This window comes from Luteolibacter pohnpeiensis (assembly GCF_016595435.1).
GTDB lineage: Bacteria > Verrucomicrobiota > Verrucomicrobiia > Verrucomicrobiales > Akkermansiaceae > Luteolibacter > Luteolibacter pohnpeiensis.
Genome location: NZ_JAENIJ010000016.1, coordinates 1 through 57,322 on the forward strand (window position 1 = coordinate 1; position 57,322 = coordinate 57,322).

The 57,322-nt window shown below is 54.0% G+C and carries 53 protein-coding genes and 1 tRNA gene (1 of these 54 cut by a window edge); 26 read left to right on the top strand and 28 right to left on the bottom strand.

Annotated elements, in window-relative coordinates; translation table 11 throughout:
* Nucleotides 1-546: 546 nt before the first annotated feature.
* Nucleotides 547-621, bottom strand: a tRNA-Thr gene (locus JIN85_RS10990).
* A 75-nt stretch (nt 622-696) separates the two neighbouring features.
* Nucleotides 697-2,700, bottom strand: coding sequence for an ATP-dependent helicase (locus JIN85_RS10995; protein ID WP_200270590.1), 2,004 nt, complete (start codon nt 2,698-2,700; stop codon nt 697-699).
* A 145-nt stretch (nt 2,701-2,845) separates the two neighbouring features.
* Between JIN85_RS10995 and JIN85_RS11000 the strand changes: the two genes are divergently transcribed.
* The 3 genes from JIN85_RS11000 (at nt 2,846) to rplT (ending at nt 5,097) form a co-directional block, all read left to right on the top strand.
* Nucleotides 2,846-4,270, top strand: a complete 1,425-nt coding sequence (locus JIN85_RS11000) for an MATE family efflux transporter (RefSeq protein ID WP_200270592.1) — start codon at nt 2,846-2,848, stop codon at nt 4,268-4,270.
* A gap of 97 nt (nt 4,271-4,367) precedes the next feature.
* The gene (gene rpmI / locus JIN85_RS11005) at nt 4,368-4,577 is read left to right on the top strand and encodes a 50S ribosomal protein L35 (RefSeq protein WP_200270594.1); all 210 of its coding nucleotides are present in this window, start codon (nt 4,368-4,370) and stop codon (nt 4,575-4,577) included.
* Between the two features lie 139 nt (nt 4,578-4,716).
* Nucleotides 4,717-5,097: a 50S ribosomal protein L20 gene (gene rplT, locus JIN85_RS11010; protein WP_200270596.1), complete on the top strand. Its 381-nt coding sequence runs from the start codon at nt 4,717-4,719 to the stop codon at nt 5,095-5,097.
* 119 nt (nt 5,098-5,216) lie between these two features.
* Here the strand turns inward: rplT and JIN85_RS11015 are convergent, their stop codons facing one another.
* From JIN85_RS11015 to prfA, 12 genes are all read right to left on the bottom strand, one after another.
* Complete coding sequence (locus JIN85_RS11015) at nt 5,217-5,933, bottom strand: hypothetical protein (protein WP_200270599.1); 717 nt, start codon at nt 5,931-5,933, stop codon at nt 5,217-5,219.
* Nucleotides 5,934-5,943: 10 nt separating this feature from the next.
* Nucleotides 5,944-6,648, bottom strand: a complete 705-nt coding sequence (locus tag JIN85_RS11020) for an SDR family oxidoreductase (protein ID WP_200270601.1) — start codon at nt 6,646-6,648, stop codon at nt 5,944-5,946.
* 6 nt (nt 6,649-6,654) lie between these two features.
* Entirely contained in the window at nt 6,655-7,776 is a 1,122-nt protein-coding gene (locus tag JIN85_RS11025; protein ID WP_200270603.1) for a M20 family metallopeptidase, read from the bottom strand.
* Nucleotides 7,777-7,880: 104 nt separating this feature from the next.
* Nucleotides 7,881-8,945: a pyridoxal-phosphate-dependent aminotransferase family protein gene (locus JIN85_RS11030; protein WP_200270605.1), complete on the bottom strand. Its 1,065-nt coding sequence runs from the start codon at nt 8,943-8,945 to the stop codon at nt 7,881-7,883.
* Nucleotides 8,946-8,988: 43 nt separating this feature from the next.
* Nucleotides 8,989-9,888 carry a 4-hydroxy-tetrahydrodipicolinate synthase gene (gene dapA / locus JIN85_RS11035; protein ID WP_234047376.1) on the bottom strand — a complete coding sequence of 300 codons (900 nt, stop codon included), beginning with the start codon at nt 9,886-9,888 and terminating at the stop codon, nt 8,989-8,991.
* 57 nt (nt 9,889-9,945) lie between these two features.
* Complete coding sequence (locus JIN85_RS11040) at nt 9,946-10,539, bottom strand: MarC family protein (RefSeq protein ID WP_200270607.1); 594 nt, start codon at nt 10,537-10,539, stop codon at nt 9,946-9,948.
* Nucleotides 10,540-10,560: 21 nt separating this feature from the next.
* A complete protein-coding gene (gene dapF / locus JIN85_RS11045) occupies nt 10,561-11,373 on the bottom strand; it encodes a diaminopimelate epimerase (RefSeq protein WP_200270609.1) in 813 nt (270 codons plus the stop codon).
* Nucleotides 11,374-11,389: 16 nt separating this feature from the next.
* Nucleotides 11,390-11,782, bottom strand: coding sequence for a type II toxin-antitoxin system VapC family toxin (locus tag JIN85_RS11050; RefSeq protein ID WP_200270611.1), 393 nt, complete (start codon nt 11,780-11,782; stop codon nt 11,390-11,392).
* A complete protein-coding gene (locus JIN85_RS11055) occupies nt 11,779-12,033 on the bottom strand; it encodes a hypothetical protein (protein WP_200270613.1) in 255 nt (84 codons plus the stop codon). The genes JIN85_RS11050 and JIN85_RS11055 overlap by 4 nt, the downstream gene beginning before the upstream one ends.
* Before the next feature lie 46 nt (nt 12,034-12,079).
* Complete coding sequence (gene trpA / locus JIN85_RS11060) at nt 12,080-12,877, bottom strand: tryptophan synthase subunit alpha (protein WP_200270615.1); 798 nt, start codon at nt 12,875-12,877, stop codon at nt 12,080-12,082.
* A gap of 24 nt (nt 12,878-12,901) precedes the next feature.
* Nucleotides 12,902-15,049, bottom strand: a complete 2,148-nt coding sequence (locus JIN85_RS11065; protein WP_200270617.1) for an AMP-binding protein — start codon at nt 15,047-15,049, stop codon at nt 12,902-12,904.
* Nucleotides 15,050-15,154: 105 nt separating this feature from the next.
* Nucleotides 15,155-16,228, bottom strand: a complete 1,074-nt coding sequence (gene prfA, locus JIN85_RS11070; protein ID WP_200270619.1) for a peptide chain release factor 1 — start codon at nt 16,226-16,228, stop codon at nt 15,155-15,157.
* A gap of 813 nt (nt 16,229-17,041) precedes the next feature.
* Between prfA and JIN85_RS11075 the strand changes: the two genes are divergently transcribed.
* On the top strand, nt 17,042-17,824 hold the full coding sequence (locus tag JIN85_RS11075) for a hypothetical protein (RefSeq protein WP_200270621.1): 783 nt from the start codon (nt 17,042-17,044) through the stop codon (nt 17,822-17,824).
* A 242-nt stretch (nt 17,825-18,066) separates the two neighbouring features.
* Entirely contained in the window at nt 18,067-19,008 is a 942-nt protein-coding gene (locus tag JIN85_RS11080) for a hypothetical protein (protein WP_200270623.1), read from the top strand.
* A 47-nt stretch (nt 19,009-19,055) separates the two neighbouring features.
* Here the strand turns inward: JIN85_RS11080 and JIN85_RS11085 are convergent, their stop codons facing one another.
* Nucleotides 19,056-19,439 (bottom strand): hypothetical protein, encoded by a 384-nt coding sequence (locus JIN85_RS11085; RefSeq protein WP_200270625.1) that lies wholly within the window; start codon nt 19,437-19,439, stop codon nt 19,056-19,058.
* A gap of 35 nt (nt 19,440-19,474) precedes the next feature.
* Entirely contained in the window at nt 19,475-20,398 is a 924-nt protein-coding gene (locus JIN85_RS11090) for an AraC family transcriptional regulator (protein ID WP_200270627.1), read from the bottom strand.
* Between the two features lie 123 nt (nt 20,399-20,521).
* Between JIN85_RS11090 and JIN85_RS11095 the strand changes: the two genes are divergently transcribed.
* Nucleotides 20,522-21,415, top strand: a complete 894-nt coding sequence (locus JIN85_RS11095) for an SDR family oxidoreductase (RefSeq protein WP_200270629.1) — start codon at nt 20,522-20,524, stop codon at nt 21,413-21,415.
* A gap of 167 nt (nt 21,416-21,582) precedes the next feature.
* On the top strand, nt 21,583-22,215 hold the full coding sequence (locus JIN85_RS11100; protein ID WP_200270631.1) for a hypothetical protein: 633 nt from the start codon (nt 21,583-21,585) through the stop codon (nt 22,213-22,215).
* 24 nt (nt 22,216-22,239) lie between these two features.
* On the opposite strand, the gene JIN85_RS11105 is transcribed toward JIN85_RS11100, so the two are convergent.
* Nucleotides 22,240-23,283 carry a hypothetical protein gene (locus JIN85_RS11105; protein WP_200270633.1) on the bottom strand — a complete coding sequence of 348 codons (1,044 nt, stop codon included), beginning with the start codon at nt 23,281-23,283 and terminating at the stop codon, nt 22,240-22,242.
* Complete coding sequence (locus JIN85_RS11110; protein ID WP_200270635.1) at nt 23,280-23,897, bottom strand: hypothetical protein; 618 nt, start codon at nt 23,895-23,897, stop codon at nt 23,280-23,282. Before JIN85_RS11110 ends, JIN85_RS11105 begins: the two co-directional genes overlap by 4 nt.
* 231 nt (nt 23,898-24,128) lie before the next feature.
* On the opposite strand from JIN85_RS11110, the gene JIN85_RS11115 reads away from it, so the two are divergent.
* The 4 genes from JIN85_RS11115 to JIN85_RS11130 all read left to right on the top strand — a co-directional run bounded on the left by JIN85_RS11115 (nt 24,129) and on the right by JIN85_RS11130 (nt 29,159).
* Nucleotides 24,129-24,794, top strand: coding sequence for an RNA polymerase sigma factor (locus tag JIN85_RS11115; RefSeq protein WP_200270637.1), 666 nt, complete (start codon nt 24,129-24,131; stop codon nt 24,792-24,794).
* Nucleotides 24,781-27,366, top strand: a complete 2,586-nt coding sequence (locus tag JIN85_RS11120) for an SUMF1/EgtB/PvdO family nonheme iron enzyme (RefSeq protein WP_200270647.1) — start codon at nt 24,781-24,783, stop codon at nt 27,364-27,366. The genes JIN85_RS11115 and JIN85_RS11120 overlap by 14 nt, the downstream gene beginning before the upstream one ends.
* 13 nt (nt 27,367-27,379) lie before the next feature.
* A complete protein-coding gene (locus JIN85_RS11125; protein WP_200270649.1) occupies nt 27,380-27,793 on the top strand; it encodes an OsmC family protein in 414 nt (137 codons plus the stop codon).
* A 109-nt stretch (nt 27,794-27,902) separates the two neighbouring features.
* Entirely contained in the window at nt 27,903-29,159 is a 1,257-nt protein-coding gene (locus tag JIN85_RS11130) for a hypothetical protein (RefSeq protein ID WP_200270651.1), read from the top strand.
* Here JIN85_RS11130 and JIN85_RS11135 read toward each other — a convergent pair.
* Nucleotides 29,156-31,156 (bottom strand): sialate O-acetylesterase, encoded by a 2,001-nt coding sequence (locus tag JIN85_RS11135; protein ID WP_200270653.1) that lies wholly within the window; start codon nt 31,154-31,156, stop codon nt 29,156-29,158. The genes JIN85_RS11130 and JIN85_RS11135 overlap by 4 nt on opposite strands.
* Before the next feature lie 134 nt (nt 31,157-31,290).
* On the opposite strand from JIN85_RS11135, the gene JIN85_RS11140 reads away from it, so the two are divergent.
* From JIN85_RS11140 to JIN85_RS11165, 6 genes are all read left to right on the top strand, one after another.
* Nucleotides 31,291-33,069, top strand: a complete 1,779-nt coding sequence (locus JIN85_RS11140; protein WP_200270656.1) for an assimilatory sulfite reductase (NADPH) flavoprotein subunit — start codon at nt 31,291-31,293, stop codon at nt 33,067-33,069.
* A 21-nt stretch (nt 33,070-33,090) separates the two neighbouring features.
* Complete coding sequence (locus JIN85_RS11145) at nt 33,091-34,812, top strand: NADPH-dependent assimilatory sulfite reductase hemoprotein subunit (RefSeq protein ID WP_200270658.1); 1,722 nt, start codon at nt 33,091-33,093, stop codon at nt 34,810-34,812.
* Nucleotides 34,813-34,837: 25 nt separating this feature from the next.
* On the top strand, nt 34,838-35,581 hold the full coding sequence (locus JIN85_RS11150) for a phosphoadenylyl-sulfate reductase (protein ID WP_234047377.1): 744 nt from the start codon (nt 34,838-34,840) through the stop codon (nt 35,579-35,581).
* Nucleotides 35,582-35,606: 25 nt separating this feature from the next.
* Entirely contained in the window at nt 35,607-36,566 is a 960-nt protein-coding gene (gene cysK, locus JIN85_RS11155; RefSeq protein WP_200270660.1) for a cysteine synthase A, read from the top strand.
* A 198-nt stretch (nt 36,567-36,764) separates the two neighbouring features.
* On the top strand, nt 36,765-37,796 hold the full coding sequence (locus JIN85_RS11160; RefSeq protein WP_200270662.1) for a hypothetical protein: 1,032 nt from the start codon (nt 36,765-36,767) through the stop codon (nt 37,794-37,796).
* On the top strand, nt 37,796-39,187 hold the full coding sequence (locus JIN85_RS11165) for a TonB-dependent receptor (protein WP_200270769.1): 1,392 nt from the start codon (nt 37,796-37,798) through the stop codon (nt 39,185-39,187). Before JIN85_RS11160 ends, JIN85_RS11165 begins: the two co-directional genes overlap by 1 nt.
* Here JIN85_RS11165 and JIN85_RS11170 read toward each other — a convergent pair.
* Nucleotides 39,184-39,657 carry a hypothetical protein gene (locus JIN85_RS11170; protein ID WP_200270664.1) on the bottom strand — a complete coding sequence of 158 codons (474 nt, stop codon included), beginning with the start codon at nt 39,655-39,657 and terminating at the stop codon, nt 39,184-39,186. The genes JIN85_RS11165 and JIN85_RS11170 overlap by 4 nt on opposite strands.
* 255 nt (nt 39,658-39,912) lie before the next feature.
* Here JIN85_RS11170 and JIN85_RS11175 point away from each other — a divergent pair, with 255 nt between their 5' ends.
* The 3 genes from JIN85_RS11175 to JIN85_RS11185 are packed head-to-tail and all read left to right on the top strand — an operon-like array spanning nt 39,913 to nt 43,219.
* The gene (locus JIN85_RS11175; protein WP_200270666.1) at nt 39,913-40,641 is read left to right on the top strand and encodes an ATP-dependent zinc protease family protein; all 729 of its coding nucleotides are present in this window, start codon (nt 39,913-39,915) and stop codon (nt 40,639-40,641) included.
* 23 nt (nt 40,642-40,664) lie between these two features.
* The gene (locus JIN85_RS11180; protein ID WP_200270668.1) at nt 40,665-42,203 is read left to right on the top strand and encodes a UUP1 family membrane protein; all 1,539 of its coding nucleotides are present in this window, start codon (nt 40,665-40,667) and stop codon (nt 42,201-42,203) included.
* 5 nt (nt 42,204-42,208) lie between these two features.
* Nucleotides 42,209-43,219: an alpha-L-glutamate ligase-like protein gene (locus tag JIN85_RS11185; protein WP_200270670.1), complete on the top strand. Its 1,011-nt coding sequence runs from the start codon at nt 42,209-42,211 to the stop codon at nt 43,217-43,219.
* A gap of 101 nt (nt 43,220-43,320) precedes the next feature.
* On the opposite strand, the gene JIN85_RS11190 is transcribed toward JIN85_RS11185, so the two are convergent.
* The 8 genes from JIN85_RS11190 to JIN85_RS11225 form a co-directional block, all read right to left on the bottom strand.
* On the bottom strand, nt 43,321-44,433 hold the full coding sequence (locus JIN85_RS11190; protein WP_200270672.1) for a type IV pilus twitching motility protein PilT: 1,113 nt from the start codon (nt 44,431-44,433) through the stop codon (nt 43,321-43,323).
* A gap of 51 nt (nt 44,434-44,484) precedes the next feature.
* Nucleotides 44,485-45,567 (bottom strand): type IV pilus twitching motility protein PilT, encoded by a 1,083-nt coding sequence (locus tag JIN85_RS11195; protein WP_200270674.1) that lies wholly within the window; start codon nt 45,565-45,567, stop codon nt 44,485-44,487.
* 12 nt (nt 45,568-45,579) lie between these two features.
* On the bottom strand, nt 45,580-45,999 hold the full coding sequence (locus JIN85_RS11200; RefSeq protein WP_200270676.1) for a hypothetical protein: 420 nt from the start codon (nt 45,997-45,999) through the stop codon (nt 45,580-45,582).
* Nucleotides 45,969-46,307 (bottom strand): phage holin family protein, encoded by a 339-nt coding sequence (locus JIN85_RS11205; RefSeq protein WP_200270678.1) that lies wholly within the window; start codon nt 46,305-46,307, stop codon nt 45,969-45,971. Before JIN85_RS11205 ends, JIN85_RS11200 begins: the two co-directional genes overlap by 31 nt.
* A gap of 163 nt (nt 46,308-46,470) precedes the next feature.
* Nucleotides 46,471-46,911, bottom strand: a complete 441-nt coding sequence (locus tag JIN85_RS11210) for an ElaB/YgaM/YqjD family protein (RefSeq protein WP_200270680.1) — start codon at nt 46,909-46,911, stop codon at nt 46,471-46,473.
* Between the two features lie 113 nt (nt 46,912-47,024).
* Nucleotides 47,025-49,499, bottom strand: a complete 2,475-nt coding sequence (locus tag JIN85_RS11215; RefSeq protein WP_200270682.1) for an AsmA-like C-terminal region-containing protein — start codon at nt 49,497-49,499, stop codon at nt 47,025-47,027.
* Between the two features lie 86 nt (nt 49,500-49,585).
* Nucleotides 49,586-50,296, bottom strand: a complete 711-nt coding sequence (gene radC, locus JIN85_RS11220; protein WP_200270684.1) for a RadC family protein — start codon at nt 50,294-50,296, stop codon at nt 49,586-49,588.
* A 45-nt stretch (nt 50,297-50,341) separates the two neighbouring features.
* Nucleotides 50,342-51,376, bottom strand: coding sequence for an aldo/keto reductase (locus JIN85_RS11225; protein WP_200270686.1), 1,035 nt, complete (start codon nt 51,374-51,376; stop codon nt 50,342-50,344).
* Nucleotides 51,377-51,432: 56 nt separating this feature from the next.
* Here JIN85_RS11225 and JIN85_RS11230 point away from each other — a divergent pair, with 56 nt between their 5' ends.
* From JIN85_RS11230 to JIN85_RS11255, 6 genes are all read left to right on the top strand, one after another.
* Nucleotides 51,433-51,870 (top strand): thiol-disulfide oxidoreductase DCC family protein, encoded by a 438-nt coding sequence (locus JIN85_RS11230; RefSeq protein WP_200270688.1) that lies wholly within the window; start codon nt 51,433-51,435, stop codon nt 51,868-51,870.
* Between the two features lie 47 nt (nt 51,871-51,917).
* Nucleotides 51,918-53,234, top strand: coding sequence for a histidine--tRNA ligase (gene hisS / locus JIN85_RS11235; protein ID WP_325109126.1), 1,317 nt, complete (start codon nt 51,918-51,920; stop codon nt 53,232-53,234).
* Between the two features lie 26 nt (nt 53,235-53,260).
* A complete protein-coding gene (locus tag JIN85_RS11240) occupies nt 53,261-53,668 on the top strand; it encodes a GxxExxY protein (RefSeq protein ID WP_200270690.1) in 408 nt (135 codons plus the stop codon).
* Between the two features lie 41 nt (nt 53,669-53,709).
* Nucleotides 53,710-55,512: an aspartate--tRNA ligase gene (gene aspS / locus JIN85_RS11245; RefSeq protein ID WP_200270692.1), complete on the top strand. Its 1,803-nt coding sequence runs from the start codon at nt 53,710-53,712 to the stop codon at nt 55,510-55,512.
* 307 nt (nt 55,513-55,819) lie between these two features.
* On the top strand, nt 55,820-57,046 hold the full coding sequence (locus JIN85_RS11250; protein ID WP_200270693.1) for a hypothetical protein: 1,227 nt from the start codon (nt 55,820-55,822) through the stop codon (nt 57,044-57,046).
* A 233-nt stretch (nt 57,047-57,279) separates the two neighbouring features.
* Nucleotides 57,280-57,322, top strand: partial view of a hypothetical protein gene (locus tag JIN85_RS11255; RefSeq protein ID WP_200270695.1) — the 5' end (the start) only. 920 nt of this gene lie beyond the right edge of the window; 43 of the gene's 963 nt are visible here — the first part of the coding sequence; its start codon is at nt 57,280-57,282; the stop codon falls past the right edge of the window.

The following is a 57,322-nucleotide window of genomic DNA, read 5'->3' on the forward strand; positions in this document are numbered from 1 at the left end:
CGCGAGCGTATCTGGAAGCGCGTGGCAAACGCTCGAACACATCAAGAGCAGGGTGCCTAGCAATGCAGTGATCGTGTTCATTTTCTTCGGCTAACAGTATAATTCGTTCTGACTCATATTGGATATCGCGGTTTTATTGTCAATGGTGTGTTTGCCTGTGATTTGTAACGTACTGACCAATAATTTATTGTACATCTCATTCAGAAATCTTGAATTTTTGGATCGCAAAGATTTCATGGTGGATTTGAGAATTGGATATTCATCTCGGAAACGGCCCTTACGTTCCAAAATATCAGGAGCAGTTGAGAGTTCGAGGTTCTCAGGGGCAACTCTAGCCAGTCGCCTTTGGCGATTGTCCTGCCAGCGTGATGGGAAGTTGACACGAAGTGAAAATCCGGAGTTTGTCACGCCCGGCGGCAGGAAAGGGGATGCGCGTGGGAATAGCTCGGCGGAAAAAGCGCTCTTCCTCATAAATGAGGCTCTTCCGGCTCATCCTCAAAAATGGGTGCGGACCCGCTAGTTGCAGGTGCAACTGATTCAAAATCATGGAGCCGCTGGTCGGATTTGAACCGACGACCTATTCATTACGAATGAATTGCTCTACCCCTGAGCTACAGCGGCGTCTCGACTTGGCGGAAGGAATCAGAGCTTGCCTGTCACGGCAAGCCGGAAATGCATTCTCCTTCGGTCGGTGAATCAGATGTCATCAAGCAGACCCTTGAGGCTGCCGAAGAAATTGCCGAGGTCTTCGGTGCTCGCTTCGGCTCCAAGAATGTCGTCGTAACTGGTGTGATCCATGTATTCATCGTCCAGCTCACCGATGAACGAGCTCGCTTCGCAGTGGGTTTCCTGGCCCCATTTTTTACGTTTGGAGCAGTAGGTGAGGGTGAGTTGATCCTGGGCGCGGGTGATGCCGACGTAGAGCAATCGCCGCTCCTCATCCTTGGTGCCTTCCACGATGCTGCGTGAGTGGGGGAGGAAACCTTCTTCCAGCCCCACCAGGAAAACGATGGGAAATTCCAGCCCCTTGGAAGCGTGCAGGGTGATGAGCGTGGCACCTTGTTTCTTTTCCAGATCATCGTCCTCGCGATCGGAGGCGAGGGCAGAATCATCGAGGAAAGACTGCAGTTTTTTGCCTTTGGCGACGTGTTTGCGCAGGCTGTCGATCACGTTGTGCAGGCCTTCACCGCGTTGCACGCGCTCGGTTTCGGTTTTGCAACCGCGCTCGATCCATTGGAGATACTCCATTTCCTTGAGCATTCCATCCAGGACCTCGGCCGGGCTCTCGTGATTGAGATCGATGCGGTTTTTAGCACCGGCAATGAGCGCGACAAATTCCTGCACGGCGGTGCGAGCTTTCGGGCCGAGGGTATCGGTAAATTCCGGATCACACAGCGCTTGCCAGACCGATTCGTGATGCTCGCGGCTCCAATCGGTCGCCAGCACGGCAGTGGTTTGTCCAATGCCGCGGTTGGGGGCGTTGATCACCCGCAGCAGGGGAACATCCGCATCCGGTGATGCCAGCAGTTGGGCGTAGGCGAGTGCGTCCCGCACTTCCCGGCGATCGTAAAAGCTCTGCGCACCAACCATCCGGTAGGGAATCTTGCGTTCACGGAGCGCGGATTCGAGTTTCCGGCTTTGGCCATTGGTGCGGAACAAAACGGCGAAGTCTTCCCAGGCGCGGCCCACGGCGCTTTTGCCAGCCAGAATTTCCTCGGCGATGAACTCCGCTTCTTCCTCATCGCCCGGCATTGCGACGACGCGGACAGGGTCGCCGCCTTTGCGGGTAGAGCGCAGGATTTTTTCGCGGCGTCCGAGGTTGTGTTTGATCAGCGAGTTGGCGGTGTGAAGCACCGCGTGGGTGGAACGATAATTTTCTTCCAGGCGGATGATCTTCGGATCGGGGAAGAATCGCTCGAACTGCAGAATGTTCGCACTTTCCGCACCGCGCCAGCCGTAGATCGATTGGTCATCGTCGCCCACCACGCAGACGTGGTAAGGTGGTCCCACCAGCTGCTGCAAAAGTCGCATCTGCAATGCGTTGGTATCCTGGAACTCATCGACCGTCACCCGCGTGTAGCGGTGGCGGAAGTATTCCCGGACATCGGCATGCTCGCTGAGAATTTTTTCTGCAAGCAGCAGCAGGTCATCAAAATCGACCGCATTCTGCGCGCGCAGTTCGTTTTGGTAAGCCACCGCGAGGGTTGCGAAGAAATCATCCTCCAGATCCGCGGGATCAAGCCCCTTGTTCTTGGCTCCGGAAATCGCCGAAAGGACGGTGTCCGGTTTTACTTTTTCGTCGCTCCCGCCTTTGCGAACGAGAAGCTGTTTCATGATGCCGACCTGATCGGAGTGAGAACAGATCGAGAAATTCTTTTTGTAACCGAGCTTGTCGATGCCGCCGCGCAGGATGCGGACGCAGAGCGAGTGGAAGGTACAAACCGTCATCTCTCCCGCAGCTTTTTTGGAAACCATGCCGCCGATCCGTTCGCGCATTTCCGAAGCGGCCTTGTTGGTGAAAGTAACCGCCAGAATCTCTTCCGCCGGGATCTTCTTTTCCAGCATGTGGGCGATCCGACAGGTCACGGTGCGCGTTTTCCCGGTCCCGGCACCTGCAAGGATCAGCACCGGGCCGTCCAAGGTGCCCACGGCTTGTCGTTGTGCGGTGTTGAGGGAGTCGAATGAAAATGCGTGAGCCATCGGAAGCTGCATCGAAACCGGATGGCGGGGGATTTGCAATAGCGGCGAAGCCCGATGCCGGTCCGGGCTAGAAAAGACCGGCAAAAAAATCGATATCGGCTCGTGTTGTGTTTTTCCCCAGGAAGGGATACGGCTGGGCCGGACCATGTCGAAACCCGGAATTACTTTAGAAGCCAAACGGCGGGCGGAGCCGGAAGTTCGGCTGGCCGGGACTTTGGGCGGATTGTCATTGCCGCGCCAGGTAGCGGTGCTCGCGTTTTGGCCGCTGCTAGAGCAGATCCTGGCGTTTTTTGTCGGCTACTCCGACCAATTCATTGCGGGGCGAATGGACGAACGGCTTTATGACAAAGTCGCCGTGCTGGCATCGATGGGTTTCAATGTTTACCTCACGTGGTTTTCCAGCATTCTCCAGGGCGCGATGGCGACCGGCGTGATGGCGCTGGTTTCGCGCGCCACCGGTGCGAGAGATCAGAAATTGGCCAATCAGGGACTGGGGCAAGGGCTGCTGTTGGGAATTCTAACAGGAATGCTTTCCACGGGCTTGTTGCTGGTCTGCATGCCGATTCTTGGAGGCATGTTGGGCCTCTCGCCGCTGGCTCAACATTACGCGCGGGATTTCATCCACGTGTTCGCGATTTCCTGCCCGATCAGCGGAGCCATGTTCTGCATCAATGCGGCCTTGCGTGGGGCGGGTGATACCCGGACGCCGTTCATCGGCATGTGTGTGGTGAATTTGATGAACATGGCGTTGAGCGCGCTCTTCGTGTTCGGCCCGGCACCGATCGGTGGTCACGGCATGGCGGGCATCGCTGCTGGAACGTTGTGTGGCTGGGCGACGGGACTGGCCACGGTCAGCGTCATTTTAGCGGTGAAAAGCGGAATTTTGAATTGGACGATCGACGGGTTGCGGCCATGCGCCACCGTGATGCGCCGGATCGCCCGGGTCGGCTCACCGCAAGCGATCGAGATCACCTGCATGTGGGCGATCCAGCTTTTCGGCGTGCATGCGATCTCCAGAATGTTGGGCGATGCGGCACTTGGGGCGCACTTTATCACCATCCGGATGGAATCGATGAGCCTGCTTCCTGGTTTTGCGATCGCCACCGCCGGCTCGGCCTTGGTCGGCCAATATCTGGGCGCAGGGTCCAAGGAAATGGCGGTGCGGTCCGTGCGGCTGTGCTGGAAAATTGCAGCCATCCTCATGGGCAGTATCGCAGTTGGCATCTTCGTTTTCAGGCGGCCGATGATCGACCTGCTGGCTCCGGGCAGTGAGATTTTCCAGCAACTGGCGGGCCCGGCGGTGGTCGTTTGCGCGTTTTCCCAACCATTCGCCGCGACTTGTGTGTTGCTGAAGACTTCCATGCGCACCGCAGGGGCGACGGCTTTGGTGATGCGATGCTCCTTTGTCAGCATGGCGTTTTACCGGGTTTTGCTGGTGCTGTTGTGCCAGTCACAGCCTTGGTTCAGCCTTCATTTCGTCTGGCTGATTTTTGGGGCGGACCTCGCGACCCAATCGATGATTCTTTCCTGGGCTCATTTCCGCGGCAAGTGGCTGGAGGCAAAAGTTTGATCTCCAAACCTTGATTGCTGGAAAAATCCTTCATCAATGTGAAATAACACCATTTTTGCCTTGCCAACGCGGGGCGGGACCCTAGTTTGCCCGTCCCATGCCAAGAGTCGGAGGAAAAGCAAAGACACGGAAAGCCGTAGCCAAACGCTTCAAAGTGACGGGCACAGGGAAAGTACTTCGTCGTAAACAAGGAAAGCGCCACTTGCTTCAGTGCAAGAACCGCAAACGCAAACGCGTTCTCGGTCAAGCAGCCCTCGTTTCCGATGCTGACATTAAAAACGTCAAGGAGAACCTTCCCTTCCATTAACGAGAAACGCTGGCGACGACAACGCTACCGTCCGCGAATCGGACGGCCTTCATGCAGCCTGATCCCGAGAGGGAGACAAGAACGGTCGAGACTGCGGGAGGATAGGAAAACAACGGTCCGTTCAAACAGAAAATAGAAAATGCCACGTGCCACTAACTCACCGGCCAGCCGCAAGCGTCGTAAGCGCGTCTTGCTCCGGGCCAAGGGCTTCCGCGGATTCCGCTCGAAGCTCTTCCGTTACGCCAAGGACGCTGTTCGTAAGGCTGAAACTTACGAATACCGCGACCGTAAAAAGCGCAAGGGCCAGTTCCGCCGCTTGTGGACTCAGCGTATCAACGCTGCTGTCCGCGCTGAAGATCTGACCTACTCACGCTTCATCGAAGGTCTCAAGGCCGCAGGTATCGAAGCGGATCGCAAGATCCTCTCCGACATCGCGATCCAGGATCCTGCCGCGTTTTCGGCAATCATTGCTCAGGTGAAAAAAGCTCTCGAAGACAAAGCTTCGAAAGCCGCTGCTTGAGATTGAAGGATTGAGATTCAACCAACCGCCGTCCGATACCTTCGGGCGGCGGTTTTTTTGTGCTCACGATGGTTACTTTTCCCCGGCGCGAAACGATGTATCGTGTCATCAAGCAGACCTCAGCCCTTTCGCCGCTTCTTCAGAGCGCGGACGATGAGAAAAACGATCGCGAGAGCGGCAACGCCAGCTCCGATGGCTATCCCAATCAGCCAGCCTGGGATTGGAATGATCGCCTTGAATCGGGTGGTGATGGGTGCCCGCAGCGCTTTGGCAAGTGGCACCTCCCAGATCAGGGTTTTACCGGCATCTTCGGTTCGGGTCGCATTCGATTCCGTCGCAGCCAGGGGTAGATGAACGATGTAGCTCAACTGGTGATTTTTGAGCTGCGATTTCGGATAAAATCCAGATCCCGGCAGGGCTTTGCCTGGGTCTACGGTCCGGCTGACCGAGATGGTGCGGCCGGATTGGGCGAAATCGATTTTTCCGGCAAAGTATTTGAAGGAATCCGGCATCGATCCAGAGTCTTTCAAGGTGGCCAGGCTTTTGAGATCGTCCGCTGATTTGAAGGGCAAGCTCACGGCGATACTGACCCTGCCATTCTCCGAGACGGCCGAGTGGGTGGCCTCCGGTTGGTTCTTTAGCAAATCGGCCAGCATCGCATCAATTCCGTCGGCTCCGCCTTTGAACGAAGCGGCTGTAGCTGGGATCTGGTAATGGAATTCCGCTTTGCCACTGCCATCCGCGTTGAGCCAGATCTCCTCCTTGCCATCGATGCACGAGCTGATGCTCAGGCAAATCGCCAGCGAGCAAAGTAGCAGAATGATACGGCGAATCATGGAGTTGGGCTTACATGTGTTGACCACTGCCGCGCAGCAGAATGTCGGCAATCTCGACATGTGCTGGCGCTTCGAGAATGCTGAGAATGGCCCAGGCAACATCCTCGGAGTCCAGCATGCGGACATTTTCGCGGGTTTGGGAAAGGACATCTTCGCGGCCACGGAAGTATTGCTCCAGCAACGGGGTATCGACGAATCCCGGCGAAACCGCAGCAACCTGAACCGGCGAGTGGATGGCTTTCAGTTCGCTGCGCAGTGCTTGAGTGATGCCTTTTACGGCAAACTTAGTAGGTGCGTAGAAGCCACCCGTCGGGGGAACCCGGTGACCGCTGAGTGACGAAACATTGACGATGCGTCCACCGTTCGATGGGAAATGCTTCAGCGAGAGCTGACAGCAAAGGGCGAGGGCCATCACGTTGACCCGCCACATCTCTTCCCAATCGGCTGGGTTTCCATCAGCGATCCGCGACAGGTAGGCGATACCGGCTGAGTTCACCAAGGCATCGATCTTGCCGAGTCCCTGGAAAATGGCGGAGATCTCCTCGCGTTTGGTTAGATCCGCCTGGATGGGAGTGACACCACCAGGCAGTGCGGACGGTCGGCGGGTGACGCCAAGGACATTGGCGCCGCGATCTAACAGAAACTTGCAGAGCGAAAGGCCGATGCCGCTGGAAGCGCCAGTGACCAGCACCGTTTTTCCTTTGAGGGGGGACATGGAGGATCAAAGACTGCGAATGAACTTTTCGAAAAAGGCGGCACCGGCTTCAAGATCCGAGACCTTGATGAATTCGTCGATGGTGTGCGCTTGATCAATCGATCCCGGCCCGATGCAGATCCCGGGAATCCCGCCGTGGGCGAGGTGGGCGGCATCGGAAAACCACGGGGCGCCGGTGAGGCCGGAGCCATTGGCGAGCAAGGATTTGATCACCGGATGATCGGGTGAAGTCTCCATCGGCGGATTCTCGACCGGGTCGACGATTTCAATCGGAAGGTCAAAAGCAGTGATCGTTTCCGTGAGCAATTTCAGCGCACCACCAGCTGCTGCCAATGACGGGGTAATGCGGATGTCGATTTCCGCCGTCGCGAAATCGGGGACAATGTTCGGGCGTGAGCCGCCTTCAATTGTGCCCACATTGAGCGTCGAGTGGCCGAGCACCGGGTGATCGAATTCCTTGAGTTTGGGAACCAAGTGACGGTCTAACACATCGAGTGCGCGAGCCAGTTTGAGGATCGCATTTTCCCCGCGCTCGGGTTGCGAGGAATGGGCAGCCTTGCCGGTGGCTTGCAAACTGGTCCAGAGTGACCCTTTGGTGGTGTGGACGGTTTGTAGATTGGTGGGTTCGCCGACCAGGGCGAACGAATAATGGTGGCCGTGGTTTTTGACGAAATCCTTGGAGCCGAATTGGCAGGATTCCTCACCCATGAAGGCGACGAAATCGACCGCCACGGGCAGCGTTGCCTGCAGCTCGCGAGTTTCGCGCAAGGCCCACAACATTGCGGCCATCGGGCCTTTGGTGTCGGATGCGCCACGGCCCCAGATCTTGCCATCGCGGACTCCGCCGTCGAATGGATCGATGATCATGCCGCCAACTCCAACCGTGTCGAGGTGTGGACCGAACAGGATTCTCGGCCGCCCATCGAGCGGAGCGAAGCGAGCGATCAGATTGGGGCGGCCAGGGCGGATTTCTTCGACAATTGCCTCGGCGCCGAGTCCTTCCAGCCAAGCGGCGAGAAAGTTGGCGATTTCCATTTCGCCAGTCAGTTCCGTTCCCGGATTGTTGTCAGGATTGACGGAAGGAATCCGGACGAGATGTTGGAGCAGGGAAACGACGTCGGCTGGCATGACGTCGATAGACTCGGGCTTCCGCGATCAGGAATCAAGGGAAGAGAAAAGGACGCCCGATTTCGTGGGCGTCCTTTGAGTCAGATCAGGAATTTACCAATCGATTATCCGAGCACGTCGTCCATTGCCGTGATCAGCTCCTGCATGGTCTCGGTGGTTTCGTTGCCCATGTTGGAAATACGGAATGTCAGACCTTTGATTTTTCCGTAGCCGCCGTTGATCACGAAGCCGTGTTTGCTCTTCAGCTCTTTCATAAAGTCCGAAAGGTCGAGGCTTTCGGGAGTTTTGAAGCAGGTCAGCGAGACCGATTGGTGGCCTTCCGGCGCGAAGTTTTCGAAGCCATGGCGGGCACCCCACTCATGAATCAGCTGATTGTTCGAGCGGTGGCGGGCGAAGCGGGCCTCGAGTCCTTCCTTGTGGATTTCTTCGAGAATGTGCTGGAGCCCGAAGATGTGGGAAATCGACGGGGTCGAGGGCGTGTTGTTCTTTTCCGCGTTCTTGGCGAACTCGATGAAATCGAAGTAGTAACCGCGGTTCGGCTGAACCTTGGCGCGCTCGATCGCAGCTTCGGAGCAGGCAAAAATGGTCAGTCCAGGCGGCAGCGCGAGTGCTTTTTGGACACCGGCCAAAAGCACATCGATGCCGAGTGCGTCCATCGGCGTCGGCACGGCGGAAAACGACGAAACGGTATCCACGACCAACAAAACATCCGGGAACGATTTAACCACTTTGGCGATGGCCTCGAGATCGACCATCACGCCGGTCGAGGTTTCGTTATGGATGAGGGTGACGAGGTCAAAACCGCCTTCTTCAAGCTTTTGACGAACGGCTTCAGGATCGATCGTTTCGCCCCATTCGGCTTGGATCTTGTCCGCTTCCAGGCCGAGTTTTTTCGCAACATCGAACCATTTGTCTGAGAAGGCTCCGTTGCAAAGGTTGAGCACTTTTTTCGCGCAGAGGTTGCGCAGTGAAGCTTCCATCACGCCCCAGGCGGACGAGGTGGAAAGGAAAACCGGGCGGGTGGTTCCGGCGATTTCCTGCAGACCGGGTTGGGTTGAAGCATACAACGCCTCGAACTCCGCGCCACGGTGACCGATCATCGGCCTGCACATGGCGGCGTAGGTTTCTTTCGAGACGTCGATGGGGCCTGGAATGAAGAGTTTTGACATGGGTTTTGGGTGGATCGGTAAAATGGGTTAAACCGGCGGCGAATCAGCTGAGGAGCTTGAACTCCTTCATCAGCGCAATCAGCTTCTCGTTGGCTTCGTCGGAAAGTGGAGCAAGCGGCAGGCGCAATTCGCTCGAGCAGTGACCTTGCAGGGCGACGGCGGATTTGATCGGCACCGGATTTGTATCGAGCGACATCAAGCCGCGGAACAATGGATAGTATTGCTTTTGCTGCGCCAGAGCGTCGGCGAAATCGCCTGCGAGGCAGGTGCGGACGAGCTTCGACATGACATCCGGAATCAGGTTGGACGCGACCGAAACCAGTCCGTTGGCACCGCATGCCATGAAGGGCAGGGTGAGTGGATCATCGCCGCTGAGAATGCCGAAATCTTCCGGCAATACGGAGACCAGTTGGTTGATGCGGTCAACCGAACCGCCGGCTTCTTTGATCGCGGTAATCGTCGGGCAATCGGCCGCGAGGCGTGCAGCCGTTTCCGGAGCAATCTCGATCCCGGAGCGGCCGGGAACGCTATAAAGCATGACCGGTAGATTGGTGGACTCAGCGATGGCGCGGTAATGGAGATAGACGCCTTCTTGCGATGGCTTGTTGTAATACGGGCAGACTTGGAGAGTTGCATCGGCGCCGATTTTTTCGGCGGCTTCGGTCAGCTCGATGGCTTCCGAGGTGGAGTTTGCTCCGGTACCGGCGATGACCAGGCAGCGACCTGCGGCGTATTCGACGGCGAGGCGAACGACCTCGATGTGTTCTTCCATGTCCAGCGTCGGGGATTCGCCGGTGGTGCCGACTGGCACGATACCGTCAATGCCGCCCGCAATTTGTCGATCGATCAACGACTTGAAAGCGGGGGCGTCAATTTGGCCGTCGCGGAAAGGGGTGATAAGGGCGGTGTGTGTTCCGGTGAAACGCATGATTGTTGGGAGCATGAACGTCATTTTACGATCGTCCAATCTGTATCTGGGGAAAATGGCAGATATTGTGAATTAATGGGTCGCAGCTTGGTAAGTCGCCACTCCGTCCAGGAACATTTGGACTGATACCAGAATCAGGAGAAGGCCCATCAGTCGCTCGATTGCCCGGCTGCCTCGCGGACCAAGCGCGCGCAACACCACGGGCGAAAACCAGAGAATCAGCGATGAGGCAAGCCAGGCTCCTGTAGCGGCGAAGGCGATTTGGGTGAGGTGGTCGGGATGTTTCGAGCTGACCAATAACAGCAGGGCAATGCTTGAAGGCCCGGCAATCAGGGGAACGGCCATTGGCACAATGTAGGGTTCATCGTCCTCTGACTCCCCACCAAGCATGCCTCTGGCAGGGAAGACCATACCGAGAGCGATCAGAAACAGCACAATGCCTCCCGAAATGCTGAGTGTCGGCGGTCGCAGTCCGAGGAACCCGAGGACATGCTTCCCGAAAAGCAGAAAGCCCATCAGGATGGCCAATGAAAACAGCAACTCGCGGGCAAGCACTGCCTTGCGTCGCGGTTCCGGAACCTTGGCCAGAACCGCGTGGAAAACCGGTGCGTTGCCGAATGGATCGAGCACCAGGAAAAACGTGACGGTGAACGCGAACAGATCCATTCGGTAAAATCCGGGCGTGGATCAGATTTCGATTTCGCCTTCGAACACAAAGTCCGCCGGGCCGGTGAGGGTGACGTTGGTGAAGCTGTCGTCGCCGGTTTTTTCGAAGCCGATTTCGAGAGTGTCTCCGCCTTCGACATCCACCTTGATCGGCGATGGTGCGCCAGTCAGAAGATGATGGACCAATGCGCAGGCGACCATGCCGGTGCCACAGGCGAGCGTTTCATCTTCCACTCCGCGCTCGTAGGTGCGGATGGCGATGTGATCGGGCGCGAGCACTTTGGCAAAGTTGGCGTTCGTGCCGGCTGGGGCGAAATGCGAGTGCTGGCGGATATCGCGGCCGTGGTTGAAAACATCCAATTCGTCGAGGCTTTCCACGAAACTCACGACGTGGGGGACGCCGGTATTGATGAAATGCATCTTGGCATCCAGATCGTCGATCGAGATCGGCAGGTTGAGTTGTAGATCCTTTGGCGTGGACATCGCGATGCGCACGTCGTCGCCAATCATGACCGCGTCGAGAGTTCCGGCGATGGTTTCGAAGCTCACCTTTTCCGGCATTTCCTCCGTCAAATGAGAGGTGAATCGGCCGAAGCAACGGGCGCCATTGCCGCACATTTCGGCTTCGCCACCGTCGGCATTGTAATAGCGGAATTTGTAGTCGGCGCCATTTTCCGCTGGCTCGACAGCGAGCAGGCCATCGGCACCGATGCCGCGATGGCGATCGCAAAGCGCGGCGATCGTGTCGGTGTCGAGGTTGTTGGACAGGTCGCGATTGTCGATGACGATGAAATCGTTACCGGCACCGTTCATTTTGTAGAAGTGAAGAAGCATGGTGGTGGAGAAAGTTTCAGGATTGGATGCGGAGCAGCTGCGGCAGATGATCGAAATGCGCGTCAGAAGTGCAAAGCCAAAGTCCGTGTTGCACGGCTAAAGCTGCGATCCAGAGGTCGTTTTGAGGGATGATGATGCCGCGAGATTTCAGATCCGTGAAAATGATGGAGTAATGGAACGTCGTTTGGAGGTCTGGAGCGAGAACCCGCACCGTCCCTTGTGAAAGGAAATCCTGTAAATCGTCCTCATTTTTTTGGAAATGGCGGCCATTGCGAAATCCACTCCTGAGTTCGCCAATCACCATCAGTGGAATGAAGATTTGAGCCGCGTATGGGATTACATCCAACCATTTGAGTCTACGGCCGAAGTCCGAATAGGCATTCGTATCGAGGAGCAGGTCAGATTTCATCGCCAGTCGTCCAGTTCTGCGTCGACCCGATCAAATTCTTTGATCGCGGCATCAAAATCTGGATCTGGCTCCATGCATCCGGCAAATTTCTCCAGTCCGTTGGTTTTGCGTTCAGGAGAGAGTTTGCAGGAGTCGGAAAGTTTATCGATCAACAAGGCGTTCAGCGATTTACCATATCGCGCCGCCTCTTCCCGAAGGGCATGATCCAACTGCTCCGAAATGCCTCGGATGGTGTATTGCTTGCCCTTCATGCCTGCACTCTAAAGGACGAGTGTAGGCATGTCAATTGAGCTGGATTCAAACGCCTTTGGTCGAGGCGATCAAGGGTGTGACAAAATCCCGCACCGCTTGAGCGGCGTGATCGGGATTCATCTCGACCTGTTTCACGATGGCGGATCCGACGATCACGCCGTCCGCTGCAGCTGCGACCATGGCCGCCTGCTCTGGATTGCTGATGCCGAAGCCGACGCAAACCGGCGTTTCCGTGTGGGATTTGATCGCGGCGACTTGAGCGGAAATATTGGCAGACGGTCCACCGTGGCCGCCGGTTACTCCAGTCCGGGAAAGTGCGTAAATGAATCCTTCTGATTGAGTTGCGAGTTTTTTTACGCGATCCGAAGGAGTGGTTGGCGCAATCAGGCGGATAACCTTGAGATCCGGATTTGTCGCCAATCCGGTATTCGCGGCGACTTCATCCGGCGGGAGATCAAGTAGCAAAATCCCGTCCGCTCCGGCGGCAACCGCGTCGCTTTGGAATTTCTCGAAACCGTAGGTGAAAATCGGATTCAGATAGGTGAAAAGCACGATCGGCGTCTCGTGAGTCTCGCGGAATTTGCGGATCAGTTCGAGCACCCGTGGCGTCGTCATGCCAGCCTTTAGGGCTCGATCCGCCGCCATTTGGTTGACGATGCCGTCGGCAAGTGGATCAGAAAATGGCAGTCCCAGCTCGATCAAATCGGCCCCGGCGTCTGCGAGGGCCTTGATGACTTCGAGTGAGGTATCAAAGTCCGGATCCCCAGCAGCCACGTAGGCGATGAAGGCCTTTTGGTTGGAGGACCGGAGATTGGCGAAAAGGGAATCGATGCGATTTGGCATGGGATATGGGGAAACCGGGAAACGTCACTCCGCCTTTTTGGCGAGCATTTCGCAACCCTTGATATCGAGTTTTCCAGATGCAAGCACCGGAATTTCAGCGACCGGGATGATTTGCTTCGGGCACCAGAGCGATGGCAGACCCAAGTCGAGCAGCTTGTAGCGTAGATCGATGCACTCCTGTTCGTGAGCCGGACCGGCAATGGTGGATAGCAACAGAATCGCTTCGCCTTTCTGCTCGTCCGGCACACCGACGATGGCGATTTTCCGCTCCGACTCGGAATCCAGTTCGAGAACCTTGTTGATCGCAGCCTCGACGGTTTCATGCGGGACCATTTCGCCTGCGATTTTGGAAAATCTGGAAATCCGCCCCTCAATGTAGAGGAATCCGTCTTCATCCACGCGGCCCACATCGCCGGTGCGGAACCATCCATCGACCAGCACCTCGGCGCTTTTGGTGGGATTGTCGAGATAGCCGTTGAAGACGTTGGGGCCCTTGAACCAGATGATCCCTTGTTTGTCCAATGGGACGGATTCGTTGGTCGCCGGATCGGTGAGCTTGATGGCCAAGCCTGGGATCAACTGGCCGACCGACCCGTTCCTGGACGATGGCAAGGGAGTGATTCCCGGAGCGACTTCCGGCTCTGGCAGGTTCACGTTGGTCACCGGGGAGGTTTCGGTCAGGCCATAGCCTTCTTGAGGACGCATGCCGAATTTCTGTTCGAACGCATCGGCCAGGCTTTGCGGAAGTTTTTCAGCACCAGTGATCACGTATTGCAGGGATGCAAGTTGCGCGGGATCGATGCGCTTCATGTAGCCACGCAGGAATGTCGGGGTAGCCAGCAGGATTTTGATCTGATGCAGGGCGATCAATTCGGCCAAGCGCTTGGTTTCCAGTGGACTTGGGTAGGTGACAAGGTCAATCCCTTCGATCACCGGGAACCACAGAGTGACGGTGCAGCCAAAGGAGTGAAACAGCGGCAGGGAGCCAAGAATGGCCGAGCCTTTTGGCAATCCAAGTCGGGTGGCAAATTGACAGACGTTGCCGAGGACGTTGCGATGGTTGAGAACCACTCCCTTCGGTTCGCCCGCAGATCCTGAGGTGAAAAGGAGCGTGGCTTCATCATCACCACGTCGCTTGTTGGTGTTCAGTAGCAAGGTCAGCGCCTTGGTTGGCATGATTTTGGTAATCAGTGCCCATTTGACGACCTGCTGTTTCAGTGAGGGTAGGATGCGCTCAATGAAGATGATGTCCCGATTCGGTGGCCATGGGAATGATGACACTTTTCGCACGAACGGATCCGCCGTGATGTAGCGGTCGACCCCGGACTGGCGCATCGAGGATTTAATCGAGTCGTGGCCGGCGGTGAAATTCAGGTTGATCGGTGTTTTTCCAGCCAGCAGCACCGCGAGGTTTGCGATCAGTCCAGCCTTGCCAGGTGGCAAAATGATGGCCACGCGAGGCTTGTTGGTCTCCTCTTTGATCACTTTGGAAAAGGCGATGGCAACGGCCAAGACCTTGTGGTAAGTGAGTTCTGAATCGTCGGAGCCATCGAGCACACGGCATTTCGCGTTTCGTTTCAGGCCTTGAACGAGGACGGTTGTGAGGGACGATTTGAAAATCGGCCGCGTCGCATAGGCCTCCTCAAATGCCTCAAACAAATTTTGCTGATAGTTGGCCAGACTGACTTCGGATTCGTTCAGCAACTTGCCGATGCAAAAGATGGCAGGAGGCAGAGAAGCGGGGCTCTCGGTGATGAGGTGGGATTCGCGAGGGCAATCGATTGCGATCGGCAGAACCGGCAAACCGAACGATGTCAGGGTTTTGAGGTGCGATGACTGGATGTGGCAGGCACTGCCAAGCCGGGGTTTCGCGCCGCCCGGGACATAAATGAGCACTCCGCCATTGGCGAGGAAGGCTTTTAGTTGTGTTCCCGCTGCTGCAGGCGCGGAATCGCCCGCGGAAAACATGGCTCCCGAGTTTGATTTCTCGAGAAATGCGCGCAGCGAAGGCTCATGCTGCGATGATTCTTCAATCAGCCAGGTAATTTTACGTCCGGCGAAAATACGCTCCAGGTGATGAAGATGGGGAAGATCGAGCCGACCCGGAATGACCAGAGCGCCTGATTTCGGGAGCCGCTCAAGGTGAAGGGTTTGTGTGGTGGATGATGACATTTTGGGAAAATCGATGCGGAAAATCAGCGCGTAGCAGTTTTTTCTACGCAATTCAGTGGGATTTTTCCCAACCTGACACGGTTTTTTCCGATAAAAAACACGAACTTACAAGCCGGCTTCCGCCAAGCGCTCCGCCATTTCGGTTTTTTGCAGCTCGTTGGTGAATTCCGAGAGGTCACCAGAAAGCACGCCTGTTAGATTATGCGAGGTGAATCCGATCCGGTGATCCGTGATCCGACTCTGTGGGAAATTGTAGGTGCGGATTTTCTCCGAACGATCGCCAGAGCCGATCAATGAACGTCGATGCTCCGAGTAAGCGAGCTGCTGTTCGCGCAGTTTTTGCTCGTAGAGCCGGGTTCGGAGAATTTGCAGCGCCTTTTCCTTATTTTGAGTTTGTGAGCGGCCATCTTCGCAACGGACGTAAAGCCCCGTGGGCAGGTGGAAAACCTGCACGGCGGATTCGGTCCGGTTCACGTGCTGTCCGCCAGCGCCACCCGCGCGGCAGACTTCAATTCGGAGATCATCCTGCTTCAGCTCAACATCGACTTCTTCAGCCTCCGGCAACACCGCGACGGTGACGGTCGACGTGTGAACCCGGCCCTGGGTCTCGGTCGAAGGAACGCGTTGGACTCGATGGACACCGGATTCGTATTTCAAATATCGGAATACCTCATCGCCGGTGATTTTCAGAATCACTTCCTTGAAGCCACCAACTTCCGAGGGAGAGCTTTCCAAATGCTCTGCCTTCCACCCGCGGGTTTCCGCGTGACGCTGGTACATCCGCATCAACTCGGCAGCGAACAGCGACGCCTCATCGCCGCCGGCACCTGCGCGGATTTCGACCAAGGCATCGCGGTCCTCGTTCGGATCTGCAGGGAGCAGCGCATATTGGAGCTGGGTCGAGAGTTCTTCGATCTGTTCTTCCTGACCAGGAATTTCCTCAGCCGCCATGGCTGCAAAGTCCGGATCGTCCGATTTGGCCAGTTCCTGATTATCTGCGAGCTGGCGTTTCAGGGTTTCAAGACTTTCCCACAAATCCAGAGAATGCTTGAGATTCCGGTGCTCGCGCAGGATTTCCGTGGCTCGTTTAGGATTCGAGAAAAGATCAGGATCACCGACAGCCTCTTCGAGCTCGGCGAAGCGGAGGCGGCGTTTGGAGATGAGCGACGAATAGTCCATGGAAATAAGCGGGCCCCAACCTGAGTCGCGGATGGAAGAAATGCAAGGGAAGGGTAGCGGGCGAGCCAGGTGTCGACCATTTTTCGTAAAAACCATCTAACGGGGCGATCCGTGAAATGCGGAATCGACGTTCTCGCGGCTCCAGGCAGGGGGATCAAACCAATGAATTCTATGGATCCTTGTTTTTTGAATTCAAATGATTGCGAAATTTTTATAATTGATCGATGCTGCTTATCCTATCATTTTAATATAAATTCGGATGACTAGAGCGATGGGTTGATCAAACTCATACCGAGTTGATTGAGTGAGATTTTTGCCTGTGGGATGCAAATTCTTGCATTTCAACAAATACTTGGATAATCGGCTGTCATGCGAATTCCGCTTGGGATTTTCTTAGGTGCTTTTCTCATCGGATTTTTAAGTTCGAGGATGTCAAAACCATCCGCCGCCGAAGTGAAATCAAAGCCAGTTCGGCAGCGGGAAAGGAGCGTGACGGTGACTTCCAGCTCATTGGATGATGCAGTGAATCGTTGGAAGAATTCGGACGGTGAGTATTCTATTTTGGATCCATTTGCGTCGGAGTGGTCTAATTGGACGGATGATCAATTACGCGCTGCATTGGATGAAGGTGTCAAAGATCCCCGCATCGCGTTGAGTTTGAGCAATGAAAACAAACTCTTGAATCTACTATTTGGTGAATGGTGTCGTCGGGACCTTGATGCATGCATCCGCTGGTTGGAAGAATTGCCATCCGAGACGATCCAGCGACAGTTGAGCAGTATATTGAGTTCCAACTGGCCGGATGATCGGGCGATGGAAGGTTTGGATTATGTCATGGCTCATCGAGAAATGTTTATCTCAACCCGATCGGTCGGCTACGGAGAAATCCTTGGCAAGGCGATCAAACTGGCTGCGAAAAATGGGGTCACGGAAGTTCTCTCAACACTCGAATCGATAAAGGCGGGTGGACTAGACTCATTTTATGCCAAGAACGTCGAATTTCCTGAAGGTTTTGATTTCTCAGCTTTATACGATCATGCCAAGGATGCCGAATTGTTAAAGAAGGGTGCCTGCTTCTTCGGTGGTTCGTGGATGGAGCAAGATTCGGAAGGGGCATTTGATGCTCTAATCTCGGATGAAGCAGTGAGCAATTTTGATCAATTATTTACCGATATTCCAAGCTCCTCCCGCGATTCAGAGCAGTTACAGCAAGGAATCAATCGGACAAAGTGGCTGGCTGAAAAGTTCAATGACATGCAGTATGAAGATGCCGCCGAATACGCAACGTCTCTCGCCGATTCACTGAAGCAGCAACCGGAGGCATGGCAGGAATTGGTCAATGATTTGCAAGAAAAAGAAATCAGAATCGATCTTATCAAAAAATCATTCGAAACAACTTGGAATCTGGTGCGACTTCGCAATCAACTGTTTACCTTGAAGGAACCCGAAGACGGTGTGGAAGTTTTGGAAAGAATCAATCAAGGTCCGGCTAGATACCTATTTCAGACCAGACAGAAACTTCAAGAAACATTGGATAAAATGAAAGTTGCTCCAGATCGGTCAGATGCAATTCTAAATCGAATTTTTCATCCCTAATGATGCAAGGATTCCGACATAAGATCGCTCTGGGTTTTCTGGCTCTCTTTGGCACAAGCATGGGTTGGTTTGTGGGTAAGCCAGCTCACGAATCAACGAATCGATCCAGTGGGGTTGCACTCAATGCCCTGAATAGTAAGTCGATTCTTCGTTCGAATACGGGTAAAGCTCAATTGCAATCCCATTCATTTAGGAACTTGGCCCAACGAATGGAATTGAATGAGGGTTTGCCACAGGAATTGATGAATTGGATTTCGCGGAGTCATACGGACCAGCTATACCGGGAGTTGCTTTCATCCGATTCACCGGTCCGAATTTCGACATCGGAACTCCTGCTCCGACGGGCCATCGCGAGGGAGATCTATCGCCGCGAGGGGATCAAATGTCTCGATCGAGTTGCTTTTGAAGGCAATGAACAGGCAATGGGTTTCCTTTTCTGCACAATTGCTAGTGCTGAACCGGAGTTGGCCAAATCTGAGTTGCAAGCGAGAGGACTCTCGATGGAGTTGAATCTGGTGCTGCAGATGACCATCGACGCCTTGAAAGCATCTGCCGTGCGGGGAGCATCGGAATTACTCAAATCAGAGAATCTCTGGGGCGAAGGGGTTGGTATGGGTTATACTGAATTTGCCGAAGATTTTAATTTCAGAGAGTATCTTTCACAGACGAGCTCCTCCGCCGGTAAAGTCGAGGCGTTCAAGTATTTGGCGGCAAAAGATCCCGATGAAGCTGCCGCTTGCATGCTGGAAGGGTTCCAATGGGAAATCGCCGGAAGCATGCTCGACGGACGATCGGCTGTGGCAGGAAGACAGGAAGCGATCAAATGGATGGCGGACGAGATTGGGAAGGTTCCGGATCGTTATCGAAAAATGGAACTCAATGATCTAGCGCGGCATTGTGATGCAAGAGATTCAGAAATGATGATGAATCAATTGGGTGCGAGGCAGGATCGCTTGGATTTTGCGGTTAGCTCAATCAGCCAATTTCGCGATGAGAAAATCGAATATTTTGCGACTCTGCCTGAAGAGTTCCGTATTAGTGTAATGAATCAATGGCTTGAAAGCATTCGTCTGACAAACTGGGGTAAGGATCCCGAAATGGCTTTGAAGATGATGGATCAAATGAAGATTCCTGCCGAGCAGTACGAGGCATTGCTGAAAGTTCAGTCAGGTGTGGCGAACTAATTGATGAGGTGATATTGATTTTTGAAACCACGATGCTTTGAATGCTCTCAAAGAGATTCCGAGCTTATATGAATGCCATTTAGGGAAGTTGCACCGAAATAATCCACCATCAACAAATCGAAAAAGGAGTTAAGCTCTTGTGTGGTGAAATCCGTGATAGGAAATGTTACATAATTACCAGGATCAAGATCTATGGTGTCGGGTACGGGAAACCGATCTAATATTTCACCAAGAATTTCGTCTTTGAGGGTCGTGTCGAAATGTTGGAAATTAATCATTTCCTGATAGATTTGAATCCAGGACCGATCGCCCGATTTTGAATCGATGTGAATCGTGGTGCAGATGTCCGAAGTCGATGGTGAAGTCGGATCACTTTCAAGAGTTGAAAGATGATTGCGTAATTCGATTGAAGGCGTAATTCTGAATTCCATTTTGAATGATGATTTCGGGTTGGTATCTGACTGTGTCAGTGCGCTGTTGTTTTTCTATCTCGACTATAACTTCGTGGAGAGCAGCCCATGATGCGTTTGAATGCATTTCCGAAGGCGCTTTCGGATTCGTATCCGAACATGGGAGCAATGACGGAGATTGGATCGTCGGTGTGGATTAATCGATGTCCAGCGCGGAGCATTCGCCAGCGCGTGAGATAATCCATGGGTGAACTCCCCACCGTTTCTTTGAAGCGGGCTGCGAACGATGATCTGGACATGGATGCGAGCTTGGCCAGGTCTTGCAAGGTCCATTGGCGAGCTGGCTCGGAATGCATGGCATCAATCGTTATCCGAATTTGTCGATCTGATAATGCCGCCAGCCACCCTGAACCCGATTGGATTCCATCGGATAAATGAAGTCTCAATGCCTGGACCAGCATCAGAGTCGCCAAATGTTGGATCACGAGAAAACCTCCAGGTTGCGGTTCCCGCAATTCCTGCATCATCCGATGGAGCGACCAACGCATGGCAGATTTATCGGATTCTGATCTGAGGTGAACGACAGTTGGCAGTTCTCCGAGTAAGATTTGGGCATACCGGTCATCGAGGTGAAAATAGCCGCCGACGATAAAAGAATGACCACCCCCATGCACCTTTACAACACCACCGTTCACTCTGCCAGCAGGCATAAGTTGATGAAAATCGACAGGTGCCAGCTCCAGTGATGAGGCTAGGTGAAAGGGGAGACCCCTAGGAAGAATAAAACAATCTCCGGCATTCATTAACAAGGGATCAGAGCCATCCTCGACGGTTAACCAGCATTGGCCGGACACCAGGGCGTAGCACTTGATACCTTGATGCTTTGGGAACCGTACGGAGACGTCACTCCCGACATCAATGCCGCCCGCCATGTAACTACGCGGCTCTAACAAAGATAGCACATCTGATAGGGTATCCATGATCTTGTTGGACGATCGCGACGAAAATCCGGATTTCATCGCATAGACCGTCTCGTGTCAGAGGACTAACATGCTCCCAGCGAACCGCAATAGCGGCCTGCGTTTTTAATCCCAAAGAATGATATGAAACTATTTGTAACTGGAGCCACCGGATTCATTGGCACCGCCGTTGTGGCGGAACTTATGGCTGCGGGTCATGAAGTGCTGGGCTTGGCTCGTTCCGAAGATGCAGTCCAAAAACTATCAGCAGCAGGGGCGATCCCGCATCGTGGTGATCTGGAGAATTTGGAAAGTTTGCAATCCGGAGCTGCGGAATCCGACGGAGTGATCCACACCGGATTCATCCACGATTTTTCTCGTTTCCAGGAAGTATGTGCGATCGATGCTCGTGCCATTGAGGTGCTTGGTTCAGCATTGGCTGGTTCGGATCGACCGCTGGTCATCTCCTCAGGCACTGGTATGGGAAATGCGGTGCCGGGTGAACCCGCAAAGGAAACCTATTTTGATTCGCATCATCCCAATCCCAGAGCCGCATCAGAAATTGCTGGGAATGCATTGTTAGAGCGTGGAGTGAATGTTTCGGTGGTGAGGCTTCCGCAAGTTCACGATCCGCTGAAACAGGGATTGATATCTTACCTCATCGAAGTCGCACGGGAAAAAGGAAAGGCCGGTTATCTCGGTGATGGTGAAATCCGTTGGCCTGCGGTTCATCGCTTGGATGCTGCACGTTTGTATCGACTGGTAGCGGAGAAAGCCGTTCCGGGTGCGCGTTATCATGCCGTTGCTGAAGAAGGGGTAGCTCATCGTGAGATCGCAGAGGTGATCGGTCGGGGTTTGGAAGTTCCCGTGGTTTCGATCCCTGCAGATGGAGCAAGTGATTACTTCGGCTGGTTGGCAATGTTTGCCAGAATGGATATGACAGCATCCAGCCAATTGACGCGTGAACTGCTCGATTGGGAGCCAGTTGGTCCGGGATTGATCTCAGATCTAGAACAAATGCGTTGTTTCGGATCTTAATCCGTCATCCTGTTAGAGTTGTAACTTGTCCTGAATGGTCATGTCGGTCGATGAGCGCATTCGGTGTTGCGGATATGCTTCTCGATTGTTAGATCTCGATCCCATCGATCATTCAGGACTTTGATGGTCGCTATTGAATTGGGATAACCTGAATGCATATGCCATCCATGAAAAATCCATTAGTCGGATGTGGGATTTTGATGGTTATCGGTCTTTTCCTAGCTGGTGGAATTTGTTATTTCGGCTATCATCAATTCCGTAGTTTGAAATCAGCACACCATCAATCTACCCTTCGACGAGAAAAGTCCAAAGTAATGGCGATTGCGCAGCGAAGAGAGTTTTTGGAGAGCAAATTGGACATTGCTAAAAAATCACAGATACCCGAAGAATTCTATACTTATCCCGGATTTCGTGATTGGTGGCGAATGCCTTTGGTTTTCCCCTACCAATTGTCTTGGGTCGACACGTTGGATTCTGGACAGTTGGGAAGATATGATCCGGGCGGATCGATCGAGGATCCAAATGGTTCCATATCGCAGGTGATATCTGATATCACTCGTTTTGCAATCGATTCATCTTTGATGGTGGCTGAGATCAGAGCGGAAAGCACTCTGAAATACATCTTGTTCGATTTCAAAACAGGATCCTTGCAGGCTTTTGATTCGGAACGTGAAGTCTGGACCGTTGCCAAATGGGCAGGATTCACGGGTCGGCAAACGTTACTGCCGAATCAATTTCTTTATGATCGCTATTACGACCTTGAGAATCGTTTTGATATGATCAGCGAGGATTGCGACTGATTACGAAGGCAGTGGCTTCAATCGTCAAAGATTACTGGTCGGCGCCTGGATGAGAAGGCAGTCTTCCAAAAATGGCTGCAGGGCCTGAAGCAACGGGGAGCCTTCAGTTTTGAACCGATCCTTGAACCGCTCTTCGATCCGCTCCAGCGAATATTCCATATCGGATGTGAGAAATTCATTCGGTTTTCCCCGGACCAAAGCCATCAGGATAATCCAGCGTCCGCGGAACGAGACCAGCGTCCTGCGGTCAGGGAGTTCGAGCATGGGGCGAAATCGCCCGTCCTGGTCGCGCAATTGACTGGCGAGTCGATGGACTGTCGGTGTGATGCGGGTGATGGTCGAATGCCGGGCTGGATCGCAGCTGGCGTAGGAAATGAGCGAAAGTGAAGCTGCATCTAGCGCAAATACCTCATCGACCTGGAAGCGGTGGGTTTTCTTGAAAAGGATTTCCTCGTAAGTCCGGCTCGTAAACAGAGCCTCCAATCTCCACTTGGTTCGATCCATCCAGCGAGGGGCGCGAAATGGACGCTGGGTCGATGAAAACTCAGCCAGTGACCGCCTCACGGTGGCGCGCAGCATCGGCTCCAATTCCAGATGCAATCTCGATTCACGGGATCGAATCGCTCCGTGAATGAGTGGCGCAAGTGCCTGCCGCAGATCGTCATCGGTGAAGTCTGGCTCTTGGGTCGTCTGCTTTTCGGGAGGGTGAGGATTGGAATGAAGGTTCGGGCTAACCGGAACCGGCTGAAAAATGGGTACTGTTTTCGCGATTTCAGCTTTAACCGGTAGCAACTCTTTCGGGAAAATGGATCGGGGAAGTGGTGCAGGGGGGATTTCGAGCGCTTGAGAATGGTCAGCCACTGGGTTTTCGCTGGTGGGAATGGAAGATTGAGGGAAAGTCGGGTAACTTCGGGGTTTTGCTTCCAGCCGCAGGTTTGATTGAGTTTTCATCAAGCTCGCAACCAGATCTGCAAGTGATGGGAACGCATCGAATGACGACGCTCCGCTGGATTCCGGCGCCAGATGCAACGGCGGAATGGGCAGTGGACGGAGCGAGGAAAGCGTCATTGGAGCGGGGTTTCGGTGGATTTTGTAAAAATCGGCGCCGATGCACATTCCGCCAATGCTTTTGCTGCAGCGGCGATCCGACCGAAGTGGGCTTCGATCTGGGCACGATCTGGGATGCTCTCCTGAAGTGCGTCGATTTTTTGCTGAGTGAGGTGCCTGGACTCCTCAAGATGGGTTTCGATCCGCTGCTGGATTTGCTGATCTCGCTGATCCATGTGCCTTTGGAAGGCATGCTGCCAGCCTGTCAGCCACTGCGTGATCTGATGCTCAAGTTTCTGAGTGTATTCCGGGGAGATTTCCGCAGAGCGAGTCTGATGGATTTCCTGAATTTGTGCGGCAATCCGCTGGATTTCAGTTTGTTGAATTAAATGACTCTGGCGAACCTCTTGCCGCGTTTCATCGATCAACTGACGCAAACTCTGCTCAACTAGGGAAGTTCGGCCATCAAGCCCGCTCAGGTGTCCAGCCATGGGCGTAGAAAACATGGGCGTTGCAGCCGACGATTCCAGCCGGGCGACGCGCTCTTCAAGTCGCTCCAGATGGCGGCCCACGATGATTTCGCGGATCCGCTCGACCGCTTGCGACGGGTTGAGGGGTGTTGGTTCGGGTGACATTTCAGCTCTCCGCGGGGGGAGTTCCGCGGGGGTGCGACGCGAAACACGGTTGAGATGAGGCAGTTCCTAACTACAACGTTGGTGGATGAGTGTAAACAAGTTCCATGATTTTTCGTGTTGATTGATTATTAAGGTTTTCTAAATATTGGGAGCGCGGCTTATTATCAATGAATTAGGAATTTTTCGATTCGGTGAAAGACAGCCGCGAAAGTATTCTGTAAAGAGAGGCGGATGCCCGAGGAAGACGACGAGAAAGGAGACAATCGCGATGAAATACTCGCTCAAGCCTACGCGAAAACCCGTAAGAGCCTGATAGCCAGGTTGGATAACTGGGAGGATCAGCGAACTTGGGACGAGTTTTACCAGACTTACTGGCGCCTCATTTACGCGGTAGCGGTGAAGGCGGGCCTCAGATCGGAGGAAGCGTTCGACTGTGTGCAGGAGACCATTCTCTCGATTGCGAAACAGAGCAAAAAGAAGCTGTATGATCCTGAACAGGGTTCGTTCAAGACATGGTTGATGAACATGACCCGCTGGCGGATTAATGATCAATTCCGCAAACGGAAAAAGGACACCGCCATGACAGGTGGAGAGTGGGAGGATGACCGGAAAACGGCGGTGATCGATCGTGTCGAAGATCCCAACGGCGACATGCTTTCCCGGCTTTGGGACGTGGAGTGGAAAAAAAATATCGCTGACGCGGCGCTATCCAGGGTGAAGGCCCAGGTTTCGCCGAAGCAGTATCAGATTTTCCACTACTATGTGATCAAGCAATGGGATGCGAAAAAAGTGCAGGATCATTTGAATGTCAGCATGGCGCAGGTGTATTTGGCGAAACACCGCGTAGGAAGTGTGTTGAAACGAGAACTCGCCAAACTTGAAGATGATGCCGAATAAGCACCGGCCCGATCCCAGTATTCCTGATCACGAGATCCTGCGCAAAATTGGCGGAGGAGCTTACGGTGAAGTTTGGCTTGGACGTGGGGTCACCGGTGCCCTGCGGGCCATCAAAGTCGTCTGGCGGGAGGATTTCGAAGACGAAAGAGGGTTTGAGCGGGAGTTCGAAGGAATTCTGAAATTCGAGCCGATTTCGCGAGATCATCCGGGGTTGGTGAACATTTTACACGTCGGCCGCAGTCCGGACGGGGTTTCGTTCTATTACTATGTGATGGAACTGGGCGATGATGTCCGCACCGGCCAGGACATCAACCCGATCGAATACGAGCCGCGCACCCTGCGTGCGGATGCCAAGCAGGCGGTTAGTCCGCAGTTGGAGACTAGCGTCTGCATCGATGTCGGACTGCGTTTGGCCCAGGCGCTGAATCACTTGCACGAGTTGGGACTGGCCCATCGTGATGTGAAGCCGTCGAACGTGATTTTCGTAAACGGCAAAGCAAAATTGGCGGATATCGGCCTGGTTGCGGCCAGAGATCAGCGCACTTTTGTGGGCACGGAAGGCTTTGTCCCACCGGAGGGGCCGGGTTCTGCACAGGCGGACATCTACAGCCTTGGCAAAGTCCTGTATGAAATCGCGACGGGAAAGGATCGACTCGATTTCCCGGAATTGCCGGAAAATTTGCCCTCCGGCCCGGAGCAAAAGCGCTGGCTCGAACTCAACCGCATCATTTGCGAAATTTGCGAACCGCGGCTTTCCAGACGGACGATTTCAACTGCCTCAGAAACCGTGGACGCCCTGCGCCGTCTGCAAAAAGGCAAGAAACGTAGACGACGTGGTGTCGGTCGTGCCGCCTGGGTGGTTTCCTTGATTTTGCTCTGTTTTTCGGTGTGGGCGGGCAGCAAGCTTTTCGTGACGGAGCATCCCTGGAAGGAGGAGGTGGTGCCGGTGGTCATGCGTAAAATCAAGGTGAATAGCTTTCCCCAGGGAGCCGAGGTTTTTGAAAATGGCGAGTTGCTGGGGACGACGCAGCTTGAATTGCGCGAGAAACCCGTAGGTGAAACCATTACACTGACCTTTAAGCTGAAAGGCTACCGGGATGCGGTATTAACCCAACGGGTGGAAAAATCGGATGTCGATGATGTCCCTCAGGTTTTCTTCAAGGAACTCGAGCGTTATGCACCTCCGGAAACCGGGGAAATGTGGACCGATCACCTGGGTTTGAATTATCCGCCTGTAGGAGATCGGCATGAAGGCGCTGGCTACGTCCAAGATGGGCCATGGCAGCAATATGTGGGTGTCACCGGAATTCCCGGAGATCCGCCACTTTCGATGGATTTTTCCGAAAACGGCAAGTCGGTCAGGATTGTATTGGTGAAGGAAAAGGAAGCATTCGCATTTTGCGATTGGTGGCGCAATGGCGCGATGGAGCAGGGGTATTTGACCAAGGATTTTGAGGTGATTCCGGTGTTTCCGGCGGCGGCTGAAGTGCCGGGACTGCCTGAGAATGCAGTCAAAGAAAAACTGACACCGTTCAAAATTGTGGTGCAGCCGATTCGATATGGCACCTTGAAGTTAGTCAGTGAGCCACCTGGGGCAGAGGTGTATGTGAATAAAATTCCGGTAGGAACCGCGACTTCTCCAGTCTTTGTGCCTCGGGTGAAACCCGGGCCAGTGGAGGTTTGGTTCATTCTGGAAGGCTACACTCCGGATGTGAAAAATATCGAGCTCAAGCGTAACGAGACTCTGGAGGTGACTGGTAAGCTGAAGCCGAATCAAGGAGTGGTGTTTGGCCGCGATTGGGAAAACGGCATTGGCATGAAGTTTGTGCCAGTGGGGCCGGATCTGATGGTATCTGCCTGGGAAACCCGAGTCCGGGATTTCCAACTTTACCTCAAAGAAACCGGGACCATGCCTCCGAAATCTCCGGATTTCCCGCAAGGCCCTGATCATCCTGTTGTGAACGTTTCACGCCCTGATGCCGTGAAATTTTGCGATTGGCTGACCCATCGTGAACAGCAGCACGAGCGGATTGCCACGTTTCATCAATATCGCTTACCGACCGACTTCGAATGGAGCAAGATGGCCGGCATCGAAGAAGAGCCCGGCGTTGAACCCGGTGCGCGCGATAACGTGAAAACTCGGACCTATCCATGGGGAGGTGGATGGCCGCTTACCAGCAAGGTTGGGAACTTTGCGGACATTTCAGCAGCCATGGCACCCGGCATGTCCAGTGATCGCACCATTCCCGGATATGATGACGGCTTCCCTTACACAGCGCCGGTCGGTTCTTTTCCGCCCAATCCCTACGGACTGTATGACATCAGCGGAAACGCGGAAGAGTGGGTCTCCGACGACTACTCCAAGGTGAAGGGCCCGATCACCCTGGGAGTTCTTCGCGGTGGTGGCTGGAACACCTATCAACGTGAAAACCTTCTCAGTGGCGCACGCAATGTGGTGCCTTATGATTTCCACGATAACATCTATGGATTCCGGGTCGTGCTTGCAAAGATACCTCAGAATCGCGACAACCCGCTTGGCTACCCGGATTATAGCGAGAAGGGCAGCCACTAACCAAATCGCGTAGATGGTAGAAATTAAATTGGAATATCAAGGGGACTTGCATTCGGAAGCAGTCCATGGCCCGTCTGGGAAACGTTTGGAAACGGACGCACCAGTCGATAACAATGGCCGCGGCGAATCGTTCTCTCCCACGGATCTTGTGGCTACCGGGCTTGGCGCTTGCATGTCCACCGTCATGGGAATCGTGGCGAAACGAAAGGAAATCGATCTAACAGGTCTGCAGGTGACCGTCCGCAAATTCATGTCGGCAGATCTTCCACGGCGCATCAGCCGCTTGGAACTGGATCTGGACATGCCATTGCCAGCCTCGCACCCGGAGCGCCGTTTGTTGGAAAGCACGGCAAATGGTTGCCCGGTTCATCACAGCCTTCACCCGGACATCGAGGTGGTGATGAAGTGGACTTGGCAGGAAGACTGATTCCTCGTTTTCCCAAGGCTGCATCTGAGTGGATGCGGCCTTTTTTAGGTCGGCAGCGGCTAACGATTTTGTGTTGCTAATCGTCGATTGGAATCACTAGTTTAACTGGATGATTTCACACTCGTGGAAAGTCGGATTGATTTCCGGGATCGGCGGCCTTTGCATCGGCTGGCTTGCTCATCTGGCAAGTTCGTCATCAACGGATTCTACGGATTCCGCGGCTGAAATGCGTTCTTCAGAACCGATTCGTCGGCAACGCGAGCGCGAGAATCAGGATGCGAAAACCGCAGCTCGTTGGATCGATCGGTTGGAGCATGACGAACTCGCAAATGTCACCGGGGAGATTCCGACGGAGGATTTTCATGCGGTCCTCGCCGGTATCATGAATAACGTCTGGGGCAAACTCTCGAATGAAGATTATTATCGCTTGCAGGCTTTGATTGATGAATGGGCTCAGCGCGATTCCGACGGCGCCCTCGCTTGGGTAAGGAGCTTGCGGCAGCCTCAGCAGCGGAGTGCCGGCTTATCCTGCATCGCTGCTGCACTTGCCGAAACCGATCCGCAAAGAGCCTTCGATATCTACACGGAACAGGATACGGTTTATTTCAGCCTTGGCCGGGAAAAACTTTTGAAGCTAATCACCGATCTTAGCCAAGAGGCAACTGCAGCGGGACCGAAGGCGTTGATTGAACTCTGGAAACGAATTCCAAAAAATGGGACCAATGGCACCATGGGATTTTCCCTAAACTATCCCGATGGTTTCGATTATGCTGAGATGATGGATCTGATGGCAAACGAAGGCATCGGGTTGTACCAGCAAAGTGGTGATTCCAATGACAAACCGATCGAACCTACGAGCCCGCTTGCCGAGTGGGCAGTCAAAGATCCGAATGCAGCATTCGACTATCTGGTCGAAAAGTTGGGCAGTGGCATGCGACTCGATGCTTATTGGTCTCTTACCGGTAAGATGAAAGAAAAATGGGGCAACGAGGCGACACAGGTATGGTTGGGTCAACAGTTTGCCAGTTTGGACACCACGCAGCGTAGCGACTTCTTGAAAGGAACCATGATGCTCAACTATCCCGGTCAGCTGAAAAGCATGATCGATCATATACCGGATCCGTCGACCGCACAGGAGGCGCGCTATGAAGCGATGCAAGCAGGTATCGAGAAGGGACTGACAAATTTCGATATTCTGACGGACTTGCCAACCGATCAAAAATTGGAAGTGATCGAGCGTCTGCGTGGTTATGAAGACACCAACTATTTGGAAAAAACGCTGATCAACTGGGACATTCCTCGCGATCGCATCGATGCCATTCTCCAGCACGCCACTGAGCCAAACCAAACCTCGGGCACCAATTAGTGCTTCGCTGGAGGCCCATAGGCTTCAATTTCCGAGAGGAAACCGAAGTGGATGTCATAGTTATCCTGTTGTTGCGATTGCTGGGCGATGAAGCTGGCGCGGATGAACTGGATGTCTTTGGGTTCAAAACGAATTTCGGCCCGCTCCGCTTTGTGGGGTGAAAAATCGTGCTGACCCACCTCGGTGAATTCCTTTCCGTCCTTGCTTACGGAAATCGCGACGGTTTTGGTCGAACCCACAGCGGGAGTGCCGAAAACCACCGTCTGAACAGCTTCAACGGAACCCATATCCAGAGTTACGGATTTCGGGAAATCCTTCGAGTTATCTGTCGCGTAAGCGGATGGCGAATGATCGCCCCAAACTCCGTCGGTTAATCCGCCGTCCCATCCCCACTGGTTGCGATTGCTGGATTGATGGGGTTTTCCCTTCAGAAGATTGGTTCCCAGGGTGGGGTCCACAGGCCAATGGGTGTTGAACGCACCGGCTGGCAGGCCTTCTTTATTCATCAAATTGGGTTCGGCTATTTGGGACCAGGCGAAGCGAACCCGATCCGGATGAGGGACGTCCGGGCTGCTGACGATGATTTTAGTGCCATCATCGGAAATGGTAGCTGTCGCCGGTTTGTAATCTGCCGTCACTCCGGCAATTTCGAACAGGGTGGGGGCTTTACCATCGCGCGTCGCAAGACCACCGCCGGTGTGTTCAAAGTGAATCTCAACGGTATTTCCCTTCACTTCATAACCGGAATAAAGCGGGCCGGAAACGACGGTGTCTTGGTCGCCGTAAGAATCTTTCATGGCCCACAGCAGAAGTCGGCGCGCGACTTCCATTTTGCGCTTCGGGTGGATGTCCTTCGGGTTGCCAATATCGTTGATGACCGCCATGCCCGTATGCGGGACTTCAAGGCAGGCTTGTTGTGCCGTCCAAAATTGCGGGATATCCTGATCCCGGTTGTCGCCATAGAAATACGGCGCGATCTGGACGTAGAGGAAAGGCGCATCCGGGGCCTGGAATTGTTTCCGCCAACCAGCAATCAAGGCTTTTTGCTTCAGCGTGTAGGCCATGCCTTCGCTCGAATTCGACTCGCCCTGATACCAAAGAAATCCGCGCAACGCATAGGGCACCAGCGGATGGATCATCGCCTGGTAAGTTCCGGTCTCCTCGCCCGAGCCTGCTTTTAAAAGTGCGGGCCCGGTTGGCATTTCCGGCACGGGGAAATGATGGGCAAGTGCCTTGTCCGCATCATCGGTCCAGCTGCGTAGATCACTGACGTATTTTTTGAAAGCGGCATCATAGGCCGGAAAGCCCGGCGTTTTGGCAAGGCGTTCCTGATGCTGTTCGGCAAGCTCAGGAACCTCGGCGAGACCTTCTTCCGCCCACCATGGCTCGATGCGGGAGCCACCCCACGAACTGTGGATCATGCCAACCGGGACATGGAGTTTTTCGGACAGCATCTTGCCGAAGAAATATCCGACAGCGGAGAAATTCATCGCTGCTTCCGGGCTGGCGTGGGTCCACTTCGCGTCCACGGTTTCCTGCCTGACGTTGCTCACTTTGCGTGGAACCTGAAACAGTCGCAGCAGCTCGACGGTGCCTTCCTTGGCAATCGCTTGCTCATTTGGCGGTGTGTTATTGACGCCAAATTCCATGTTCGATTGTCCGCTGCAGAGCCAGACTTCGCCCACCAGAATGTCGCCGATCTCGGTAGCCGGAGAACCAGCCTCGGTGACGCTCAGCGTTTGGCCGTGGGCATCCGCGTGAAGGGGATCGAGCGATACCTGCCAGCGTCCGGCGGCATCGGCAGTGGTGGTTTTGGTTTGGCCGGAAAATTCAACCGTCACCTCTTTTCCAGCTGTGGCGCGTCCCCAGACGGGCACCTTTTTTTCACGCTGAAGAACGGCGCCATCCTGAAAAAGCGGGGCAAGAACGATTTCTGCCGAAACAGGTTCGGCGAGCAACAACAAGCAAAGCAGGCGACCACAGGTTTTTCGCATCATCCGAATACGGGATGATAGACATTGATCTAGCAATCTTTTCAGATGGCTTTGTTGGAGATAAAGGTTGCGCATCGCAACATTTCCCGCCAGATTCATCTCGAAACCTCACCAACTTAGGTAACAAACTAAGGATTATGCTTCCCGAGCACGCCCCGCTTACTCCCGATCAACGCAAGTCGTTGGACGCAATACTTTCCGCCCTTGATCCGATTCAAAAATCCTGGCTGAGCGGCTACCTCGCTGCGTCTGGATCCCAGGCAGCTGCCAAACCTTCAGCCGGACCTGTGAAAGCGGGCAAGCTGATCGTTTTGTATGGCACGGAGTCAGGAAATTCCGAGGAATTGGCAGCCCGGGCGGTCAAGGAGGCGAAGAAACGTGGTTTCCAGGCGGTGATGAAAAACATGTCGGAGATTTCCCCGGCGGACCTTGTCAAAACCTCCCAGTTGCTGGTCGTCGTTTCGACCTGGGGCGATGGGGATCCACCCGAATCGGCCGCCGGATTTTATCAGGAATTCATGCAGGGCGAGTATTCGCTATCGAGCGTGCGCTTCTCGGTCTGTGCCCTTGGCGACACCTCCTACGAAAAGTTCTGCCAGATTGGTAAGGACGTCGATGCCCGGTTGGAGAAATGCGGTGCTGCCCGCGTAGCGCCTCGCCAGGATTGCGATGTCGATTACGAAGCGGATTTCTCGACATGGCTGGATGCCTCGCTGAAGGCATTGGCTCCTACTGAAGTTTCCATTGCGGCACCTGCTGATTTTTCTGAACCGGTTCCTGCGTCCACTGTCGAATATGGCAAAAAGAATCCGTTCCCGGCAGAGGTTTTGGACAATTTGTTGCTCAACGGGGAGGGGACTTCCAAGGAAACGATCCACATTGAGTTTTCACTCGAAGGTTCCGGCCTGCACTATGAACCGGGTGATGCACTCGGCGTCATACCAATTAATGCTCCGGATGTCGTTCAAGCCGTTCTGGATGCGGCCAAGTTGACCGGTGAAGAGGAAGTGGATGTTAAAAATGTCGGTAAGAAGCGCCTGGCGGATGCGTTGCGCGAAGATTACGACATCACCGGATTGTCCCGTGCGGTGCTGACCAAGCTGGCAGCGGCGAGTGAATCCGCCACTCTAACAGCTCTCTTGGCAGATGATGCGAAGGAGCAGTTGAAGGAATACAACTATGGTCGTGAAATTGTTGATGCCATCACGGATTTCGCACCAAACGGTCTTTCGGCTGAGAGTCTAACAGGCATCTTCCGCAAGCTGCCTGCGCGCCTTTATTCCATCGCATCCAGTCCGCTCGCTCACCCGGATGAGGTTCACCTTACGGTTGCAGCCGTCCGATATGATACGCATGGCCGGAGCCGGAAAGGCGTTTGCTCGACCTATCTTGCTGACCTTGCGAAAACCGGGGAATCCGTTTCGCTGTTCGTCCAACCGAACAAAAATTTCCGTCTGCCAGCTGATACTACCACTCCGGTCATCATGGTGGGACCGGGGACAGGCGTGGCGCCGTTCCGATCCTTCGTCGAGCATCGCGCCGCCATGGGAGCCGAAGGAAAAACCTGGCTGTTCTTCGGCGATCAACATTATTTGTATGATTTCCTCTATCAGTTAGAGTGGCAGGATTATTTGAAATCCGGTGCGCTGAGCCGACTCGATCTCGCGTTCTCACGCGATCAGCCGGAGAAAATCTACGTGCAGGATCGCATGATCGAGCAAGCTGCCGAGATTTACCAATGGCTCGAACAAGGTGCCCATTTCTATGTCTGCGGTGATGCCCAGCGCATGGCCCACGATGTTCACGAGGCCCTGATCTCCGTCGTGGAATTCCAAGGTGGAGTCAGCCGCGAAGAGGCGGAGGCCTATGTTGAAAATTTGAAAAAGACCAAGCGCTACCAGCGCGATGTTTATTAACTTTTGCCAGAATCCAAAGATATGTCTGAAAAGAAACTTGCCGCCAACGAAGGGATTAAAATCCGCAGTAATTACCTGCGCGGCACCATCACGGAAGGATTGGCTGATCTTTCGACCGGCTCCATGTCCGAGGACGATCAACAACTGCTGAAGTTCCACGGAACCTATCAGCAGGATGATCGTGACTTGCGGGCAGGTCGCCGCAAGCATCGCTTGGACAAGGCGTACTCCTTCATGATTCGGATCCGCGTTCCGGGCGGTGTCGCGACACCTCAGCAATGGCTGGAAACCGACCGGATTGCGACCCAATTTGCCAATGGCACCATCAAGCTAACCACTCGCCAGGCATTCCAATTCCACGGGATTATTAAATCCAATCTCAAGCGATCCATCGCCGAGATCAATCAGGCGGCGATGGATACCATCGCGGCCTGCGGCGACGTGAACCGGAACGTGATGTGCAATCCGAATCCCTATCTTTCGTCCGTGCATGCGCAGGCGCTCAAGATTGCACAGGATATTTCCACCCATCTTACGCCGCAAACCAAAGCCTATCACGAGATTTGGCTGGATGGAGAGAAGATCGAAAGCAGCGAGGAAGATCACGAGCCGATTTATGGCAAAACTTATCTTCCACGGAAGTTCAAGATCACCGTCGCGGTCCCTCCGAGCAATGATGTGGATATCTTTGCGAACTGCCTTTCATTCATCGCCATTGCGGAAGAAGGACAGGTCGTTGGATACAACGTCGCCGTTGGCGGCGGCATGGGATCAACTCACGGCGATGAAGCAACCTATCCGCGGCTGGCTGATGTGATCGGCTTCTGCACGCCGGAGCAGGTGGTGGATGTCGCTGAGAAAGTGGTGATGATTCAACGCGATTTCGGTGACCGCACCAATCGCAAGCATGCTCGATTCAAGTACACGGTCGATGATCATGGTGCGGATTGGATCCTTGCAAAACTGAATGAATACCTCGGTTACGAGTTGCAGCCGGTTCGTGAGTATGTATTCACCGATAATGGTGACCGATTCGGTTGGGTTGAGGATGAGCGCGGACAATTCCATTACACCATGTTCGTCGAAGGCGGCCGGGTTTTGGATACGGATGATTATCCGATGCGAACCGGTTTGCGTGAAATCGCGAAACATCATCAGGGTGATTTCCGACTAACAGCGAATCAGAATTTGATCATTGCCAATGTATCTCCGGAATCGCGCCCGGAGATTGAGAAATTGCTCGAGCAATATGGCATCAAGGGAAGTCACCTGCGCAGTGGACTTCGCTTGAGCTCCATTGCCTGTGTTGCTTTGCCAACGTGCGGATTGGCTTTGGCGGAATCTGAACGTTATTTGCCGAAGCTGATCACCAATCTCGAAGAGACAATTGAAGATGCCGGTCTGCGTCACGATTCCATTACCATTCGCATGACCGGTTGCCCGAATGGTTGTGGTCGACCTTTCATCTCTGAAATCGGTTTCGTTGGTAGAGGACCCGAACGATACAATGTTTATCTCGGTGGTGGCCACGCGGGTCAACGTCTCAACAAGCTCTATCGTCAAGATGTGGCAGCTGGTGAAATTCAGCAGTTGCTTTCTCCCATTTTGCATCGATATGCAAAAGAACGGAACGAAGGCGAGCATTTCGGAGATTTCGTCATCCGTTCCGGCTATGTTGCTGCCACCAAACAAGGCGGCGACTTCCACTCGAATATCAAATCCGATGCCTATGCGTCGGCATGATGAAATCCTTATCTAATCCATCCTTATGGAAGCTTTGAAATTTGAAATTCCTGCGTCTGAGTCAACGCTCGACGCGGAGGCTCTGTCTGCAGAGCTTGCACCATTGCGTGCCGGTGACCGCCTTCGTTTGCTCCACGAACGACTTGGCGATCGATTGGTGGCATCGACCAGTTTTGGCATTCAGGCTGCGGTCATGTTGCATTTGATCCATGAGAACGCGCCGGAGATTCCCGTGGTGTTTATCGATACCGGATTTTTGTTTCCTGAAACCTATCAATACATCGAGGAATTGATGTCGAAGTTGAAGATTGATCTCCGGGTCTATCAACCGACTTATTCTGCCGCGCGGATTCAGGCACTGTGGGGAAACCTGTGGGAAAAAAAACAAGACGGTGCAGATCGTTACGGACTCATCACGAAGGTGGAACCCATGAACCGCGCACTTCGTGAAATTGGTGCGGATGTATGGATTAGCGGACTGCGCCGATCGCAATCCAAGACCCGTGCGGATCGTCCATTTGCAGAGCAGCAGAAGCGAACTCTCAAGACCTATCCAATTCTTGATTGGGCGGATGCGCAGGTCGATTTATATTATCATCAGCATGAGCTGCCCCGTCATCCTTTAGCCTCGAAAGGCTATGTGACCATGGGCGATTGGCATAGCACACGTCCGGAAGGTACGGATGGAGCTGAGGCCACTCGCTTCGATGGAAATCGATATGAGTGCGGTTTGCACCTCGACTCAGGTTCATCCGATTTCCAAATCTAACTTTTCAATCTAACCCAGAAATACCATGCCTATATCCGACAATCTGGTTGCCACCGTTGGTAACACTCCACTCATCCGCATCAATCATCTAACCAAGGGCTTGGAAGCGGAAGTTCTTTTGAAGGCTGAGTTTTTCAATCCTCTCTTCAGCGTGAAGGACCGGATTGGCAAGGCGATGATCGAAGCTGCCGAACGCGATGGTTCGTTGAAGCCAGGCGGCCTGATCATTGAGCCGACATCGGGCAACACCGGTATTGCGCTTGCGTTCGTCGCCCGTGCGAAAGGCTACCCGATCATTCTGACCATGCCAGAAAGCATGTCGGTGGAGCGTCGCGTCTTGCTGCGCTTGTTAGGTGCGGAGATCGTGCTCACCCCACGGGCCAAAGGCATGGGTGGAGCGATTGCCAAGGCCAAGCAAATGCTTGAGGAAATCGAAGGATCATTCGGTCCTGGCCAATTTGATAATCCGGCCAACCCGCAGGCGCACCGTGAAACCACTGCCGAAGAAATCTGGAAAGATGTGGATGGCAGGATCGACGCGTTCGTCGCCGGCGTGGGCACTGGTGGAACCATCACCGGTGTTTCCGAGGTGCTGAAGTCGCGTTGTGACATGAAAACCTTCGCCGTCGAGCCAGCTGGTAGTCCGGTCATTTCCGGTGGATCTCCGGGTCCCCACATGATCCAGGGCATTGGCGCGGGATTCATTCCGAAAAACCTCAACGTGGATATCATCGATGAAGTGATTCAAGTGACTAACGAAGACGCTTTGGACACAGCGCAGGCATTGGCTCAACTGGATGGCATCCCTGCGGGTATTTCCACCGGCGCGAACGTCTGGGCGGCGTTGCAATTGGCAAAACGCCCGGAATTCAAAGGAAAACGCATCGTCACCGTAGGCTGCTCATCCACCGAGCGCTACCTCTCGACACCGCTCGCGGAAAAAGTCCGTGAAGAGGTGATCAACTTGCCTGTCGCGGAGATTTAATCCGCTGAAAGAAAAGCTCCGCCAATCGGGAGAGCGTGCTTGCAGCGCGCCCCGATGGCGGCTCATGCTTCCGACGTGGCTAACACGATGGAAAAATCCCGCCGGTGGAATGGTTATGTTTGTCCGGACTGCCGTTTTGTCTTTCGGGTCCCCAGGGATCACGATGGGGAAGGGATTGTTTGCCCGTCATGTCGCCGGATGCTGAAAATTCCCACGGATGGGGATGTTTTGCCGCCGTTGACACTCGCCGCCATCACCGAAAAAGCTACGGAGACTTCCGCTGCTCATCTGGAACGCCGCCGCAAGCGGGGAAGGGGCAAGAAAGACGTCGATGAAACCCCGGATTGGGAAAAGCAGCCGATGATGCGGTCTTCGAAGACCAGTGCGGATTCGCTGAAAAAGTATGCTTTGGCCGTTGGAGGCGTGTTCGCTGCGGCCGTTGTGATTATTTTTGGCATGGTGCTTTTCCGCGATAAACGACCGGTGGTTGTCGCTTCTCCGGTGGTTGCCGAGATTTCGAAACAGGCCGATTCACCGGAAGAGGGTGGCTTGGAAAAAGTGGTTTTGCCGAAGGTCATGCAACAAAGCCAGGTTTCGTTTCTCGAAGAGGCCGAACCGATCATTCGCAAGTTTCTATCGGCGAAGACCGTGGATGAAATGCTCCCATTTGTTAGAAATCCCGAGGTGACGGAACCTCGAATGCGGAAATTCTATCAAGGTGGGAAGATTGATGCTCCAGGAATGGCATTGATCAAGCCGATCGGTGACGTGAGCTACCGCGGGAAATTCGCATCCGTGATGGTGCGGACAAGAGACCAGGAATTGCGCCAACTTGCCTTCACCAGAACGGATCAAGGTGGATTGGAAATCGACTGGGAAAGTTATGTGGGTTGGTCGGCCATGACCTGGGATGAGTTTCTGAAAACGAAACCGACCGAGCCACAGATATTCCGGGTTCTGGTGAAGCAAGTCGAGTATTACAATTTCGATTTCAGTGATGACCTTAAGTGGCAGTCCTATTCCATTTCATCCTCGGATCGCGAGCATTTCGTCTATGGATACACCCGCAAGCAGACGCCTTTGAATAGCATGATGATGCCCGACAATAAAAAGTCCACGGTGGCAATGATGCTCGCATTGAGGTTTGATCCGACCAATTCCTCCGACAATCAGGTGATTGTTGATCGTTACATCACGGATGGATGGGTGGAAGGTATCGACGACGAGTGATGAATCCGACCACTTACGACAAGGCGCTGGAGCTGAATTTGGACCCAGCTGTTTACGGGACATTCGCTGAAATCGGCGCCGGACAGGAAACCGCCAACTGGTTTTTCAGGGCCTCGGGGACTGCAGGATTGGTTGCGAAAACGATTTCTGCCTATGACATGACGATGAGTGACGCGATCTACGGTCGTGCGGATCGCTATGTTTCGGCGGCGCGATTGGAGTCGATGCTCGATCACGAATTTTCCATCTTGCTGGAAAGGCTCGGTCCAAAACGCGGTGCCGATACCGCGTTTTTCTCGTTCTGTAATACGGTAAGGGCCCGAGGCTGGAACGACGAAGGTGAGTGCCATGGCTGGCTCGGGGTGCGGTTCCAGATGAAACCGGGAGATCCTCCCTCAGACATCATCCTGCACGTTCGCCTTTTGGATGCCCGGACGATCGATCAGATGGAGGCTCTTGGAGTGATCGGCGTGAACTTGATTCATGCTGCGATCCGAATGCGTGGTCACTTGCGTCAGTTTGTCGAATCGCTGGTGGATAATTTGTTAGAGGGACGGGTCGAAATCGATCTCCTGAAGTTTTCCGGCCATGGTTACAGCTTTTTCGACAATCGTCTGTGTGCCCTGCAGCTGGTGGAAAGTGGTTTGACCGATGCCACCATGTTTCTGCCAAACGGCGAGGTGATGCAGCCAACGGAAGTGCTTTACCGGCGGCCAGTGCTGCTCCTGCGTGGCAGTTTTGATCCGGTGATGAAAATTCACCTGGAGATGCTGAATCAAGCCCGTGCGGGTTTTTCCCAGCTGCTGGAGGATGAGGACAAAGGTCGCGAAGTCGAAATTTGCGAGATTTCCATGGCGAACCTGCTGCGCGGCAAAGCCGTGGATCAAATCGACTTTTTGGATCGGGCAGATGCGCTGCAATCCTTGGGAAAGACCGTCCTGCTCTCTCGTTGCGCGGAGTTTCACCGGATTGCGGCATTTCTCAATCGATGCACTGCCAAGCCCGTTGGCATTTTGTTGAGCATCGGGTTGCTGAACGAATTGTTCAAACCCAAGTGGTCAGCCAATCTTGAAGGAGGCGTGCTGGAATCATTTGGCAGATTGTTCAAGAACGGGGTGACGCTTCATGTTTTCCCGTGGCAAAATCGCCGGAATGGCGAATTGGTCACCGCTGAATCATTCCGCCCTCCACAGGACAGTGTGCACCTCTATCGTCACTTTTTGGACAATGGATTGATCGTCGGAATTCCATCCGAAAATCCCGATTTGCTGGCTTACACGGGACGTGATATTTGCCGGATGATCATTGCCGACGATGAAACCTGGAAACAGCAGGTGCCGGAAGTCGCTTGGGTCATGGCAGAGCGCCACGCTCGCTTGCGCATGGATTAAAGGTTGTCCATCTCGGACATCTCTTTGCGGGCCGGACGTGATTTCAACAAGTCATAGGAGGTGCCACAATACATGCAGCAGAACTTTTGATTCGCCAGAATGGAAAGTCCGGCTGTCACCCCCTGATTGAACGGCCAAATCCGCACGGCACGATCATGGACCAGTGCGCCGGTGTTGATGAGTGGCGTGCCTCTGCAAAGTGGGCAAAATGCGGCGCGGCGCTTGAAAAATGCGATCGCCCAGGTCACCGCGGTAAATCCAAGACAAACGGCCAATGTTTTCGCTACCAGCATCCCTGGTTCGATCAGATAAATGATGAGACAGGTGATGGATGCGATGATGCCTGCGTAGTGGATCGAGACCCAAAGCATCGCCCAAACGTAAGAACCCCGGTATGGCAGTGATCGGCAGTTAGGTGCCGATGAACTGGGGGATGACTTGAGTGACGAGTCGGATCGGAGATCTTCCATGGATTGATAGGATGGGAAAGTACGCCGACTTACGACGAGGGGCGATAAAGTGGGAATGTCGGTATTTACCGGCGATCCCGCAACCTAAATCGAAGGAAACAGCTGTTCAAAATATCCTGTTGAAATGCTACGCAATCGTTCAAGACTGGGTCTTTCAGGAATTGTGAAATTCGATGAAAATATTTCGTAACACATGGCTTAGGAGTCGCGAATTCCATTGCCAATCGGGTAATCCGGGGTTGAACTCGCCCGCACGTGATAACCCATTCTTCACCACTGGCCCTGCGACGCATTGCCTCGATTTTGTTGGCAGTTTTCCTGTTTCCGAACACTTTGCTCAACGCTGCAGAGCCTGAAAAGGCTCCGGCAACCGCAGAAAAATCGGAGACCCAACCCGAGAAAAAAGAGACTGCGAAGAAACCCGAAACTCCGGTTGCTCCAGAAGATGAGTCCGCGAAAAAGCCCGACGCGGCAGTGGATCAGGACGACGAGATGGCGGTGGAGGATGCCGAAGCAAAAACAACAGCTGTGGCTCGTCCGGTAAGCCCGGATTTGGTTCAGGTCTACGGTTGGAGAGAACACATCCAAATCGACGGAATCAGCGATACCTTGCAGGCAAAACTCGATACCGGTGCGCACACCAGTTCGATCCACGCAGAACAGAAGGAGTTGTTTGAACGCGATGGCAAGAAATGGGTTCGTTTCGTTGTCACCGACCCACGGGTGAAAGATTCACCACGCACCCAGGTCGAAGCTCCTCTGGTCCGAATTGCACGCATCAAGGAACCAGGCGGTGAATCCGTGCCGCGCGAAGTGGTGCGGCTCACCTTCAAAATCGGGGATCGAAAGCTGAGAGCTGATTTTACCCTCAACAATCGGAAGAACATGCTCAGCCCAGTTTTGATCGGTCGCATCACAATCAAGGAATTGGGATGGATTGATCCGAGCCGGACTTATCTGGCCGATAAAAAAGTGATGCGCTGAGAGCTCACGGAGAACCCGAATTTATGAGTTCCAGATGGAAATTGGTGACTGCGGTGCTGATGCTTGTCCTTCTCGGAGGAGGGCTGGCCTTTTACAAATCGACTAAACTCGGCGTTCCCTTTTGGGAGGGTCAGCGGGTTGATGAATGGTTGGTGGAAGCCAGAGTTTCATTTCTGGCGGTAGGCAAGCCCGTCAAAGCCCGGCTTTCGTTGCCAGCAAACGGATTGGATGAAAGTGCCGGTCAGGAAGCGGGATCGCTGGGTTATCATTATCATGTCGATCACGATCGCGGTGAATCCACGGCCATCTGGTCCTCTGAAATGCGTGAAAACGGCCAGGCGCTCTATTTCCGGGTAAGATTTCCCCTTGGTTCAGAGAGTGGCGGTGGGCCGATTCCGCCAACGGGTAGTATCCCGGTGGCAGAAGCTCCTGGTCTATCAGGCTCGGTTGGAGAGGCAGCTCGCAACATCGTTGCGCGATCGAAAGCGATTTCATCAGACGCGGATTCTCTCTTCGTCACGTTTTTCCGGCAAATCGAGAACGCCGCGCCTTCCCAGGAAATGGTGCTGATCAATCGGGCATACGAAAAAGAGTATCACGATGATGCTCCTATCAAAATCGGCATCGATTTGCTGGCGCTTGCCGGAGTTCCTGCACGCGTTGCCTACGGCGTAAAGCTGGACGATCGGGAACGTGAAACCGCCCAGGGTCCGCTGCCACTGGTCGAGTATTTCGACGGGGCAAACTGGAAAGTCCGCGATCCGTTGGCACCGACGGATGTATTGGACGGCAGTAAGGTCTTTGTATGGCACCGGGGTGGAGGTCCACTTCTGGACGTAACCGGTGGAGAAAACTCGCGAGTTTCCTTCACCGTGGTGAAGGATCGGATTCCCTTGGCACGCCTGACTGATCTGCAAAATTCGCCCATTCTGGTTTCAACGATTTTAGGCCTTCCGGCTTCTGAAAGAGCGGTGTTTCGCTATATCGTCCTGATTCCCTTGGGCGCTTTTGTGGTTGTCCTGATGCGAAATATCGTCGGCATCCCGACTCTGGGCACCTTCATGCCGGTTTTGCTGGCATTGGCATTGCTCGAAATGCCCGTCGGTCCTGGATTGGTGATGTTCGCCATTCTGGTGGCAGCTGGCCTCTGGTGCCGATTCCTGCTTTCAAGGCTCAATCTGTTAGTGGTGCCGCGGGTGGCAGCCTGCGTGGTCATTGTCACCCTGCTGATGATGTACATGACCGTGTTGAGCCATCGAATCGGTGTCGGGATCGCCGTGGAAATCATGTTGTTCCCGATGATCATCATCGCTTGGACCATTGAGCGCATGTCGTTGATTTGGGAAGAGGAAGGCAAGCGCAGCGCCATCACTCAGGTTGGCGGCTCCGTGCTGGTTGCCGTCCTCGCATACTCCTTCATGTGCGTGTCCCAAATCCGCTATTGGGCATTTTACTTTCCGGAAACATTGCTGATTTTGTTGGCCGGGATTCTCATCATCGGTCGCTATACCGGTTACCGGATTTCTGAGTTGTTTCGGTTTCGTAGTTTTACTGAGGACTGATTTCCATGAGTGATTCGGTGGATAGCGCAAAAGCCAAACCGGTTTACCAAAAATGGTGGCACCGCTGGATCCGCACTCCCAAGGAGTTGCGGGCGATGGGAGTGGTGGGCATCAACATGCGCAATGCGAGATTCCTCCTGCCCAACAATCCAAGGAGGCTCTACACCTTGGTGGACAACAAGCTGCGCACTAAAAAACTGGCGGAAGAGCAGGGGCTTTCCGTGCCGGAAACCTATGGGGTCATCCGCTCACCCTATGACACCAGAAACCTCGAGTCATTGCTCAGCAAACGATCGGCTTTCGTCATCAAGCCCGCGCGCGGATCCGGTGGCAAAGGGGTGCTGGTGATCGATGGCAAGGAAGACGGCTACTACATCAAGCCCAGCGGTAGTCGTTTCAGCGGAGACGAGGTGCGGCATCACGTTTCGAATATCCTGGCTGGCTTGTTCAGCCTTGGTGGCCAGCGTGACGTGGCCTTGATCGAATATCGGGTCCGGCCGGCGAGGATTCTCACGGATATCAGCTACCAGGGCGCACCGGACATCCGCTTGGTCATGCTGCATGGATATCCGGTCATGGCCATGTTGCGCGCCGCGACACGTGAGTCTGATGGCAGGGCAAACCTTCACCAAGGTGCCCTTGGCATCGGTATCGATATTCGCAGTGGTAGAACAGTTCGCGCGGTTCATCACGGAAAACCCGTCACCCACCATCCAGACACGGGGTTGGAACTCATCGGCATCCAGATGCCGGACTGGGACCGCATTTTGGAAATCGCCGTCACTTGTCAGGAGATGACAGGTCTCGGCTATCTCGGGGTCGATCTCATGGTGGATCAGGAAATCGGTCCGTTGATGATCGAGGTCAATGCCCGGCCAGGGCTGGCCATTCAAATGGCGAACGGCGTCGGTCTGTTGAGAAGACTGGAGCCGGTGGAGAAACGCCACACGCTTCATCCGGGTGAAGATCTGGAGCAAAAAATCGAATTCTCAAAGCGCACCTTTGGTCGCGATTGATTTTGCCACTGGTCCACTGGTGGATCAGACATTTTGAAATAAAAAACGCCTGCTGCGGAATCCCACAGCAGGCGCTTCTTTGAAATACACGAGTCGATCCTTTAGCGACCGCCGCTCGGGCTGTCTCCGGATGCATCACCCAGGTGAGACATTTCAGGGGGAAGGAACTTTTTGAAGCGGCTCTTATCGATCGCCTTCATGTAAGCTTCTTCAGCGGAAATCATGCCTTCACGGAGCTTCGACCAGATGGATTCGTCCATGAACTGCATGCCATCGGCTTTACCACCGGTGATCACGTCATACAGCTTCTGGGTTGCACCCTCACGAATGATCGCAGCCACCGCAGGGGTCGCGAACATGATTTCGTGAACCGCAGTCCGGCCTGGCTTGTCGACTCGCTTGCAAAGCAACTGGGCGACCACGCCGCGAAGTGATGCCGCAAGCATGGTGCGGACCTGCGATTGTTGGTCGGCAGGGAACACGTCGATAATCCGGTCAACGGTTTTGCGGGCGTTGTTGGTGTGAAGCGTGCCGAACACGAGAAGACCGGTTTCAGCGGCCGTCAGCGCGAGCGAAATGGTTTCAAGGTCCCGCATCTCACCGACCAGTACGATGTCCGAATCCTCACGAAGTGCGGCCCGCAGACCATCGGCGAACGATGGGGTCTGAATCGGCACCTCGCGCTGGGTGATGATCGAGTTTTTGTTGCGGTGAACGAACTCGATCGGTTCTTCGACCGTGATGATGTGGCGGTTGAAATTGGTGTTGATGTAGTCCAACAGCGCCGCAAGAGTTGTGGACTTGCCGGAACCGGTCGGTCCGGTGACCAGCACGAGTCCGGAGCGCATGTGACCGAATTCCTTGACCACTTCGGGCACGCCGAGGCTTTCGAGCGAGGCGATTTCGGTAGGAATCAAACGGAAAACGGCACCAAGTCCGAACTGCTGCTTCAGGTAGTTGCAGCGGAAACGGGATGTCTCGTCCATTTCATAAGCGAAGTCGAGGTCGCCCGTTTTCAGATAGCGTTCGAATGCGGCCGGGTCACAGATTTCGGCAAGCAGTTCCTGAAAGGATGGACCGCCAAGGACTTCCTCACCAGGAATTGCGGTGACCGAGCCGTGCACACGGATCTTGGGTGGCTGTCCTTCGGACAAGTGAAGATCCGAACCCTTGTTTTCAATCAGATAGCGGAACAGTGAATCGATTTTGGCCATGTTAAGGGAATTAAAATGATGTGAGTGGGTTTCAGTTGATTGCTACCTGGATCAGGACTGGAGGTAGGAGCGCATTTGATTCTTATCCTCAGCCCGATAGAGTGCGTCCTCTCGGGAAATGATGCCTTGGGAGCAGAGCCGGCGAAGCGATTCGTCCATGGTGATCATGCCGACGTTCTTACCGGTCTGCATGACGCCGGGGATCATGAAGGTTTTGCCTTCGCGAATACAGTTAGCGACCGCCGCGGTGTTGACCAAAAGCTCAAGCGCGAGAACCCGTCCGCTGCCGTCCATGCGGGGAACCAGTTGCTGGGAAAGAATGCCGCGGAGAGATTCCGAAACCATGATGCGGATTTGGTCCCGCTGGTCGGTTGGGAAAACGTCGAGCACCCGGTCGAGCGTCCGTGGGGCATTTCCGGTGTGCAGGGTGCCGAGCACCAAGTGGCCCGTTTCTGCAGCGGTAAGAGCGAGCTGGATGGTTTCCAAGTCACGCATTTCACCGACCATGATCACGTCCGGATCTTCCCGAAGGGCACCGCGCAGCGCTTTGGAGAACGACTCGGTGTGTGTGCGAACTTCCCGTTGGTTCACTTGGCAGCCTTTGGACTCGAACACATACTCGATCGGATCCTCCAGAGTGAGGATGTGATCCTCGCGGTCGCGGTTGATGAAATCGACCAGCGCGGCAAGGGTCGTGGATTTACCCGAACCGACGGCACCGGTCACCAGGATCAAACCGTTTTGATAGCGAGTCAGCGGCAGAATGCTGTCAAGTGGGAGACCGATGTCCTCGATCGAACGGATCGTGGTATCAATGATCCGGAACACCATGTCGTAGCCGAGGCGTTGCTTCACGACCGAAGCACGGAATCTGCCTTCCGAGTTCGCATAGGCGAAGTCGATATCTCCCTTGGTTTCGACGATGTTCCATTCTTCGTCGTTCAGGAAGGAGCGGGCAAGGCGTTCGGTTTGCTCTGGGGTAAGCGGAGGATGATCCGGCCAAATCGGGGCAAGCTGCCCAAACCTGCGCCATGCCGGAGGATAGGCAGTGGGAAGGTGCAGATCGGAGCAGTTGTACTCGCGGCCTAGCTGAAGATATTGGTCAACGTGATCAAGAACCTGGTGTTCGGACATGGATTGGAGGTTTTATTGGGTCGGGGTATTGGTACGAAGATTCTTCGAACGGGGATAGGGAGCGCTGTAAGTTTCGATCTTGGTGGCTAGAAATTGCTTAAAGTGGCCTGTCAGCCACATTTTGAGAAGGGGACGCCCAGCTGTGAATAGCAGGGTGATCAGAATGCCGAGAAGCCCCTTTTTGGCGGGTTCTTCGATCAGAGGCTCCTTGTGGTGTTTGCTGCGTTTCGCTTTACGGCGGAAAATCGCCGTGGTCAGGAATCCTGTGACCAATGAACCACCCAGCCAGGCGGTGGGATTTTTGGCGACTGCATTTCGCATCCGCGATGGCACATCCAGTCGCTCGCGCAGCGACTGCACCTCATCCCCAATCAACGAGCGAGCTTGCGCGCTGATTCGAATCAGTTGCTCGATGTCTTGTTGTTCTGACATTTTGCGATCCATTCACGGTCTTTTTTGAGCTCTGCCCGAGTGATCGGGAAGGCTTCTCCTCCAGCTTTTTTTGCACATGCCAGAAAGATGAATGCGATGATGAGATGAATTCCTCCCGCTGCAAGTGCAATCCAACACCAGTCAACATGGGTTTTGATGGCAATTGCCGAAACGGCGCCCGCCACAAACAAGATCCATGCCAAAAGAATCAGGATGGCTGCGGATGCTGCGAATATAACTCGTTTAATTCCAGATTCTGCCGCCTTTTTTCCCTCAATCTTCATAATGGTCAGCCTGGCGGCGACCAATGACAGGATGGCGGTTTTCCAATCCGTAGGAAAAGGGATGCCATCCGGAGAATTTTCCGGGGCATCAGGGCGGGGATCGGTTCCAGAGAGGTGTTTCATATCGATACGGAAAGCCCGCCACTTGCCCGAGAAAGTCAGATCAAGTGACGGGCCGAATGAACTATCAGCGGCGTGCTACCAAGCCGATCAAAAATCCAATCCCAATCGCACCAAGGACGCTTTTGGTCGGATTTTGCCGGATGTAGTCTTCAGCAGTAACGTGAAACTCTTTGGCTTTTTCGCGAGTTTCGTGCCACTGCTCGTTTGCAGAGTCCTTAAAGTGAGTTGCTTTGGTGGTGGCCGCCTGTTTGATCGTTTCGGCTTTCTCGGAGGCGGTGACTTTGAGACGATTAGCCTTCTCCACGGCGACGTCTTTCAGCTGGTGAGCGGATTCGACCGCGCGCTCTTTCAAAATGGCAGCTTGGGCGCTGGCGGTGTGGGCAATGTCGCGAACCGATTCAGTGGCAGCGGATCGTAAATCTTTAGCTGCTTGGGTGGCAGAAGGTTCAGCACCGAATCCAGATTCGGGATCGAGGCCGTTTGCATTGGAAATTGAATCAATCATCGGGGTATTTCGTTAAGTTTTCGGACGCTTACGAGAAGGCGGCGTCACTCGGCTGATAGGATGGCATCAGATATGCCTCCGCGCAAGGAGTGATGCGGTGGAGGCTGGTAAAGTTACTCCGCCACCGGGATAGCTCTCGGTGGGGCCATCAGCACTTTTTCCTGGTTTTCTGAAGGGGCGGTAAACAATACGCTTTTCCACTCCGGCTTGCTCATCGGTCCGGTCCCATGAAACTGGAACAGACCGTAAAACGGCCGCAAGGGAAGGGTGATGAGCCCCAAGAAACCACGGGCATTCATGCGCATCATCACGTCCAGGTTCCGATCGCTGAGATCCAGTTGACCTTCACCGGTGATGGTGAGTGATGAATTGGCCGTTTGGAAATCCTTCGTCTTCAGGACTCCGTCTTCGATTTGGTAGGTGAGAAACGCATCCCGTTCGCCATCGTAACCCTTTTTCTTGTCACCCAGCACACCGTCGATGGTTGAAGCCAATGGCCCGAATAGAGGAACCGAAAATAGCTCAGTATGCTCCAACGCCAGCAATCCGTTACCGTTCAGCGTATGGATATTCTGGTTATCCATGGAAAACTCAACTCGACCCGTGAGCGATCCATCGCCCTTTAATTTGAAGTCGTAGGTTTTTGCAATTTCTGCGAGCGAAAGATTCTTCCAGTGGAACTCGGCATCCAGGCGACCATTTTGCTGGCGCCTGATGCTGCCATCCCCAGTTCCGTTCATGGCGCCAAAATTCAGGTTGGAAACGGTGACTACATCATCCCCGATTTTCACCCGGCCACTGGCTGGTGATAAGGTGACATCCTTGCCCAATAGGCTGTATTGCGCCGGGTTCGATGTGCGAAAGTTCACGGTCAGTGTGTTCATGCTTTTATCCGCCAAGCCGATCACGCCTTTCGCTGACAATTCCGGTGGCCGGTGGAAGCGATAAACCTCCAACGTATCGGCGATTTTTGGGGCAAAAAGTCGAACCAACGGGGCGGCCCAAATCGTCCCAGAGATATTTTCAACGCCGATGCTTTTATCGGCGCCCACGTATCGAATTCTACCGATATCGACAGATCCACGGGTTGGGCCATCGAATGCTTTTCTCATCGGGTAGTCGGTGTAATCGAACACCGCGTGCCCATCGGTAAAGTCGAGTTCATGGTGGCTCAGCGCAAATTTGCAATTGGCTGATTCCATCGGCACGCCGTTGTAGAGAACTTTTGTGACGTTGCCGCGACCGCTAAATGCCCAGGCGGTTTTTTCCTTGAGATCAAATCCACCATCCAACTCAACGTTCACCGTGGATTCGTTGCGGGTGGTGAAATTATTTAAGACAATCTCCAGCGGTTTACCTTCGAAAAGTGGGAGATAGGTCTTGGGCAAAAGGCTGCTTTTTAAAGCCATTCGAACCTGTGGATACTGGACCAGGACCTTGCCGATCGCTTCCCCGTCCGGACGCACAAAATGCAAGTCGCGGAGGTATAGCTCATCCTTGCGCCAGGAGAATTCGCTTTCCACCAGGTCGAATGGAATGTCCTTCAGATTGATGTGGTCGCACCTCGCGTGACCCGTAAGTTGAACCTCCAACTTATTTTCATCATCCATGCTGAACTCTCCCTCGGCTTCGAGGATTTGATCTCCATCTACCCTGACGTTTGGAATGGAAGGCAGGCTGAACCAGGCTTTCAGAAGTGCGGGAACCTCAATGGCTGAACTCATATCGAAGCGGCCAGTTTTGTTCTCCAGATCATAATCCGCATGCCCCTTGGCTTCACCACGAGGGTCTTTGATGCGGAGTGAAGACAGGGTCAGGATATTTTGCGAAAGGGTGATCTCAGCATCGACTTGATCGAGTGTGTGGAAGTTTTTTTCGACATCTTCCGCATGCAATTGAGCGCGCGCCTTTAGTGATGACTGCTCGGAAAGATCGCCCTCAGCATAAATGGTTACCTCAGGCGGATCCGTTTCGCTGAATTTCCATTGTTCCAGGAATTCGATGATTTTGACCACCATTTCACGGCGCGCACCTTCTTCCGCTTCATAGTCGGGATCCATGGGGACGGGTTTACGGCCAAGCAGTCGACCTGAGAAACGGAGCCGAATGCCGTCGACTTCGCCCCTTGCTTCACGGATTTCCATGATCCTGCCACCGGGCATGGATATTTCGCCGCTGACATTGTTGATGTGCAGGGTTGCCGAAGTGGGGTCCTTGGGGTCGACCGGAAGATTGATATCCGCGTCCCTCATCTGGACTTTCGTCAGTTGGAATTTCCCCCTGGCGAGTTTGGTGCGATCCAAAGCCAAGGTGACCCGCTCAAAGCTGCTGAGTTCGTGCTTGTGGCTTTCTTCCGCAAAAATATGCACCTCGCTGGCCGTAATGCCGCGGAACGGGGTGTAGGTCAGTGAGCCGATTTGCACATAGATGCCTTTTTTGGCCAACTCCGCCTCCATGGTTGCCCGCCAGGAATCCGGCAGTCCGGTGTGATTTGCCCACCATAGAACGACCGCTCCGGAGACGACCAAACAAACCACCAGCAGGAACACAGCTGAACGGAGGTTGTGGACGAAGTGGCGGTGTTTCATTTCTGACGGGCGATTCGCAAGCTAGCGGTTGATTCAGATCAGGGCAACCGGCGTTTAGCGTTTATCGGCACAGACAGTAAAATCCGTCAGGAGGATACAGGACAATCCATCAAACCCGCTTCACGAAATGAAAAATACGGCAATCGCCCCGGAGTGGGTTTGCCGATGATGATGTGGTCGAAAAACCTCACTTGCATCAAATCCGCAGCCTTTACCAATCGCTCGGTAACCACCTGATCGGAATGGCTCGGGCTTGGATCTCCCGAAGGATGATTGTGGATGAGAATGAAGCCGTAGGCCTCGCGCGTGATCACGGGGCGGAGAATTTCCCGAGGATGGGCATTGGTTTGATTCACCGTGCCAACGGAAACGGTCGTGGTCCCGATGTGGCGCAATCGGGTATCCACAACGGCAACCATCACTTGCTCATGCGGAAGGTGAGCGAGCTGCGGGCCGAAAAAGCGATGAATCAGCGCGGGCTCATCCAGCACCACTTGATTGATCTGTTCCCGCGCAACCCGCGCACCCAACTCAAACGCCGCGGCGAGCTTGGAGGCTTTGGCCAAACCAAGACCCTTCTCCCGCGCCAACTCAGTGACTGGAAGTCCGCCAAGCGCGGCCATGGAGCCGTATTTCTGAATCAGATCCCGCCCGATCGCGATGGCGCTGCGTCCCTTGGTCCCGGTTGAAATGAACAACGCCATCAATTCGGCATTATCCAAAGCAGTCGGTCCGAGCTGAGCCAGCTTTTCACGCGGTCGCTCGGACGAGGGGAGATCCTGAATTCGATTGTTCATCTGAACGGTTTATGGAAAACCGCTCAGACGATTGACAGCAAAAAATCAAACGGGGAATGGATTTCTCTCCGAAAAGCCGAGTTGATGCCAATACGGATAGATCGGCGGCAATTTGCTGGCTTCATCCAGTTTCGCGACCTGCTCCGGAGTCAGGTTCCAGCCCACCGCTCCGAGGTTGGCCCGCAATTGTTCTTCGTTTCGTGCACCGATGACCAAAGTCGAAACCGACGGCCGTTGAAGCAGCCAATTCAGCGCGATCTGCGGCACGGTTTTGCCGGTTTCGGCGGCGATTTCATCGATCGCGTCGACGACTTTGTAGAGATACTCGTCGTCGACCTGCGGGCCGACATCCAGGTTGGTTTTATCACTGGAGCGGGTTCCTTCAGGTGCTGGCTGGCCACGGCGGATTTTGCCGGTGAGCTTTGCCCAACCAAGTGGACTCCAGACGACCGCGCCAACTTTCTGATCGAGGCCGAGCGGCATCAGTTCCCATTCGTAATCGCGTCCAACCAACGAGTAATAAGCCTGGTGGGCGACGAAGCGGGCAAGGTTGTGTTTTTCGGCAAACGAAAGCGCTTTTTGCAGGTGCCAGCCGGAAAAGTTGGATGCGCCGATGTAGCGGATTTTTCCGGCGCGGATCAGATCATCCAGGGTGTTCATCACTTCCTCAACCGGTGTCTGGGCATCGTAACCGTGAAGTTGATAGAGATCGATATAGTCGGTTCCCAAGCGCTTCAGGCTGGCATCCACCGCGCGAATCAGCGCATGGCGGGAGGAGCCGACGTCATTTGGACCATCGCCGTTGCGGAAGGTGCCTTTGGTGGAAATGAGGACCTTGTCACGCCGACCGGCAATGGCTTTGCCTAGGATTTCCTCGGATCGACCTTCGGAGTAAATGTCCGCGCTGTCGAACATGGTGAGTCCGGCTTCCAAAGCGATGTCCACGAGCCGGGTTGCTTCTGGAACGCCGGTATTGCCCCAGGCTTTGAAAAGCTGATGATCGCCGCCGCCGAACGTGCCGGTGCCGAGTGTAAGAATGGGGACTTTGAGGCCGGAGCCTCCGAGTTGTCTGTATTCCATGATGTGAATCTTGTTCGAATTTCACCGAACTGTCGAATCGAAACCTCTCCGGTCAAATGAATTTGTTTCCACCGCATCGCGAGTTAACTTCAGACATGAGCTGGGTGGTGTTTTTCGATGGCGACTGTGCCTTTTGCTCTGCCTCAGTCCGGCGACTGGCAGCGATTGATTCCGCAGGCAAATTCGCCTTTGCTCCGCTGCAAGGAGAACTGGCCAAGCGTCAGGGCTTTCGCAAATTTTCCGATCTCGAAGCGGGGTCCATGGTGCTGTTGCGCGAATCCGATGGCCGGGTCTTCATGCGCAGTGACAGTCTGATCGAAATTGCTCGCGTGCTCGGTGGTTTTTGGCGATACCTGACCCTTTTGCGCCTGATTCCGCGTCGTTGGCGGGATAGGATTTATCGCCTGATCGCGCGCAATCGGCACCGTTTGGCATCGGGCCGGACCTTTTGTTCGATGCCTGATCCGGCAATTCTTCAGCGGTTGCGTGAGTAATCGGATGGATATCAGGAAGAATCACGTCTTGAAATGCCGGAAATGGCGTGCATTCTCGCCGCCCGCCCATGGCCGCACTCGCATTTCAAGCTCTCCCAGGATTCCGTGATTTCACCCCTCGTGAATGCGCGGTGCGAAATTATTTGTTCGAGACTTGGCGTTCGGTCGCACGCCGCTGCGGCTACGTGGAATACGAAACACCGATCGTAGAGGACACCGGACTTTATCTGAAAAAATCAGGCGGTGAACTTTCGTCCCAGTTGTTCCGATTCGAAGATCAAGGCGGACGCGATGTCACCCTGCGCCCGGAAGTGACGGCTTCGCTCGCTCGCTTGGTTGCCGAGCATCAGCGGAATTTCCCCAAACCTCTCAAGTGGTTCGAGATCGGCCAATGCTTCCGCTATGAAAAGCCGCAAAAGGGCCGTGGACGCGAATTCCACCAGTTCAACGTCGATATTTTCGGCGAAGCGGGCCCTGCGGCCGACGCGGAATTGATCTCGCTGGCGATCGAAACGATGCTCGCTTTCGGCTTCGTCGCCGGTGATTTCGTGGTCCGTGTATCGGATCGAAATGCCTGGATCAGCTTCGCGGAAAAGCACGGCATCGCCGAAGATCGCATCCCGGAATTTCTCGGCATCATCGACAAGATCGAACGCGAAAAGCCAGAGGTTCTGGAGGCCAAATTGGCAGCTCTTTCTCTGACCGTCGCCGAGGTGAAAGGTTTCATCGCCGATCCGGCCAACGCGTCGCCAGCCTACACTGCAATCAAGGAGGACCTCACCGCCCGCGGGTTAGGGGAGTTCGTCGAACTCGACCTGTCCATCGTGCGCGGCCTCGCTTACTACACGGGGGTTGTGTTCGAGGTTTTCGACTCAAGCAAGTCGATGCGCGCCGTCGCCGGCGGAGGTCGTTACGACACTCTCATCTCGACCATTTCCGAAGGCACGGTCGATCTTCCTGCCACCGGTTTCGCGATGGGTGATTACGTCATTCGCAACCTAATCGAGGAAACCACTCACGCGGCCATGCAAATGGAAGTCTGGCTGCAACGGAACTTTGCCGGCTGCGATGTCTACGTGGTCGTCGCCGACGAAGAAAAGCGTGCAGAATCATTGAAACTCGTTACAGATCTGCGCCGTGCAGGAATTTCTACGGATTTTCCATTAACGGCTGCGAAAGTCGGCAAACAGTTCCAAAACGCCGAAAAAGCAGGTGCCCGATTCGCCCTCGTCGTCGGCGCCGAATACCCCGAGCTCAAAGTCAAAATCCTCACCAGCCGCACTGAAGCCAGCGGCACTGCCGAAAACGCCGTCGAGTGGATCACCGACCTCCTCCACCAACCCGACGGCCCGCTTTTGGCCTGATCGTATCGAACCGCAGATCCACGCAGATGAGCGCAGATTTTTTATTTAAAGAAGAAACCGATGGAATTATCGGTGCTGCGTTTCAGGTATTGAATGAGATTGGGTGCGGATTTCACGAAAAGCCCTATGAAAACGCTCTTGTCGTCGAGTTCCGCCATCGCGCTTTCCCTTTCGAACAACAGACACGATTTCCAATTGTTTATCGGAATGTAAGAGTGGCGGAGTATGTGCCGGACCTGATTGTATTCGGTAAAATCATCGTCGATACCAAAGTGATCGACCGAATTACTGACCGAGAGATCGGCCAGATGTTGAATTATCTAAAGATTACGAACCTGTCAGTCGGACTGCTCCTTAATTTCAAAAATCCGAGACTCGAATTTCGCCGGGTGGTGAAATCCACTCAATCCTTCATCAAGAAACCTCTTCAGTAACGTTTATCTGCGAACATCTGCGGTTCAAAAAATTTTTCAAAATGCGCACACATCATTGCAACGAACTCCGCGACTCCGACATTGGCCAAACCGTGACTTTGATCGGATGGGTGAATTCCGCCCGCGACCACGGTGGGGTGATCTTTATCGACTTGCGCGACCGCGAAGGCCTGACGCAATGTGTTTTTCGGCCTGAAGAAAGCCCGACGATTGCCCAGCTCTCTCACACGCTTCGCGAAGAAGACGTGGTGCAGGTGGTCGGTTTGGTTTCCAAGCGTCTGGCCGGCAGCGAAAATCCGAAAATGGCGACCGGAGCGATCGAGATTGTCGCGAAGGAGTTGAAAATCGTCAACAAGGCGGAGGTGCTGCCGTTCCAGCTCGATAAGGAGCTTTCGAACGAGGACCTGCGGATGAAATACCGCTACCTCGACCTGCGTCGCGCGCGCATGAGCAAGAATATCCGCCAGCGTGCGATTATCACCTCGGCCGCGCGTCGCTATTTGGATGAGTCCGGATTTTTTGAAGTCGAAACGCCGATTTTGTCGAACCCGACACCGGAAGGCGCACGCGATTTCCTGGTGCCTTCGCGCCTGAATCCGGGTCGTTTCTACGCATTGCCGCAAGCTCCGCAGCAATACAAGCAGCTGATGATGGTGGCCGGTTTGGAAAAATATTACCAGATCGCCCGATGCTTCCGGGACGAGGATTTGCGTGCCGACCGCCAGCCGGAATTCACTCAGATCGACATCGAAGCGAGCTTCGTCGGTCAGGAAGACATCATCAAGTTGGTCGAAGGTTTGCTGGCCTCGATGTTCAAGGCGGGCCTTGGCATTGATGTGCCAACGCCATTCCCGCGCATGACCTATCGCGAAGCGGAAGACATCTACGGTTCCGACAAGCCGGACACCCGCTATGACATGAAGATCACGGACTTGGCGGAGGTTTTCTCCAGCACCGAGTTCAAGATTTTCCGCAGCACCCTCGACAACGGCGGAGTTGTCCGGGCGATCAATGCCAAGGGCTATGCCGGGGTGACCACCGGTCAGATGAATCGCCTCAACGAAATCGCGATCCAAGCCGGCCTGCCGGTGAAGACGCTGGCGTTCGTGAAATATGAAAATGGCGAGTTCAAGAGTCCGCTGTGGAAATTCTTCACCGATGCCGAGAAGGACGCGCTTGTTTCGACCCTCACCATCGAAGAGGGAGACATCGTGTTCTTTGTCGCTGGCAAACGCGAAAGCGTCAGCACCATTCTGGGGCGCGTGCGGGTCGAAATCGCGGAAATGATGGATCTGGTCAAAGATTCAACCGCCTACAATTTCCTTTGGGTGGTTGATTTCCCACTGCTCGCGCAGGACGAAGAAACCGGCGACTGGGTCGCGGTGCACCATCCGTTCACTCGGCCAAATCCGGACGACTTGGAGAAGCTGAAATCCGGCGATTACGCTAACGTTCGCGCCGTAGCATACGACGTGGTGCTGAACGGTTACGAGCTGGGTGGTGGATCGATCCGGATTCACGAAAAAGACCTCCAGTCGACCATGTTCTCCGCGCTAGGCATCGACGCAGAAGAGCAGCAGATCAAATTCGGCCACTTGCTCGACGCGTTCCGCTTCGGTGCACCGCCACACGGTGGTTTGGCGCTTGGTCTCGATCGGATCGCCATGCTGATCGCCGGTGAGGACAGCATCCGCGAAGTAATCGCGTTCCCGAAAAACAACAAGGGAGCGGACCTGATGGCGCAAAGCCCGTGTCAGATCGATTTCAAATTGCTGCGCGAAGTCTACGTGCAGTCGACTTGGAAAGATCCGAAGCTGGCTGCGGAGAAATCCACTCAAGCTTGATAGGAAGATCCGGCACTTTCATGGCCCCTTGGCAACACGAGGGCCATTTTTTTGCTCCATGGATCGTAACGTCCAAGTAGCGATCAAGCATTCATCACAAGATTAACGAATTTTAAAATTTGTTGATAATAGGCACGAGGCCTGCGAGTAGACGGATTGGCCATACAAAACCGGCCCGTCTGCTCCTTCTCGGAAAAAATAGCTCCTTGCCGAGGTGACAGACGGGCTGTGATTTTGAAATGAGCCCCAATTTGCTCATGGGCTGCATTTTCTTGCATTCCAACATGCACTTGGTTAATAGGTTTTCATGCGGATTCCGCTTGGCTGTTTCCTGGCTGCAATCTTGATCGGTTTCCTCGGATCCCGGTTTTTCAAAGATACTTCTCCAGTCGACGATTCTGTTTCTCCTGAACGTCGCGAACGGAAGGCAAATCGTGACCGACGAACCTTGCAGCAGCAGATGGAAGATTCGGTCGCTCAGGCGCGCCTGGCGGGGAAATTTGATCCGTTCTCCGGTGAGTGGGCGGATTGGACCGAAGAGGAACTCAAGTCGGCATTGGAAGAGGGGCTGAAAGATCCTGCCGTGGTGTTAGACGGAAAGGAGCAAAGATTGGTTCGTATGCTATTCCGTGCCTGGTGCGATAAAAATTTGGAGAACGCGATTGCGTGGTGGGAGACAACGCCATCCGAGTTCATGCAAGTGAGACTATCTGGAGTAATTGGCGCTGCTTGGCCGGAAGATCGGGGAATGGAAGGGCTTGAATTTGCCTGTGCTCATTCGGAACAATTTTTTGGCTATGGAAGTGTGGCAAGTGGACAGATCATGCAGAAGGGGCTTCAACAAGCGGTTGCAGGTGGAGTCAACGAGGTGGCCTCAGCCTTAAAAATGCTGCGCGAAAGTGGGCTTGATTCCCGATATACGATGCCCGTGAAATTTCCCGATGGGTTTGATTTCGTAGCACTGGCCGATACCGATGAAGGAAGACGGGTGATTGAAAGTGAAAGTTGTTTCTTCGGTGGAGAATGGATGAAGCAGGATCGTGAAGCCGCATTTCAAAGTCTGGTATTGGATCGATCATCGTTTATGAAAGTCTTCCAGCTATTCAACGACCGACCACTGCAGAATTATGGAGATACCACGACGGAAGAAGTAGAGCGCGCTGGATGGGTTGCGCAAAAGTTGAGCAAAAACTCGATCCTTTCGACGCCAGGAGTGGCCTCGAATGGGGCCCTATCTATGAAAGGGCGACCATCGATGCTCGCTGCCTATACCGAAGGATTCGAAGACACAGTTGTTCGCACAATCGTTGCTGAGGACATTCTCAGAAATTCGTCATCCAGTGGAGAAATGGTGATCAGTTATTTGAACCAGCTGAAGGACCCTGAGTGGCGGATCAGCCTATTGGAAAACACCGACTCTATTGTTTTAACGATGTCGGAAAAGCAGCTGCGCGAAAATTTGTCAAACTGGGGAGCTTCGACTGAGAAAATCGAGACCATCATCAAGCGATACGCACTCACATTGAGACCATGACACCTTGGCGGAAATTTTGGATGCTGTCTGTGATCAGCTTGCTAGGTCTTGGCTTGGGATGGGCTCTCGGCTCAAACTCGGACCATGATGAACGAGGTGAGGGAAAAATCGTTACCTCCGCACGATCTCCAACGAGAACATCGACTCGAATACATTCGAATTCTGCATCTTCGCCGCATCGTTATGCGGAGCTGCTTCGCCGATACCGAGATCGTGGAAATGTCTCGCCTGAGTTGGCACGATATATCGCGAAGTGCAGCGGAGACCAGCTGGAAG

What these genes read in the sequence shown, in the direction of transcription:
- JIN85_RS11225 (WP_200270686.1), bottom strand. Translation starts at nt 51,376, where the DNA reads ATGGAATACAGACAACTCGGAGGCTCCGGCCTCAAAGTCCCCATTCTT.
- JIN85_RS11075 (WP_200270621.1), top strand. Translation starts at nt 17,042, where the DNA reads ATGGAAGGTTTGGATTATGTCATGGCTCATCGAGAAATGTTTATCTCA.
- JIN85_RS11115 (WP_200270637.1), top strand. Translation starts at nt 24,129, where the DNA reads ATGCCCGAGGAAGACGACGAGAAAGGAGACAATCGCGATGAAATACTC.
- rplT (WP_200270596.1), top strand. Translation starts at nt 4,717, where the DNA reads ATGCCACGTGCCACTAACTCACCGGCCAGCCGCAAGCGTCGTAAGCGC.
- JIN85_RS11145 (WP_200270658.1), top strand. Translation starts at nt 33,091, where the DNA reads ATGTCTGAAAAGAAACTTGCCGCCAACGAAGGGATTAAAATCCGCAGT.
- JIN85_RS11100 (WP_200270631.1), top strand. Translation starts at nt 21,583, where the DNA reads ATGAAAAATCCATTAGTCGGATGTGGGATTTTGATGGTTATCGGTCTT.
- JIN85_RS11180 (WP_200270668.1), top strand. Translation starts at nt 40,665, where the DNA reads ATGAGTTCCAGATGGAAATTGGTGACTGCGGTGCTGATGCTTGTCCTT.
- JIN85_RS10995 (WP_200270590.1), bottom strand. Translation starts at nt 2,700, where the DNA reads ATGGCTCACGCATTTTCATTCGACTCCCTCAACACCGCACAACGACAA.
- JIN85_RS11195 (WP_200270674.1), bottom strand. Translation starts at nt 45,567, where the DNA reads ATGTCCGAACACCAGGTTCTTGATCACGTTGACCAATATCTTCAGCTA.
- JIN85_RS11050 (WP_200270611.1), bottom strand. Translation starts at nt 11,782, where the DNA reads ATGAAATCTGACCTGCTCCTCGATACGAATGCCTATTCGGACTTCGGC.
- JIN85_RS11020 (WP_200270601.1), bottom strand. Translation starts at nt 6,648, where the DNA reads ATGTCCCCCCTCAAAGGAAAAACGGTGCTGGTCACTGGCGCTTCCAGC.
- JIN85_RS11185 (WP_200270670.1), top strand. Translation starts at nt 42,209, where the DNA reads ATGAGTGATTCGGTGGATAGCGCAAAAGCCAAACCGGTTTACCAAAAA.
- JIN85_RS11000 (WP_200270592.1), top strand. Translation starts at nt 2,846, where the DNA reads ATGTCGAAACCCGGAATTACTTTAGAAGCCAAACGGCGGGCGGAGCCG.
- prfA (WP_200270619.1), bottom strand. Translation starts at nt 16,228, where the DNA reads ATGGACTATTCGTCGCTCATCTCCAAACGCCGCCTCCGCTTCGCCGAG.
- JIN85_RS11055 (WP_200270613.1), bottom strand. Translation starts at nt 12,033, where the DNA reads ATGAAGGGCAAGCAATACACCATCCGAGGCATTTCGGAGCAGTTGGAT.
- radC (WP_200270684.1), bottom strand. Translation starts at nt 50,296, where the DNA reads ATGAACAATCGAATTCAGGATCTCCCCTCGTCCGAGCGACCGCGTGAA.
- JIN85_RS11120 (WP_200270647.1), top strand. Translation starts at nt 24,781, where the DNA reads ATGATGCCGAATAAGCACCGGCCCGATCCCAGTATTCCTGATCACGAG.
- dapA (WP_234047376.1), bottom strand. Translation starts at nt 9,888, where the DNA reads ATGCTCCCAACAATCATGCGTTTCACCGGAACACACACCGCCCTTATC.
- JIN85_RS11090 (WP_200270627.1), bottom strand. Translation starts at nt 20,398, where the DNA reads ATGGATACCCTATCAGATGTGCTATCTTTGTTAGAGCCGCGTAGTTAC.
- cysK (WP_200270660.1), top strand. Translation starts at nt 35,607, where the DNA reads ATGCCTATATCCGACAATCTGGTTGCCACCGTTGGTAACACTCCACTC.
- JIN85_RS11170 (WP_200270664.1), bottom strand. Translation starts at nt 39,657, where the DNA reads ATGGAAGATCTCCGATCCGACTCGTCACTCAAGTCATCCCCCAGTTCA.
- JIN85_RS11085 (WP_200270625.1), bottom strand. Translation starts at nt 19,439, where the DNA reads ATGGAATTCAGAATTACGCCTTCAATCGAATTACGCAATCATCTTTCA.
- JIN85_RS11125 (WP_200270649.1), top strand. Translation starts at nt 27,380, where the DNA reads ATGGTAGAAATTAAATTGGAATATCAAGGGGACTTGCATTCGGAAGCA.
- rpmI (WP_200270594.1), top strand. Translation starts at nt 4,368, where the DNA reads ATGCCAAGAGTCGGAGGAAAAGCAAAGACACGGAAAGCCGTAGCCAAA.
- JIN85_RS11065 (WP_200270617.1), bottom strand. Translation starts at nt 15,049, where the DNA reads ATGTCATCATCCACCACACAAACCCTTCACCTTGAGCGGCTCCCGAAA.
- JIN85_RS11210 (WP_200270680.1), bottom strand. Translation starts at nt 46,911, where the DNA reads ATGATTGATTCAATTTCCAATGCAAACGGCCTCGATCCCGAATCTGGA.
- JIN85_RS11080 (WP_200270623.1), top strand. Translation starts at nt 18,067, where the DNA reads ATGAATTGGATTTCGCGGAGTCATACGGACCAGCTATACCGGGAGTTG.
- JIN85_RS11095 (WP_200270629.1), top strand. Translation starts at nt 20,522, where the DNA reads ATGAAACTATTTGTAACTGGAGCCACCGGATTCATTGGCACCGCCGTT.
- JIN85_RS11140 (WP_200270656.1), top strand. Translation starts at nt 31,291, where the DNA reads ATGCTTCCCGAGCACGCCCCGCTTACTCCCGATCAACGCAAGTCGTTG.
- JIN85_RS11190 (WP_200270672.1), bottom strand. Translation starts at nt 44,433, where the DNA reads ATGGCCAAAATCGATTCACTGTTCCGCTATCTGATTGAAAACAAGGGT.
- JIN85_RS11015 (WP_200270599.1), bottom strand. Translation starts at nt 5,933, where the DNA reads ATGATTCGCCGTATCATTCTGCTACTTTGCTCGCTGGCGATTTGCCTG.
- JIN85_RS11130 (WP_200270651.1), top strand. Translation starts at nt 27,903, where the DNA reads ATGATTTCACACTCGTGGAAAGTCGGATTGATTTCCGGGATCGGCGGC.
- JIN85_RS11040 (WP_200270607.1), bottom strand. Translation starts at nt 10,539, where the DNA reads ATGGATCTGTTCGCGTTCACCGTCACGTTTTTCCTGGTGCTCGATCCA.
- aspS (WP_200270692.1), top strand. Translation starts at nt 53,710, where the DNA reads ATGCGCACACATCATTGCAACGAACTCCGCGACTCCGACATTGGCCAA.
- JIN85_RS11240 (WP_200270690.1), top strand. Translation starts at nt 53,261, where the DNA reads ATGAGCGCAGATTTTTTATTTAAAGAAGAAACCGATGGAATTATCGGT.
- JIN85_RS11025 (WP_200270603.1), bottom strand. Translation starts at nt 7,776, where the DNA reads ATGCCAGCCGACGTCGTTTCCCTGCTCCAACATCTCGTCCGGATTCCT.
- JIN85_RS11250 (WP_200270693.1), top strand. Translation starts at nt 55,820, where the DNA reads ATGCGGATTCCGCTTGGCTGTTTCCTGGCTGCAATCTTGATCGGTTTC.
- JIN85_RS11160 (WP_200270662.1), top strand. Translation starts at nt 36,765, where the DNA reads ATGCTGAAAATTCCCACGGATGGGGATGTTTTGCCGCCGTTGACACTC.
- dapF (WP_200270609.1), bottom strand. Translation starts at nt 11,373, where the DNA reads ATGCTTCTTCACTTCTACAAAATGAACGGTGCCGGTAACGATTTCATC.
- trpA (WP_200270615.1), bottom strand. Translation starts at nt 12,877, where the DNA reads ATGCCAAATCGCATCGATTCCCTTTTCGCCAATCTCCGGTCCTCCAAC.
- JIN85_RS11150 (WP_234047377.1), top strand. Translation starts at nt 34,838, where the DNA reads ATGGAAGCTTTGAAATTTGAAATTCCTGCGTCTGAGTCAACGCTCGAC.
- JIN85_RS11030 (WP_200270605.1), bottom strand. Translation starts at nt 8,945, where the DNA reads ATGTCAAAACTCTTCATTCCAGGCCCCATCGACGTCTCGAAAGAAACC.
- JIN85_RS11200 (WP_200270676.1), bottom strand. Translation starts at nt 45,999, where the DNA reads ATGTCAGAACAACAAGACATCGAGCAACTGATTCGAATCAGCGCGCAA.
- JIN85_RS11135 (WP_200270653.1), bottom strand. Translation starts at nt 31,156, where the DNA reads ATGATGCGAAAAACCTGTGGTCGCCTGCTTTGCTTGTTGTTGCTCGCC.
- JIN85_RS11110 (WP_200270635.1), bottom strand. Translation starts at nt 23,897, where the DNA reads ATGTCACCCGAACCAACACCCCTCAACCCGTCGCAAGCGGTCGAGCGG.
- JIN85_RS11165 (WP_200270769.1), top strand. Translation starts at nt 37,796, where the DNA reads ATGAATCCGACCACTTACGACAAGGCGCTGGAGCTGAATTTGGACCCA.
- JIN85_RS11230 (WP_200270688.1), top strand. Translation starts at nt 51,433, where the DNA reads ATGAATTTGTTTCCACCGCATCGCGAGTTAACTTCAGACATGAGCTGG.
- JIN85_RS11105 (WP_200270633.1), bottom strand. Translation starts at nt 23,283, where the DNA reads ATGACGCTTTCCTCGCTCCGTCCACTGCCCATTCCGCCGTTGCATCTG.
- JIN85_RS11215 (WP_200270682.1), bottom strand. Translation starts at nt 49,499, where the DNA reads ATGAAACACCGCCACTTCGTCCACAACCTCCGTTCAGCTGTGTTCCTG.